This is a genomic window from Chromobacterium sp. CCUG 76385 (assembly GCF_059916625.1).
Window position 1 is genome coordinate 57,672 of the sequence record NZ_JAUCGU010000009.1, and the last position, 48,236, is coordinate 105,907.

The 48,236-nt window shown below is 62.6% G+C and carries 48 protein-coding genes, 2 tRNA genes and 1 pseudogene (1 of these 51 only partly in view); 38 read left to right on the top strand and 13 right to left on the bottom strand.

The genetic code is table 11. The features are described 5' to 3' along the window. From QUG01_RS08345 to QUG01_RS08370, 6 genes are all read left to right on the top strand, one after another. A protein-coding gene (locus QUG01_RS08345) for a methyl-accepting chemotaxis protein (RefSeq protein ID WP_500829723.1) crosses the window boundary here: on the top strand, positions 1-170 show its 3' portion. 1,426 nt of this gene lie to the left of the window's left edge; 170 of the gene's 1,596 nt are visible here — the last part of the coding sequence; the start codon falls outside the window, past its left edge; it ends in the stop codon at positions 168-170. A 17-nt stretch (positions 171-187) separates the two neighbouring features. After that, a complete protein-coding gene (locus QUG01_RS08350) occupies positions 188-733 on the top strand; it encodes a chemotaxis protein CheW (protein WP_500829724.1) in 546 nt (181 codons plus the stop codon). Between the two features lie 67 nt (positions 734-800). Continuing rightward, a complete protein-coding gene (locus tag QUG01_RS08355; protein ID WP_500829725.1) occupies positions 801-2,420 on the top strand; it encodes a methyl-accepting chemotaxis protein in 1,620 nt (539 codons plus the stop codon). A 76-nt stretch (positions 2,421-2,496) separates the two neighbouring features. Then, entirely contained in the window at positions 2,497-3,060 is a 564-nt protein-coding gene (locus QUG01_RS08360) for a chemotaxis protein CheD (protein WP_500829726.1), read from the top strand. Continuing rightward, positions 3,057-4,163 (top strand): protein-glutamate methylesterase/protein-glutamine glutaminase, encoded by a 1,107-nt coding sequence (locus tag QUG01_RS08365; protein ID WP_500829727.1) that lies wholly within the window; start codon positions 3,057-3,059, stop codon positions 4,161-4,163. Before QUG01_RS08360 ends, QUG01_RS08365 begins: the two co-directional genes overlap by 4 nt. 8 nt (positions 4,164-4,171) lie before the next feature. Further along, entirely contained in the window at positions 4,172-5,377 is a 1,206-nt protein-coding gene (locus QUG01_RS08370; protein WP_500829728.1) for an EAL domain-containing response regulator, read from the top strand. Positions 5,378-5,386: 9 nt separating this feature from the next. On the opposite strand, the gene QUG01_RS08375 is transcribed toward QUG01_RS08370, so the two are convergent. Then, positions 5,387-6,376, bottom strand: a complete 990-nt coding sequence (locus tag QUG01_RS08375) for a serine/threonine protein kinase (protein ID WP_500829729.1) — start codon at positions 6,374-6,376, stop codon at positions 5,387-5,389. A gap of 84 nt (positions 6,377-6,460) precedes the next feature. Between QUG01_RS08375 and QUG01_RS08380 the strand changes: the two genes are divergently transcribed. Beyond that, complete coding sequence (locus QUG01_RS08380; RefSeq protein ID WP_500829730.1) at positions 6,461-6,700, top strand: hypothetical protein; 240 nt, start codon at positions 6,461-6,463, stop codon at positions 6,698-6,700. Positions 6,701-6,944: 244 nt separating this feature from the next. Here the strand turns inward: QUG01_RS08380 and QUG01_RS08385 are convergent, their stop codons facing one another. Beyond that, positions 6,945-7,406: a DUF4124 domain-containing protein gene (locus QUG01_RS08385; RefSeq protein ID WP_500829731.1), complete on the bottom strand. Its 462-nt coding sequence runs from the start codon at positions 7,404-7,406 to the stop codon at positions 6,945-6,947. Between the two features lie 127 nt (positions 7,407-7,533). After that, positions 7,534-8,952 (bottom strand): glutamate--ammonia ligase, encoded by a 1,419-nt coding sequence (glnA, locus tag QUG01_RS08390; protein ID WP_103320117.1) that lies wholly within the window; start codon positions 8,950-8,952, stop codon positions 7,534-7,536. Positions 8,953-9,323: 371 nt separating this feature from the next. Between glnA and QUG01_RS08395 the strand changes: the two genes are divergently transcribed. From QUG01_RS08395 to QUG01_RS08420, 6 genes are all read left to right on the top strand, one after another. Further along, on the top strand, positions 9,324-9,776 hold the full coding sequence (locus QUG01_RS08395) for a rhodanese-like domain-containing protein (protein WP_043620530.1): 453 nt from the start codon (positions 9,324-9,326) through the stop codon (positions 9,774-9,776). A 102-nt stretch (positions 9,777-9,878) separates the two neighbouring features. Next, entirely contained in the window at positions 9,879-10,700 is an 822-nt protein-coding gene (gene aroE / locus QUG01_RS08400) for a shikimate dehydrogenase (protein WP_500829732.1), read from the top strand. Between the two features lie 2 nt (positions 10,701-10,702). Next, positions 10,703-11,389, top strand: coding sequence for a monofunctional biosynthetic peptidoglycan transglycosylase (gene mtgA, locus QUG01_RS08405; RefSeq protein ID WP_500829733.1), 687 nt, complete (start codon positions 10,703-10,705; stop codon positions 11,387-11,389). A gap of 295 nt (positions 11,390-11,684) precedes the next feature. Continuing rightward, entirely contained in the window at positions 11,685-13,121 is a 1,437-nt protein-coding gene (gene mgtE, locus QUG01_RS08410) for a magnesium transporter (protein WP_500829734.1), read from the top strand. Between the two features lie 6 nt (positions 13,122-13,127). Next, positions 13,128-13,946, top strand: a complete 819-nt coding sequence (gene prmC, locus QUG01_RS08415; protein WP_500829781.1) for a peptide chain release factor N(5)-glutamine methyltransferase — start codon at positions 13,128-13,130, stop codon at positions 13,944-13,946. 60 nt (positions 13,947-14,006) lie between these two features. Further along, positions 14,007-14,696, top strand: a complete 690-nt coding sequence (locus tag QUG01_RS08420; RefSeq protein WP_500829735.1) for a phosphatase PAP2 family protein — start codon at positions 14,007-14,009, stop codon at positions 14,694-14,696. 67 nt (positions 14,697-14,763) lie between these two features. On the opposite strand, the gene QUG01_RS08425 is transcribed toward QUG01_RS08420, so the two are convergent. Beyond that, a complete protein-coding gene (locus QUG01_RS08425; RefSeq protein ID WP_043620513.1) occupies positions 14,764-15,243 on the bottom strand; it encodes an FKBP-type peptidyl-prolyl cis-trans isomerase in 480 nt (159 codons plus the stop codon). A gap of 139 nt (positions 15,244-15,382) precedes the next feature. Between QUG01_RS08425 and QUG01_RS08430 the strand changes: the two genes are divergently transcribed. Further along, positions 15,383-16,516 carry a ribosomal protein uL16 3-hydroxylase gene (locus QUG01_RS08430; RefSeq protein WP_500829736.1) on the top strand — a complete coding sequence of 378 codons (1,134 nt, stop codon included), beginning with the start codon at positions 15,383-15,385 and terminating at the stop codon, positions 16,514-16,516. A gap of 725 nt (positions 16,517-17,241) precedes the next feature. Here QUG01_RS08430 and bamC read toward each other — a convergent pair. Beyond that, on the bottom strand, positions 17,242-18,357 hold the full coding sequence (bamC, locus tag QUG01_RS08435) for an NlpB/DapX family lipoprotein (protein ID WP_500829737.1): 1,116 nt from the start codon (positions 18,355-18,357) through the stop codon (positions 17,242-17,244). A gap of 26 nt (positions 18,358-18,383) precedes the next feature. Further along, complete coding sequence (gene dapA, locus QUG01_RS08440) at positions 18,384-19,259, bottom strand: 4-hydroxy-tetrahydrodipicolinate synthase (protein WP_500829738.1); 876 nt, start codon at positions 19,257-19,259, stop codon at positions 18,384-18,386. A gap of 173 nt (positions 19,260-19,432) precedes the next feature. Between dapA and QUG01_RS08445 the strand changes: the two genes are divergently transcribed. Beyond that, positions 19,433-21,064: an ABC-F family ATPase gene (locus QUG01_RS08445; RefSeq protein WP_500829739.1), complete on the top strand. Its 1,632-nt coding sequence runs from the start codon at positions 19,433-19,435 to the stop codon at positions 21,062-21,064. A gap of 215 nt (positions 21,065-21,279) precedes the next feature. Beyond that, the gene (gene fabG, locus QUG01_RS08450; protein ID WP_500829740.1) at positions 21,280-22,020 is read left to right on the top strand and encodes a 3-oxoacyl-ACP reductase FabG; all 741 of its coding nucleotides are present in this window, start codon (positions 21,280-21,282) and stop codon (positions 22,018-22,020) included. Positions 22,021-22,271: 251 nt separating this feature from the next. Here the strand turns inward: fabG and cysB are convergent, their stop codons facing one another. Continuing rightward, complete coding sequence (cysB, locus tag QUG01_RS08455; protein ID WP_500829741.1) at positions 22,272-23,216, bottom strand: HTH-type transcriptional regulator CysB; 945 nt, start codon at positions 23,214-23,216, stop codon at positions 22,272-22,274. Positions 23,217-23,328: 112 nt separating this feature from the next. Here cysB and QUG01_RS08460 point away from each other — a divergent pair, with 112 nt between their 5' ends. From QUG01_RS08460 to QUG01_RS08500, 9 genes are all read left to right on the top strand, one after another. Then, positions 23,329-24,033: a phosphoadenylyl-sulfate reductase gene (locus QUG01_RS08460; RefSeq protein ID WP_500829742.1), complete on the top strand. Its 705-nt coding sequence runs from the start codon at positions 23,329-23,331 to the stop codon at positions 24,031-24,033. Positions 24,034-24,075: 42 nt separating this feature from the next. Continuing rightward, on the top strand, positions 24,076-25,734 hold the full coding sequence (locus QUG01_RS08465; protein ID WP_500829743.1) for a nitrite/sulfite reductase: 1,659 nt from the start codon (positions 24,076-24,078) through the stop codon (positions 25,732-25,734). Beyond that, positions 25,718-26,227 carry a DUF934 domain-containing protein gene (locus QUG01_RS08470; protein WP_500829744.1) on the top strand — a complete coding sequence of 170 codons (510 nt, stop codon included), beginning with the start codon at positions 25,718-25,720 and terminating at the stop codon, positions 26,225-26,227. Before QUG01_RS08465 ends, QUG01_RS08470 begins: the two co-directional genes overlap by 17 nt. Positions 26,228-26,466: 239 nt before the next feature. Then, on the top strand, positions 26,467-27,153 hold the full coding sequence (locus QUG01_RS08475; protein WP_500829745.1) for an OmpA family protein: 687 nt from the start codon (positions 26,467-26,469) through the stop codon (positions 27,151-27,153). 133 nt (positions 27,154-27,286) lie between these two features. Further along, the gene (locus tag QUG01_RS08480; protein ID WP_500829746.1) at positions 27,287-28,222 is read left to right on the top strand and encodes a bifunctional riboflavin kinase/FAD synthetase; all 936 of its coding nucleotides are present in this window, start codon (positions 27,287-27,289) and stop codon (positions 28,220-28,222) included. Then, positions 28,219-30,996 (top strand): isoleucine--tRNA ligase, encoded by a 2,778-nt coding sequence (ileS, locus tag QUG01_RS08485; protein WP_500829747.1) that lies wholly within the window; start codon positions 28,219-28,221, stop codon positions 30,994-30,996. The genes QUG01_RS08480 and ileS overlap by 4 nt, the downstream gene beginning before the upstream one ends. 72 nt (positions 30,997-31,068) lie before the next feature. Continuing rightward, a complete protein-coding gene (lspA, locus tag QUG01_RS08490; protein WP_500829782.1) occupies positions 31,069-31,551 on the top strand; it encodes a signal peptidase II in 483 nt (160 codons plus the stop codon). Positions 31,552-31,643: 92 nt separating this feature from the next. Continuing rightward, a complete protein-coding gene (gene ispH, locus QUG01_RS08495; RefSeq protein ID WP_500829748.1) occupies positions 31,644-32,576 on the top strand; it encodes a 4-hydroxy-3-methylbut-2-enyl diphosphate reductase in 933 nt (310 codons plus the stop codon). Between the two features lie 252 nt (positions 32,577-32,828). Continuing rightward, a complete protein-coding gene (locus QUG01_RS08500; protein ID WP_500829749.1) occupies positions 32,829-33,065 on the top strand; it encodes a hypothetical protein in 237 nt (78 codons plus the stop codon). A gap of 25 nt (positions 33,066-33,090) precedes the next feature. Here the strand turns inward: QUG01_RS08500 and xseA are convergent, their stop codons facing one another. Next, positions 33,091-34,392, bottom strand: coding sequence for an exodeoxyribonuclease VII large subunit (xseA, locus tag QUG01_RS08505; RefSeq protein ID WP_500829783.1), 1,302 nt, complete (start codon positions 34,390-34,392; stop codon positions 33,091-33,093). 478 nt (positions 34,393-34,870) lie between these two features. Here xseA and QUG01_RS08510 point away from each other — a divergent pair. Then, positions 34,871-35,378, top strand: a pseudogene (locus QUG01_RS08510) (O-acetyl-ADP-ribose deacetylase). Here QUG01_RS08510 and QUG01_RS08515 read toward each other — a convergent pair. Beyond that, positions 35,371-36,243, bottom strand: coding sequence for an ion transporter (locus QUG01_RS08515; protein ID WP_500829750.1), 873 nt, complete (start codon positions 36,241-36,243; stop codon positions 35,371-35,373). The pseudogene QUG01_RS08510 and the gene QUG01_RS08515 sit on opposite strands and share 8 nt — an antisense overlap. Before the next feature lie 166 nt (positions 36,244-36,409). Between QUG01_RS08515 and cysK the strand changes: the two genes are divergently transcribed. From cysK to QUG01_RS08545, 6 genes are all read left to right on the top strand, one after another. Further along, positions 36,410-37,342, top strand: a complete 933-nt coding sequence (cysK, locus tag QUG01_RS08520) for a cysteine synthase A (RefSeq protein WP_500829751.1) — start codon at positions 36,410-36,412, stop codon at positions 37,340-37,342. A 120-nt stretch (positions 37,343-37,462) separates the two neighbouring features. Beyond that, the gene (locus QUG01_RS08525; protein ID WP_500829752.1) at positions 37,463-37,927 is read left to right on the top strand and encodes a hypothetical protein; all 465 of its coding nucleotides are present in this window, start codon (positions 37,463-37,465) and stop codon (positions 37,925-37,927) included. After that, on the top strand, positions 37,928-38,335 hold the full coding sequence (locus QUG01_RS08530) for a YchJ family protein (protein WP_500829753.1): 408 nt from the start codon (positions 37,928-37,930) through the stop codon (positions 38,333-38,335). A gap of 95 nt (positions 38,336-38,430) precedes the next feature. After that, positions 38,431-39,462, top strand: coding sequence for a histone deacetylase family protein (locus QUG01_RS08535; protein ID WP_500829754.1), 1,032 nt, complete (start codon positions 38,431-38,433; stop codon positions 39,460-39,462). A gap of 359 nt (positions 39,463-39,821) precedes the next feature. Next, positions 39,822-40,121, top strand: coding sequence for a hypothetical protein (locus QUG01_RS08540; RefSeq protein ID WP_500829755.1), 300 nt, complete (start codon positions 39,822-39,824; stop codon positions 40,119-40,121). Between the two features lie 119 nt (positions 40,122-40,240). Further along, entirely contained in the window at positions 40,241-40,519 is a 279-nt protein-coding gene (locus QUG01_RS08545) for a hypothetical protein (RefSeq protein WP_500829756.1), read from the top strand. A 65-nt stretch (positions 40,520-40,584) separates the two neighbouring features. Here the strand turns inward: QUG01_RS08545 and QUG01_RS08550 are convergent, their stop codons facing one another. Both QUG01_RS08550 and dcd read right to left on the bottom strand, forming a co-directional pair. Then, entirely contained in the window at positions 40,585-41,061 is a 477-nt protein-coding gene (locus QUG01_RS08550; protein ID WP_500829757.1) for a glutathione peroxidase, read from the bottom strand. 278 nt (positions 41,062-41,339) lie between these two features. After that, positions 41,340-41,912 (bottom strand): dCTP deaminase, encoded by a 573-nt coding sequence (gene dcd / locus QUG01_RS08555; RefSeq protein ID WP_043625225.1) that lies wholly within the window; start codon positions 41,910-41,912, stop codon positions 41,340-41,342. A gap of 212 nt (positions 41,913-42,124) precedes the next feature. On the opposite strand from dcd, the gene QUG01_RS08560 reads away from it, so the two are divergent. From QUG01_RS08560 to QUG01_RS08575, 4 genes are all read left to right on the top strand, one after another. Next, positions 42,125-42,355, top strand: coding sequence for a FeoA family protein (locus tag QUG01_RS08560; protein ID WP_043625227.1), 231 nt, complete (start codon positions 42,125-42,127; stop codon positions 42,353-42,355). Continuing rightward, positions 42,352-44,121, top strand: a complete 1,770-nt coding sequence (gene feoB, locus QUG01_RS08565; RefSeq protein WP_500829758.1) for a ferrous iron transport protein B — start codon at positions 42,352-42,354, stop codon at positions 44,119-44,121. Before QUG01_RS08560 ends, feoB begins: the two co-directional genes overlap by 4 nt. A 47-nt stretch (positions 44,122-44,168) precedes the next feature. Further along, complete coding sequence (gene bfr, locus QUG01_RS08570) at positions 44,169-44,636, top strand: bacterioferritin (RefSeq protein WP_500829759.1); 468 nt, start codon at positions 44,169-44,171, stop codon at positions 44,634-44,636. Between the two features lie 194 nt (positions 44,637-44,830). Beyond that, the gene (locus QUG01_RS08575; RefSeq protein ID WP_500829760.1) at positions 44,831-45,781 is read left to right on the top strand and encodes a dihydroorotate oxidase; all 951 of its coding nucleotides are present in this window, start codon (positions 44,831-44,833) and stop codon (positions 45,779-45,781) included. Here the strand turns inward: QUG01_RS08575 and QUG01_RS08580 are convergent. Continuing rightward, complete coding sequence (locus QUG01_RS08580; RefSeq protein WP_500829761.1) at positions 45,778-46,557, bottom strand: DODA-type extradiol aromatic ring-opening family dioxygenase; 780 nt, start codon at positions 46,555-46,557, stop codon at positions 45,778-45,780. The genes QUG01_RS08575 and QUG01_RS08580 overlap by 4 nt on opposite strands. A 365-nt stretch (positions 46,558-46,922) precedes the next feature. Next, the gene (locus tag QUG01_RS08585) at positions 46,923-47,906 is read right to left on the bottom strand and encodes a recombination-associated protein RdgC (protein WP_500829762.1); all 984 of its coding nucleotides are present in this window, start codon (positions 47,904-47,906) and stop codon (positions 46,923-46,925) included. Positions 47,907-48,001: 95 nt separating this feature from the next. On the opposite strand from QUG01_RS08585, the gene QUG01_RS08590 reads away from it, so the two are divergent. Together QUG01_RS08590 and QUG01_RS08595 are read left to right on the top strand one after the other, a co-directional pair. Further along, positions 48,002-48,078, top strand: a tRNA-Pro gene (locus tag QUG01_RS08590). An 80-nt stretch (positions 48,079-48,158) separates the two neighbouring features. After that, a tRNA-Pro gene (locus QUG01_RS08595) sits at positions 48,159-48,235 on the top strand. Position 48,236 lies beyond the last annotated feature (1 nt).

A 48,236-nucleotide genomic window follows, 5' to 3' on the forward strand; every position in this document is an offset into this window, starting at 1 on the left:
GCGCCAGCGAAGAGCTGGCCGCCACCGCGGAACAGATGAACCGCCAGGCGGAAAACCTGCACGATCTGATCGGCTTCTTCCATCTGGGCACGCTGCAGGGCGGCTCGCACGGCGCGCCCGCGGCGCCGCGGGCCAGCCACAACGCCGATGCTTTCCGACGCATCGAATGACCACCGGAGACGCAGCCATGGCAGCACTGAACATTCTGCGCCGCAGCGACGGCCACCCGGTTCAAGAGGAACCAGGCGACATTCGCCAGTTCCTGACCTTTCAACTGGCCGGCGAAACCTTCGCCGTCGGCATCCTGCGGATACGCGAAATCCTGGAGTACATCAAGCTGACCACCGTCCCGCTGATGCCGCCGTTCATCCGCGGCGTGATGAACCTGCGCGGCGCGGTGGTGCCGGTGATCGACCTGTCGCTGCGCTTCGCGCGCGATCAAACGGCGATCAACCGACGAACCTGCATCGTCATCATCGAAATGGAACATGCGGAACAGTGCCAGCTGATAGGCGTGCTGGTGGACACCGTGCACGAAGTGCTGGCCATCCCGGACAGCGAAATCGAGCCGCCGCCGCAGTTCGGCAGCAAGATCCGGGTGGACTTCATCGAAGGCATGGCCAAGGTGGACAGCCACTTCGTGGTGCTGTTGAACGTGGACAAAGTGCTGTCGCTGGAAGAAATGTCGCTGCTGTCCGAACTGAGCCGCCAGGAAATGGCAGAGGAGGAGTGATGCGCGCTCGCCATCATGCAGTTGCGGGCCGTCGTGGACAGCCACCGGCCCGACGCGGAGACCCACGATGAAAAACCTCACCATCCGCCAACAATTCAGCCTGTTGATTGTCTGCGTGCTGCTGGGACTGGGCCTGCTGACCGTCACCGCCTGGCAAGGCTTGCGCGCCGTGATGATCAATGGCGGGCTGTATCATCAGATAGTCATCGGCAAGGATTTCATCAATGATCTGGACCCGCCCAATCAGGACCTGGTCACTGCCTTTCTGGCGGTGAACATGCTGCGCAACACCACCGACCCGTCGCTGCGCCAGCAATGGTTCAACCTGCTGCGGGCCAAGCGCGCCGAATTCTATGACGGCCAGAAAAAGTGGCAGGCCAGCGATCTGCCGCCCGATATGCGCGCCATGCTGGAACAGAAAGTCAAACCGACGGCGGATGCCTTCTTCCAGGAATTGGAGACGCATTTGCTGCCGGCGCTGGAAGCCCATGATCAACTGGAGATCAACCGCTCATTCGACCGGCTGTCGGCCGACTACGACCTCAACCATCAGGCCATCCTGCCCTTGATCGACAAAACCAACCAGATGCAGCATGCAACGGAAACGGAAGCCGAACGCAATACCCGGCTGACCTTCTCCTTGCTCGGTTCGGTCAGCCTCGCCGTGCTGCTGCTGCTGACCGGCTCCTTGACCTGGATATACCGCCAGCTGGTGCGCCAATTGGGCGGCGAACCGCAGGCGGTGGCCGATATCGCGCGCGAAGTGGCCGCAGGCCGGCTGAACATCACCACCACGCCAGCGCCGCAGGACAGCCTGCGCGACGCCATGCAGCAGATGTGCCAGCAGTTGCGCGCCATCATCGGCGATGTGAAGATAGGCGCGGATGGCATCGCCAGCGCGGCCCAGCAAATCAGCGCCACCTCCATGGCCTTGTCGCAAAGCGCCAGCGCCTCGGCCGCAGGCGTGGAACAAAGTTCGGCTTCGATCGAACAGGTCTCGGCCTCGGTCAGCCAGACCAGCGACAACTCACGCACCACCGAAGCCATCGCCGAAAAGGCATCGGAAGAAGCCACCGAAGGCGGCAAAGCGGTGCAGCAGACGGTGCTGGCGATGCGCCAGATCGCCGAACGGGTCGGCATCATCGACGACATCGCCTACCAGACCAATCTATTGGCGCTGAATGCCGCCATCGAGGCGGCGCGGGCTGGCAAACACGGTGCCGGCTTCGCCGTGGTGGCGGCCGAAGTGCGCAAGCTGGCGGAGCGCAGTCAGGTGGCGGCGCAAGAAATCGGCGAACTGGCCGAACACAGCGTCACCGTGGCCGAGCAGGCCGGCCGCCTGCTGCTGGAAATCGTCCGCTCCAGCGGCCGCACCGCCGACCTGGTGCAGGAAATCGCCGCCGCCACCCAGGAGCAGGCCGGCGGCATAGGCCAGATCAGCCAAGCCATTCAGCATCTGAACCACTCCACCCAGCAGAATGCCGCCGCCAGCGAGCAGTTGGCCTCCACCGCGGCGGAGATGAATATGCAGGCGGAGCGGCTGCAACAGGCCATGGCCTTTTTCCATCTGGGCCATCCGGCAGGGATGGCAGCCGGCGCTGCGCCCGCCTTGGCCTTGGCGGCAACACCAGCCTCCGCGCCGGATGCGCCCAAAACGGACGAGCACGACGATATGTACCGTTTCTGAAACTCGGACTGTACTAGATTGAAATGACACACAAGCCGCCGGCTCGCGCCGGCGCAAAACAAGGAAGCCTTGCATCATGGCGCCATCCCCGCCCAGCGCAACAGGAACCCCGCCCGCAGCCGATTCGCCCAGCGACGCGGTGTTCCTGCATCCTGGCGAATGGCACTTCGGCGGCAGCGGCACCCGCATCCGCACGCTGCTCGGCTCCTGCGTGTCGATTGTGCTATGGCACCCGCAGGCCCGCGTCGGCGGCATGTGCCATTACCTGCTGGCCCAGCGCAACCACCGCCGCACCGAGACCCTGTCCGGCCGCTACGGCGACGAGGCGATGCTGTTGCTGCTGCGGGAAATCCTGGCCTGCGGCCTGCCGCTGCAGGAGTTTCAGGCGCGGCTGGTCGGCGGCGCCTCGATGATGCTCAGCCGCGAACGCAAGCTCAGCCACGATGTCCCGTCGCGCAACATCAATCTGGCGCGGGCGATGGTCAAACAGCTTGGCCTGCGGCTGCAGGGGGAAGACTTGGGCGGCAGCTGCCCGAGGCTGGTGCTGTTCGATGTCGCCAGCGGCAATGTTTGGATCAAACAATCACAAGAGGCCGAGCTGGAAGCGATGCCGCCTCCCAACGCAAGGACGCGCACATGAGCATCAAGGTTCTGATCGTCGACGACTCCGCCGTGGTGCGGCAGGTGTTGAGCCAGGTTTTCGACAAGGCCAGCGGCATCGAGGTGATGGACGTCGCCAATGATCCGTATATGGCGATGGACAAGATGAAGCTGCACTGGCCGGACGTGATCGTGCTGGATGTGGAAATGCCGCGGATGGACGGCATCACCTTCCTCAAGCAGTTGATGGCGACCCGCCCGACGCCGGTGGTGATCTGCTCCTCGCTGACGCAAAAAGGCACCGACATCAGCATGCAGGCATTGGCGGCCGGCGCGGTGGAGGTGATCGCCAAGCCGGCGGCAGGGGTCAAGGGCTTCCTCGAGGAAAGCGCCAATCAACTGGTGATGGCAGTGCGCAGCGCCGCCGCCGCGCGCATGAACCGGATGCGGGTGATGCCGTCGGCCAGCGGCGCGGCGCCCAGCGCCGGCAGCAGCAGCGCGGCGGCGCTGGAAACGCGCCCCAAGCTGTCTGCCGACGCCATCTTGTCCGCCCCGACCGGCAGCAATGTCTTCGCCACCACCGAGCGCATCGTCGCCATCGGCACCTCCACCGGCGGCACCCAGGCGCTGGAGGCCATCCTGACCGAGCTGCCGCGAACCTGCCCGGGCCTGGCCATCGTGCAGCACATGCCGGAGAAATTCACCCGCTCCTTCGCCGACCGCCTGAACAGCCTGTCGCAGATCGAGGTCAAGGAGGCCAGCAACGGCGACCGCATCCTGCCCGGCCGCGCGCTGATCGCGCCTGGCGGCAAGCATATGATGGTCAAGCGCAGCGGCGCCTACTACCAGGTGGAAGTGGTGGACGGCCCGCTGGTCAGCCGCCACAAGCCATCCGTGGATGTGCTGTTCCGCTCCGCCGCCAAGTTCGCCGGCCGCAACGCGCTGGGCGTCATCATGACCGGCATGGGCGACGACGGGGCCAAGGGGCTGAAGGAAATGCATGACTGCGGCGCCAAGACCATCGCTCAGGACGAAGAAAGCTGTGTGGTGTTCGGCATGCCCAAGGAAGCGATCAAGCTGGGCGCCGCCGACGAAGTGATGTCCTTGGACATGATCGCCAAGGCGATCTGCCGGCAGGGATAGGCGCCGCCATGGTACTGCAGATGGACGATGTACTGGTGGTGGAAGACAGCGCGGTGCAACGCCAGCATGCCTGCGATCTGTGCCGACAGCTCGGCATCGTCAATCTGCGACAGGCGGCGGATGGCAACGAGGCGCTGGCGCGGATGCGCGAACAACTGCCCAGCCTGGTGCTGATCGATCTGGAAATGCCGCAGCTGGATGGCGTGCAGCTGATCCAGCAGATGGCCAAGGAAGGCTTGTCCGCGCCCATCATCGTCACCTCCGGCAAAGACTACCTGTTGATTTCCACTGTCGAACTGATGGGGCGGGAGCTGGGCCTGCCGGTGCTGGGCGGCATCAAGAAGCCGCTGCAGCAACAGGCGCTGGAGGATCTGCTCCGACGGGTATGGACGCCGCCATCGGAAAGCGGCGCCGAGGTGGAGCTGTGCCAGGATAAGGACGTGCGGCTGGCACTGGACCAAGGCCAGCTGGTGCCGTATTACCAACCCAAGGTGACCCTGGATGGCGGCCTGCTGAAAGGCGCGGAAATGCTGGTGCGCTGGCATCACCCGGAACTGGGGGTGATCCCGCCGTCGCGCTTCATTCCGGTGATAGAGGCCTGCGACTGGGCTACCGAGCTGACGCTGACCATGCTGGAACAAGGCTTGCAGCAATGGCAGGAGTGGGCGCGGCGCGGCCTGCGGCTGCCGCTGTCGGTGAACCTGTCCGCCCTGTCGCTGAAAGGCACGACCCTGGCCGACGAGATAGACCAGCGCATCCGCGCCAGCCGGGTGCCGCCTCGCTTCATCGTGTTCGAGATCACCGAAACCGCCGTCGCCGACAATCTGGCCGAAGCCATAGGCATCGCCGCGCGGCTGCGCCTCAGCGGCGTAGGGCTGTCCATCGACGACTTCGGCACCGGCTTCGCCACCTTCCAGCAACTGATGCGCTTCCCGTTCACCGAGCTGAAAATCGACCAGTCGCTGGTCACATCGATCTCCAACAAGCCGCATCTGGAGGCGGTGTTCAACAGCATACTGGAACTGGCGCGCCGGCTGCAGCTGACCACGGTGGCCGAAGGCATCGAAACGCCCAAGGACCTGAGCTTCGTCGGCGAGCGCGGCTGCGTGATGGGACAAGGCTATTATTTCGCCAAGCCGCTCGCGGCCGATCAGTTTGAAAGCTGGGTCAAGAACCGCATGCAGCGCAAGCCTGAACCCAGCCAGGAAAACTAATTCAGCGCGTCAGTTGGACCACAGCGGCGGCTCGTCCATCAGCGCGATCTGCTCGCGCAGCCCCAGAATCTGTTCCTCCCAATAGCGCGGACTGCCAAACCACGGGAAGGCCGCCGGAAACGCCGGATCATGCCAGCGCCGCGCCAGCCAGGCGCTGTAGTGGATCAGCCGCAGCGTGCGCAGCGCTTCCACCAGGTTCAGCTCGCGCAGATCGAAGTCGCAGAAATCCTCGTAGCCGGCCAAGACTTCGGCCAATTGGCGCGACTGCTCCTCGCGCTCGCCCGACAAAAGCATCCACAAGTCCTGCACCGCCGGGCCGCTGCGGCTGTCGTCGAAATCGACGAAGTGCGGACCGGCGTCGGTCCACAACAGATTGCCGACATGGCAATCGCCATGCAGCCGCAGAGCGGCGACGTTGCCGGCGCGCTCGAAACAACGCGCCACCCCGTCCAGCGCCTGCTCCACCACGCCGCGATATACCGGCGCCAGCTCCGGCGGCAGCCAGTCGCCTGCCAAAATGAAGGCGGCCGGCTCGCGGCCGAAGCTTTGCAAATCCAGGACCGGACGATGCTGATAAACCTCGGTCCGACCCAGGGCGTGGATGCGGCCGAGGAAACGGCCAATCCATTGCAGCGTGTCGGCCCGGTCCAGCTCCGGCACCCGGCCGCCGCGGCGCTCGAACAAGGCGAAGCGGAAACCGCCGTGATGATGCAAGGTCCGGCCCTGCAACAGCATCGGCGGCACCGCCGGGATCTCGCGCTCGGCCAGCGCCAGGCTGAATGCGTGCTCCTCCAGGATGGCCGCGTCGCTCCAGCGCTCTGGCCGGTAGAACTTGGCGATCAGCGGCGGCGCGTCATCAATGCCGATCTGATAGACGCGGTTTTCATAGCTGTTCAGCGCCAGCAGGCTGCCGCTGGCCCTCAGGCCCAGGCTCTCGACCGCATCGAGAATGGCGTCCGGCGTCAAGGCGGCGAACGGGGGAAGCAGTGTGTTTTCCATCGCTCGATTATAGCGGCGCGCGCCGCAAAGCGGCCGCTGATCTGCTAAGCCTAAAGTGTGGTATCCGGCGCGTGGAGGCAAACGATGAAACTGCATCTTCCTCACCCCCATCTGCATTTCGACGGCGAGCAATGGCAACAAGGCACCGAGCGCTGGGCCGATATCACGCTGCAAGGCTGGCTGCTGTTATTGGACAGCCAAGCCCGTCGCCAGGCCTGGTTGAGCTGGCGCGAGCACCGCCTGCCCGCGCGCGCGGTCTTGCTCGGCCTCGCCTGCTGGCTCAGCGGCAGCATGGTGTTGCTAGGGGCTGTTGACGTTTGGTGAGTGGATCGCGTTTGAGCCGATTTGTGCCGGAAGCAAGGCGCACAGTCCGCCGCATAGTCATTCTATGCAAGGGCTGGGCAACGTGGCTTCCGGCACAAAGCGGCCAAACCCGCAGGGCCGGGCGCCTTTCGCGCCGACTCTTCGTTGTTTCGCGCTGGCAGAGAATGACTATGCGGCGCGCGAAACGCCTCGATTCGTCGCAAAACGCATCCCGGCGCGACCGCTCTCCAAACGTCAACAGCCCCTAGGGCAGCCCCAGTTCCTTCTTCAGCGCGGCGACATTCTTCTCGCGGTCGGTGACTTCGTTTTGCAGCTTCTGCACCCGGTCCAGGTATTTCTGGTAGTTGCGGGTTTCGTCGCCGTTGCGCACGGCCTTGCCGTCGGCCAGCGCTTTCTTCGCCGCATCCAGCGCCTTGACCTCGTTGGCCAGCTCCTGTTCCAGAATCTTCTTGCGCCCGCTGTCGCGCTGCTTCTGGGTGTCGGCATCGACATTCGGATAGCCGCCGGACGCCGGCGCTTTGTTGGCATTGCTGCCGCTGGGCTTGCGGCCGTGGTAGGTGGATAGCGGGTTCAGCGTGATCGGTTGGGCGCCGCGCAGCGGCACATTGGTATAGGTGACGTTGCCGTTGGTGTCGACGTATTTGTAGATGGTGGCGGCCTGGGCGCAGCCGCAGGCCAGCAGCAGGCTTAAAGCGAATATTTTCATCGTCTGAGACTGGTATGGGTGCCCCTGCATGATAAGCAAATCGCGCCCGGTCGTCATCGGTTTGCGTGCGGCGCCATGAAAAACGGCAGCCTGTCGGCTGCCGTTGTTGAGCGAGTCGTCGCGTATTTTAAAGCGAGTAGTACATCGCGAATTCCACCGGGTGGGTGGTCATGCGGGTCAGGTTCACTTCCTGCATCTTCAGCTCGATGTAGGCATCGATCCACTCGTTGGAGAACACGCCGCCGCGGGTCAGGAACTCGCGGTCCTTGTCCAATGCGGCCAGGGCTTCATCCAGCGAGGCGCACACGGTCGGGATCAGCTTGTCTTCTTCCGGCGGCAGGTCGTACAGGTTCTTGTCCGCGGCATCGCCCGGGTGGATCTTGTTCTGGATGCCGTCCAGGCCGGCCATCAGCAGGGCGGAGAAGCACAGGTACGGGTTGGCCAGCGGATCCGGGAAACGGGTCTCGATGCGGCGCGCCTTCGGGCTGGCCACGTGCGGGATGCGCACGGAAGCGGAGCGGTTCTTGGCGGAGTAGGCCAGCTTCACCGGTGCTTCGTAGTGCGGCACCAGGCGCTTGTAAGAGTTGGTGCCCGGGTTGGTGATGGCGTTCAGCGCCTTGGCGTGCTTGATGATGCCGCCGATATAGTACAGGGCGGTATCGGACAGGCCGGCATAGCCTTCGCCCGCGAACAGGTTCTGGCCGTCTTTCCAGATGGACTGGTGCACGTGCATGCCGGAACCGTTGTCGCCGACGATGGGCTTGGGCATGAAGGTGGCGGTCTTGCCGTAGCTGTGGGCCACGTTGTGCACCACGTACTTCAGAATCTGGGTCCAGTCGGCGCGCTGGGTCAGCGTGCTGAACTTGGTGCCGATTTCGTTCTGGCCGGCAGTGGCCACTTCGTGGTGGTGCACTTCCACCGGGATACCCAGTTCTTCCAGCAGCAGCACCATGGCGGAGCGGATGTCCTGCGAGGAGTCGACCGGCGGCACCGGGAAGTAGCCGCCCTTGATGCCCGGACGGTGGCCCATATTGCCGCCTTCGAATTCTTCCGCCGAGGCCCAGGCCGCTTCTTCGGCCTTGATCTTGACGAAGCAGCCGGACATGTCGGTGCCCCAGGTGATGCTGTCGAAAATGAAGAATTCCGGCTCCGGGCCGAAGTAGGCGGTGTCGCCGATGCCGGAGGCTTTCAGGTAGGCCTCGGCGCGCTTGGCGATGGAGCGCGGGTCGCGGTCGTAGCCCTTGCCGTCGGCCGGGTCGATCACGTCGCAGTGCATGAATACGGTCGGCTCGTCGAAGAACGGGTCGATGCGGGCGGTAGCCGGGTCGGCCATCAGCAGCATGTCGGAAGCCTGGATGCCTTTCCAGCCGGCGATGGAGGAGCCGTCGAAGGCGTGGCCGCGCTCGAACCAGGCGTCGGCGTCTTCCAGCAGCACATGGGCCGGGATGGAGACGTGCTGCTCCTTGCCGCGGGTGTCGGTGAAGCGCAGATCGACAAATTTGACGTCGTTTTCTTGGATCAGTTTGACTACGTCGGCTACTGCCATGGTTTATCTCCTGAAAGGCAACGTGCACCCAAGGGCAAGTGCGTGAAAATTGGTACGCCCGGCATTAAGCAGGAAGCGTGCCAGCTTAAAAATCGCTGCTGCTGCATTGTGTCATAGGCGCATGGCCTTAGCCAGCAACCTGGAATGGGCAAGTTTGACCCATACTGGTGCCGTAAATTTTTGCAATGCACCAGCTTGGTGCTATTTGCCAGCCATGTTGTTCGGGCAGATAATCGCCAACATGAGGGCCGCTGACAAAACCCTGCAGAGAGCTTGAGTCGAGGCGCGTCGACGCGGAAGACGGCGCAAACAGGCTCTGGGGTTCTGTCAGCGACGCTACGCCATGCATGTTGCAAACGGAGGGATACATCATGAGTCGCATGAACCAGATACTGCAGGCCGCGCACGAGCGGGCGGAGCAGATGGGCCTGCCCTATAGCGGCGCCGTTTTGCCGGACGAAGCCTATGAGCTGATGCAGTCGCTGCCCAAAGCGGTGCTGCTGGACGTGCGCAGCCATGCCGAATGGCAGTTTGTCGGCACGGTGCCGCAGTCCGTCAAGATCGAGTGGCGCAGCTTTCCCGGCATGGCGCCGAACCCCAATTTCCTGGCCCAGCTGACGCATCAGGTGGATCCGGAATCGGTGCTGCTGGTGCTGTGCCGCTCCGGCGCCCGCTCTGATGAGGTGGCGCGGCTGGCGGCGGCCAACGGCTACAGCGAGGTGTACAACGTGCTGGAAGGTTTTGAAGGGGACAAGGATGAAATGGGCCACCGCAACTCGGTGGGCGGCTGGCGGCAGCGCGGCCTGCCGTGGGAGCAGAATTGAGCGAATGGTTTGGGCGGGTTGAAGTTTATGTCATTAAACGGCAAAGTGTGGCCTGAATCCGCTGCCGCGCGCAGCGCCAACTTACATATTGGAAAGCCGACCATGACCGATCGTTACGCCGTTATCGGCAACCCGATTTCCCATAGCCAGTCGCCGTTCATCCACCAGGAATTCGCCCAGGCTACCGGCCAGGATATCTCCTATGAGAAGCTGTTTGCCGATCTGGGCCGATTCAAGGACGTTGTCGACGAGTTTGTCGCCCATGGCGGCAAGGGTCTCAACATCACCCTGCCGTTCAAGAGCGACGCCTATCGTTACGCCCAGGAGCTGACCGAACGCGCGCGCGCGGCCGAGGCGGTGAACACGCTGACTTTCCGCGACGGCAAGGTCTACGGCGACAACACCGACGGCGTCGGTTTGGTGCGCGACATCGTGGAAAACCTGGACTACCCGATCTCCGGCCAGCGCGTGCTGATCCTGGGCGCCGGCGGCGCGGTGCGCGGCGTGCTGGAACCGATTCTGGAGCAGAAGCCGGCCAGCCTGACCATCGCCAACCGCACCGTGATCAAGGCCGAAGCGCTGGCGCATCACTTCGCCCGTTATGGAAAAGTGGAGGCCGTCGGCTACGACGCGCTGCAAGGCCGCAGTTTCGACATCATCATCAACGCCACGTCCACCAGCCTGAACAACGAAATGCCGCCGCTGCCGCGCGGCGTGTTCACTGCCCGCACGCTGGCCTACGACATGGTGTACAGCTCCGGCCTGACGCCGTTCCTGCAGCGGGCCCAGGGCGAAAACGCCGGCATGCTGGCCGATGGCCTGGGCATGCTGGTGGAGCAGGCGGCCGAGTCGTTCGCCATCTGGCGCGGGGTGCAGCCGGAAACGCGCAAGGTGACCAATATGCTCAGGGAAGTGTTGGCCTGAGCATGACGCGCTGGATTCTGAAAATTCTGGCGGCCCTGGTGGCCGCCTTTGTGCTGTATAACCTGTGGATCTTCGGCCATATCCTGTACTGGCGCAGCCATAATCCCGACGCCAGTTCCTTCATGAACGAGCAGCTGGCGAAGCTGCAGCAGGACGATCCCGAGGCCGAACTGAGCCATAAATGGGTGCCATACGAGCGGATCTCGCCCAATCTGAAGCGGGCGCTGATCGCGGCGGAGGATGCCAAGTTCGTCGATCACGAAGGTTTCGACTGGGACGGCATCGAGGCGGCGTTCGAGAAGAACCTGCAAAAAGGCCGCATCGTCGCCGGCGGCTCCACCATCAGTCAGCAGCTGGCCAAGAATCTGTTCCTGTCCAGCGGCAAGACGCCGTGGCGCAAGCTGGAAGAGGCGCTGATCACGGTGATGCTGGAGAAGGCCATGGACAAGCGCCGCATCTTCGAGATCTATCTGAATGTGATCGAGTGGGGCAACGGCGTGTTCGGCGCGGAGGCGGCCTCGCGTCATTATTTCCGCGCCAGCGCATCCAAGCTATCCGCCGGCCAGGCGGCCAAACTGGCGGCCATGGTGCCGAATCCGCGCTATTACGACGACCATCGCAACGCGCCGGGGCTGGCCAAAAAGACCCGCATCATCCAGCGTAGAATGGCCTATGCCGATCTGCCGTGAGGCAGGGACGGAGCGTTCATGCAGCGGACGGCTGCCGCCGTCCGTTTTCTTTCGCCACGCGGGGCCGGTTTTGGCCATATTGCGGCGCAATGGATAGCGTAGCCGCCGGCTTGGAGCGATTTGTTGTGGCGTGTTACAATCCGCACCGTTATTTTTATTGCCGCGCGCCCTTGCGCGGCGAAACCGCATGGACTTGCCCAGTTACCCCGCGATTCCACCCCGCTCTACCCCTAACGAATAAATCCCGTCTCAGATAGTCAGCCCGTCTGCGCCCTCTGGGCGGAAGGAGACGTGAATGACGGTTGCCTTCAAGCAACAATCCGCCGATCGTCTGCAAGAAAGCCTCGGTCTGGTGCAGCGCCTGATCGAGCGTCAACGCGAGCTTGAATCGACCGCCGCGCGCCAGGATGGCGACGTCGCGGCCGACGCCCTGGCGCCGCGGCACAACCTCGCTGAACTGAAGCAGAAGCTGGCGCAACTGCATCCGGCCGACATCGCCCATGTGCTGGAGGCATTGCCGCTGGAAGATCGCCTGCTGGCCTGGGATCAGACCGATCCCGCCCGCGACGGCGCCATTTTGCTGGAAGTGTCCGACGCGGTGCGCGAGTCGCTGATCGAGGTGATGGACCCGGATCAACTGATGGCCGCGCTGGCGGAGCTGGACACCGACGATCTGGCCGAACTGGCGCCGGACCTGCCGCGCCAGGTGGTGTACGAGGCGATGGCGCGGCTGGACGAAGAGGCCCGCGGCCAGCTGCAGGAGGTGTTGTCCTATGGCGAAGACCGCGTCGGCGCGCTGATGGATTTCGAACTGGTGAAGATCCGCGCCGATGTCAGCTGCGAAGTGGTGTTGCGCTACCTGCGGCGCTTCGACGAGCTGCCGGCCCAGACCGACAAGATTTTCGTCACCGACGAGGCCGGGCGGCTCAAGGGCGTGTTGGCCATCCGCAAGCTGCTGGTGTCAGACCCCGAGGCCGAAGTGGCCGACGTGATGGCCACCGAGGTGGTGAGTTTTCATCCGGACGAGCCGGCGCTGGACGCCGCCCAGGCTTTCGAGCGTTATGATCTGGTGACGGCGCCGGTGGTGGACGAGCGCGGCATGCTGCTGGGCCGGCTGACGGTGGACGCGATGGTGGACGTGATCCGCGAGGAAAGCGACAGCGAAGTGTTGAACCTGGCCGGCCTGAAGGAAGAGGAAGACCTGTTCGCGCCGGTGATAGACTCGGTGAAGAACCGCTGGTCCTGGCTGGCGATCAATCTGTGCACGGCCTTTTTCGCCTCGCGGGTGATCGGCGCCTTCGAGCACTCCATCGCCCAGCTGGTGGCCTTGGCTGCCTTGATGCCCATCGTCGCCGGCATAGGCGGCAACTCCGGCAACCAGACCATCACCATGATCGTGCGCGCGCTGGCCATGGGCCAAATGCGGACCGGGCAGGCCAGCCGCTTGTGGCGCAAGGAGATCGGCGTCAGCATCATCAATGGGATGATCTGGGGCTCCGTCATCGGCGTGATCGCCTGGCTATTGTACGGCAGCGCGTCGCTGGGCCTGGTGATGCTGGCGGCGATGACGCTGAACCTGATGCTGGCCGCCACCATGGGCGTGTTGATTCCGACCTTGATGCAGAAACTGGGCAAGGACCCGGCGCTGGGGTCCAGCGTGCTGATCACCGCCTGCACCGACTCTGGCGGTTTCCTGATTTTTCTCGGCCTTGCCACCGTATTCCTATTGTAAATGATGCTGACTATCGAACAGGCGCTGCGCCGCCATTCCCTGCCCAGGCTGGAGAGCCGCATGCTGCTGATGCATGCCTGGCCGGAGCTGACCCACGCCGCCATCATCGGCTATCCGGAGCGAGCGCTGCCGCCAGACGTCGAGGCGGCATTCGATGCGCTGGCCGCGCGGCGTGTGGCCGGCGAGCCGATGGCGTATCTGCTGGGCGAGCGCGAATTCTACGGCCGCGATTTCAAGGTGAGCCCGGCGGTGCTGATTCCGCGTCCGGAAACCGAGCATCTGATCGAACTGGCGCTGGCAAAAGTGGACAAGAATGCCCCGGCGCGGGTGGTCGATCTGGGCACCGGCAGCGGCGTCATCGCCGTGACGCTGGCGCTGGAGGCGCCCGCCTGGACGGTAGGCGCGGTGGATGTCTCGGCCGAGGCGCTGGCGGTGGCGCGCGGCAATGCCGAGGCGCTGGCCGCCAACGTCGATTTCCGGCTGGGCAGCTGGTATGCGCCGCTGGAACCGACGGCGCGCTTCGATCTGATCGCCTCCAATCCGCCGTATATCGAGCGTGATGACCATCATCTGGCCGAGGGCGATCTGCGCTTCGAGCCGCGCGGGGCTCTGACCGATGAGGCAGACGGACTGGCCTGCCTGCGCGAGATATCCGCCGGCGCGCCGGCCCGGCTGGCGGCGGGCGGTTGGTTGATGGTGGAGCATGGCTACGACCAGGGCGCGGCGGTTCGCGGGCTGTTTGCCGCCGCCGGCCTGCTGGCGGTGGAAACCATCCGCGATCTGGCCGGTCAGGACCGTATCACCATCGGACGGAAAGTGGGCTGAGCCATGTCTTGCTTGAAGCGATTCTGGCCCGCCTGCGTCCTGGCTCTGCTTGGCGCGGGCATGCTGATCTGGCCGCCGGCGAATCAGCAAGGCTTTCTTGCGCTGAATGGGATGTTGAATGCGCTGCCGGCCCCCTTGTGGCGCTTTCTCAGCATCTTTGGCGACTGGCCTACCGCGCTGGCCTTGATGCTGGCCTGGAGCTGGCGCGATCCCAAACGCTTGCCGGCGCTGATCGTCGCCGGCGTCGTCGGGATCGCCCTGTCCATCGGTTTGAAGGCGGGGTTCAATGTGCCGCGGCCGCCATTGGTGTTGCCGCCGGGCACGGTGGAACTGCTGGATCGGCTGCCCGGCAACGGCTCATTCCCGTCCGGCCACGCCCTGGCCTCGGCGGCGCTGGCGGCCTTTGTCTGCCAAGGCATGGGCAGGGCGGGGCGATGGGCGTGTTATGGCTTGGCCGCGCTGGTGGCGCTGTCGCGCATCGCCATCGGCGTGCATTGGCCGCTGGACCTGCTGGCCGGAGCTTTGCTGGGCTGGGGAACGATGCGGCTGGCGCTGGCGCGATGCTGGCCCGGCGGCTGGCCAAGGGATGTCGAGCGCACCGCCGAAATGATTCTGCTGGTGTTGTTGAGCGGCGCTCTGGCATGGCTGTTGGGCCAGCGCGCGATGTATGCGGACTACTGGCTGCGCGCAGGCATCGCGGGCGCGGTGGCGCTGCTTGGCTTCATTCGGCTGGCGCGGCGCGGGCACTGAGCGCAGCTTGCGGGCAAAACAAAGGCGGACCCGCGGGTCCGCCTGCGTCATCGCTGGCCTGAGGCTATCAGTGATGGTGGCCGTGTTCGCCGTGGGCGTGGCCGTGGCTGATTTCGTCGGCGCTGGCGGCGCGCACTTCCACAACCTTGGCGGCGAAGCGGATGTTCATGCCGGCCAGCGGGTGGTTGGCGTCGACCACGGCTTTGCCGTCGGCGATGTCGGTGACGCGGAACAGCAGCAGTTCGCCGGTTTCCGGATCATCGGCTTCGAATACCATGCCGACTTCCACGTCAGCCGGGAATACTTCCAGGTCTTCCACGCGGATCAGCTCTTCTTCCGGATCGCCGAAAGCGTCGTCGGCGGTCAGCTTGACGTCAACGGCGTCGCCGACGTTCTTGCCTTCCAGCGCCTCTTCCACCAGCGGGAAAATGCCATCGTAGCCGCCGTGAAGGTAGCTGATCGGCTCTTCGGTCTTGTCGAGCAGGTTGTTTTCGGCGTCGAACATCTCGTAGTGGAGCGTGACGATGGTGTTTTTGGCGATTTGCATGAGTCGATTATCCGTGAGGATGGTAAAAAAACTTGACAGGGGCAGGCACCAGGGTGTTCCTTCCTCCGCAAGATAGGGCGTCTGTGCGCCTGGCCGTATTGTAAACCATAGACGGGTGAATGAGCCCGTGAAAAAACCGATGAATACTGTAAACCTGCTGGGCGGCATGTCGCCCGAACACTTTCTGGCCGAGTACTGGCACAAGAAGCCGCTGCTGATCCGCGGCGCCTTGACCGATGTCGGCCCGCATGTCGATTTTTCCGTACTGTCGCAATTGGCGCAGCGCGACGATGCCGAGTCGCGGCTGATCGAATACAAGAACGAAAAGTGGCACCTGGAGCGCGGCCCGTTCCGCGCCTCGCGTTTCCGCCGGCTGGGCGAAACCGACTGGACGCTGCTGGTGCAGGGCGTCAACCATCATCTGCCGCATATCGACGACATCCTGTGGCGTTTCAACTTCATCCCTTATGCCAGGCTGGACGATCTGATGATCAGCTACGCGCCGCCTGGCGGCACCGTGGGGCCGCATTTCGACGCCTATGACGTGTTTCTGCTGCAGGTGGGCGGCAAGAAGCGCTGGCAGATCTCTTCGCAGCATGACGATGACTTCATAGAGGACGCGCCTATCCGCGTGCTGAAGGATTTCCGGGTCGAACAGGAGTTCGTGCTGGAACATGGCGACATGCTGTATCTGCCGCCGCATTGCGCGCACTACGGCGTGGCGCTGGAGCCGGGCATGACGTATTCGATCGGTTTCCGCGCGCCGCCGGCGCAGGAGCTGGCGACGCAGTTCCTGGTGTATCTGCAGGACCGCATGTGCCTGGACGGCGTGTATGCCGATCCGAATCTGAAGCTGCAGGCCGAGCCGGCCCGCATCGGCGACGAGATGATAGAGCAGGTGGCCGGTTTGCTGTCGCAAATACGTTGGGATAAGGACACGGTGTGCGATTTCCTCGGCCATTACCTGACGGAGCCTAAGGCGCACGTGTTCTATGACGCGCCGGAAGATGAGCTCGATGAAGACGAGTTTGCCCTGGCGGTGGCGGCGCGGGGCTTGGCGCTGGATCGCAAGAGCCAGATATTGTTCTGCGACGCCTGCGTCTATTGCAATGGCGAAAAGGTGGAAGCTGCGGATGCAGATCTGGATGCCTGGCGGCGTTTTGGCAATCTGCGTCGCCTGCCGGCGGGAAGCTATTCCGATGAAATGCTGGCCACGCTGTTCGATGGTTATCTGTCGGGGTACTGGCATTTATCAGACGTTGTTGTAGAATGACCACAAATTCTTGGCTTGTATCGAATTGGCAACGCTCGGAACGTGAATATTTCGCGTGCAAACGCCCGTTTTTGCGTCTGTGCGGCCTATTGGCCGGCTCGGGTCGGCTATGTGGTTTTTTTAGATTTTTGCCCTCTATACAGCCATTTTTTTCGTGATACAATTTGCTCACTGATGGATTTTCAGTCGCGCGGCTTTTCGTCGAGACCGTGCGATAACTGACGTCTTGTTCAACTTATCCTCAAAGGTAAAGAAAAAATGAAACAGTCGCTCCTCGTTGCTGCCCTGCTGGCCGTAGCCCTGTCCGCTTGCGGTAAGAAAGAAGCTCCGGCTGAAGCTTCCGCTCCGGCTGCCGAAGCTTCCGCTCCGGCCGCTTCCGCTCCGGCTGCTGAGGCTTCCGCTCCGGCCGCTTCCGCTCCGGCTGCTGAGGCTTCCGCTCCGGCTGCTTCCGCTGCTAAGTAATTCGCGGAAAGCAACAACAAAAAAACCGGCTTCGGCCGGTTTTTTTGCGTTCTTTTTCCAGAGAGCATGTTTGTCTATTGGCTGATTTGATGCAAAAACCACAGAATCGCTTGCGAAATACAAAGCGTTACATACTGGCGATTTGCGCTTGAGAGGGCTTGCCCAATGGGCTGATCATTCATCAAACCGGTCAATCAGATGAGTTATGCATAAAAACAGCCCGCATCGTGCGGGCTGTTGCGTTTGTGCTGACGGCTGTTGTTTTATTGCAGTTCGGTTTGCAGTTTGCCCAGCGCGGCTTTGACGAATTCGTCCGACAGCGGCTTGCCTTGCTTGTCCTGGATCTGCAGCGAAGTGGCGCCGTTGTTCAGTTCCTGCAACTTGATCCGGTATTCCTGTTCGCTCGGTTTGACGGTCTTGCCATCGCTGCTCTTCCAGAAGGCCAGGCTGGACCAGAAGCCGCCGCTTTCTTCCTTGTCGGTTTCGCTCTTGGCCGGCTTCACGTAGTACAGGCCTTGCGAGCGGTCGCGGTCGGTGACGACCAGGCCGACGCGGTCCAGCGCCAGGCCGACGCGGCGCCAGGCGCGGTCGAAGCCGTCGGACAGCTGCAGTTGGCCGTCGATGATCGGGTCCTGCGGTTTGACCGGCTTGGCCAGGGTCTGCTGAACCTGGGCTTTCGCCTTGTCCTCGGTCAGGCCTAAACGGATCATGAAGCGGCCGAGCAGCTCGGCTTCCAGGTTCGGGTCGGCCGGGCGGGCCTGCCAGATGGTGTTGGTCTTGCTGTTGTCGGCGTAGACCTCTTCCATGCCGCGGTGCGAGAAGTACACCTCGGTGCCCTGCGGCGTGTTTTCCAAGCGGATGCGGAACTTGTCGCGCTCGCCGGTGGAGTAGACGCTGCCTAGGCCCACGGTTTCCAGCAGCTTGCGCAGGCCGTCGTTGGGCAGCTTGGCGCGGTTTTCCGCCCAGTCCGTCTCCATGATGCCGAGCGCCGGATCTTCGGTCTTGATGACGAAGCCGTTTTCCTGCCAGAACGCTTTCAGCACCGGCCACAGCTCGGCGGCCTTCTTGTTGCCGACCAGCAGCCAGCGTTGGGTGCCGGCGCGCTCCATCCTGATGTTGTCCAGCTGGTTCACGGCGACCGGGGAAGATACGGCCGGCGCGGTGGCGTCGTCAGCGGCGGAGACCACGCCGTTCGGCAGGTTGTATTTGTTCTGGACTTGCGGCGCGGTCAGATCCGGCGGCACTTCCAGGCTGTTGCCGGTGGTTTTCGGCGCATCGGACTTGTAGTCCAGATTCTTGCTCAGGGGTTGTTGAGTGCTGCTGCACGCGGCCAACAGGCCGGTTGCCAGCAGGATCGCGACGGACGCGCTGCGTTTCATGCGGACTCCCATCAAGCAGGGGATGATCAAATGACTTCGGCTTGTTTCATGGCCGCTTCGACCACCGCTTCGGCGGAGGCGCTCAGCGGCGTCAGCGGCAGGCGTATGCCGGCGGGGATGCGTTGCATCCGCGTCAGCGCCCACTTGGCCGGAATCGGGTTCGGTTCGACAAACAGCTGCTTGTGCAGGCCTTGCAGCTTGTCGTTGATGGCGCGCGCCTGGGCGGTGTTGCCGGAGGTGGCGGCCACGCACAGCTCGCTCATCAGTTTGGGCGCGATATTGGCGGTGACCGAAATCACGCCATGGCCGCCGCACAGCATGAAGGCCATGCCGGTGGCGTCGTCGCCGGAGTACAGCGCGAAGCCTTCCGGCGCGCGCAGCGCCAGGTCGCAGGCGCGCCCGATGTCGCCGGTGGCGTCCTTCAGACCGACGATGTTCGGGTGCGCAGCCAGGCGCAGCGCGGTGTCGTTGCTCATGTCGGCCACGGTGCGGCCCGGCACATTATAAAGAATGACCGGCAGCGGGCTGTGGTCGGCGATGGCCTTGAAATGTTGATAGATGCCTTCCTGAGTCGGCTTGTTGTAGTAGGGGACCACGGACAGCACCATGTCGGCGCCGGCTTCGGCAGACAGGCGGCCCAACTCGATGGCCTCGCTGGTGGCGTTGCCGCCGGCGCCGGCGATCACCTTGATGCGGCCAGCGGCGTATTTGACCACCGCTTTGACCACTTCGATGTGCTCTTCCACCGACAGGGTGGCCGATTCGCCAGTCGTGCCGACGGCGACGATGCCGGATGTGCCGTTTTCGATGTGGAACTCAACCAATCGTTGCAGCGCCGCAAAATCCACCTCGCCGTCGTTAGACATCGGGGTCACGAGCGCTACCAAGCTGCCGGTAAGCATAGTTCTGCCTATCTGGAATAAGGATTTACAAGGTTTACGATTGTAGCGGAATTCGTCTGGCTGGCAAAAGTTCATGGCGAACAACGGCGGCAGGCTTCGGGAATTCATGGCGCTTGTGCTAGAATCCTACGTTTTTCCGATACTTACGGCTTACGGCTGAAGGATCCTCAAGCGTGATTACCACAAGCAATATTACGATGCAGTTTGGCGTGAAACCTTTGTTCGAGAAGGTTTCCGTCAAATTCGGCGAAGGCAACCGTTACGGCCTGATCGGCGCCAACGGTTCCGGCAAATCCACTTTCATGAAGATTCTGGGTGGCGACCTGGAGCAAACCGCGGGCGAAGTCGCCATCGAGAACGGCTTGCGCCTGGGTAAACTGCGTCAGGACCAGTTTGGCTACGAAGATCAGCGCGTGATCGACGTGGTGATGATGGGCCACACCGAGATGTGGGCGGCGATGAGCGAACGCGACGCCATCTATGCCAACCTGGAAGCCACCGAAGAAGATTACATGCACGCGGCCGAACTGGAAGCCAAGTTCGCCGAATACGACGGCTATACCGCCGAGGCGCGCGCCGGCGAGCTGTTGATGGGCGTGGGCATTCCGGTGGAGCAGCATTTCGGCCCGATGAGCGAAGTGGCGCCGGGCTGGAAACTGCGCGTGCTGCTGGCGCAGGCGCTGTTCTCCAATCCGGACATCCTGTTACTGGACGAACCGACCAACAACCTGGACATCAACACCATCCGCTGGCTGGAGAACGTGCTCAACGAGCGCAACTCCACCATGATCATCATCTCGCACGACCGCCACTTCCTGAATTCGGTGTGCACGCACATGGCGGATCTGGACTACAACACCATCCGCATCTACCCGGGCAACTACGACGACTACATGATCGCCTCGGCCCAGGCCCGCGAACGCCAGCTGAGCTCCAACAGCAAGGCCAAGGAGCGCATCCAGGAACTGCAGGAGTTCGTGGCCCGCTTCTCCGCCAACAAGTCCAAGGCGCGCCAGGCAACCAGCCGTCTGAAGCAGGTGGACAAGCTGAAGTCCGAGATGGTGGAAGTGAAGCCGTCCAGCCGCCAGAACCCGTTCATCCGCTTCGAGATGGATGACAAGTTCAAGCTGCACCGCCAGGCGGTGGAAGTGGAAAACCTCAGCAAGGCCTACGACAACAAGGTGTTGTTCAAGGACTTGAACCTGATTCTGGAAGCTGGCGCCCGCCTGGCCATCATCGGCCCCAACGGCGCGGGCAAGACCTCGCTGGTCAAGCTGCTGGCCGGCGCATTCGATCCCAAGTTCGCCGAAGGCCTGACCGCCGACTACGGCTCCATCAAGTGGGCGGAAAAGGCGCAGATCGGCTACTTCGCCCAGGACCACGAAGCGGAGTTCGACAGCGATGCCACACTGACCGAGTGGATGCGCGAGTGGGGCCAGGAAGGCGACGACGAGCAAGTGATCCGCGGCACGCTGGGACGCCTGCTGTTCGGCGGCGACGAGGTGGGCAAGCCGGTGCGCGTGCTGTCCGGCGGCGAAAAGGGCCGCATGCTGTACGGCAAGCTGATCCTGCAGAAGCCGAACGTCATGATCATGGACGAGCCGACCAACCACATGGACATGGAGTCGATCGAGTCCCTGAACATGGCGCTGGAAAAGTACAAGGGCACGCTGATCTTCGTTTCGCACGACCGTCAATTCGTAAGCTCTTTGGCCACCCACGTGCTGGAGCTCGACGGCAAGGGCGGCTACGACTACTACACCGGCAACTATGAAGATTACCTGGCCAGCAAGGGCCTGGAGTAATTTGGTTACGAGCTGTCGCGGCTCGTAACTTTACCGGCGGGAGGGGGTGCGCTATATTGCAGTGCACAAACTCCCGCCTTTTTCATGCGTCCCACTCAGGCGCGATAACAATAATCAGGGACCCGGCCAGGGAGGTCGATGCCGGAGACATCTGGTCCTCATCCGCCCTCGGGCGACCTGATGAGATCTGCAAAGCAGTGAGAGAAGGAAACCATATGCGCTTAAAAGGGAAAGTCACCATCATCACCGGCTCCGCCAGCGGCATCGGCAAGGCCACCGCCGAGAAGTTCGTCAAGGAGGGCGCCATCGTCGCGGTGTGCGACCTGAACCAGGAGGCAGTCAACGCCGTGGTCGGCGAACTGAAAGCGCTGGGCGGCGAAGCCTATGGCTACAAGGTGGATGTGACCAACAAGGGGCAGATCGCCGAGATGGTGGCGGATCTGAAAAACCGCTGCGGCCGCATCGATGTGCTGGTCAACAATGCTGGCATCGTGCAGGACGCGCAACTGACCAAAATGACCGAAGACCAGTTCGACAAGGTCATCGACATCAACCTGAAGGGTGTCTACAACTGTGCCCGCGCCGTGGTGGACACCATGGTGGAGCAGGGCGGCGGCGTGATCCTTAACGCTTCGTCCGTGGTGGGCGTCTACGGCAACTTCGGCCAGACCAACTACGCGGCGGCCAAGTTCGGCGTGATCGGCTTCGTCAAGACCTGGGCCAAGGAACTGGGCAAGAAGGGCATCCGCTCCAACGCCGTCTGCCCCGGTTTTGTCGCCACGCCCATCCTGAAGGCGATGCCGGAAAAGGTCTTGCAAGCGATGGAAGACAAGGTGCCGATGCGCCGCATGGCCGATCCGGTGGAGATCGCCAACGTCTACGCCTTCCTGGCGTCGGACGAGGCCAGCTACATCAACGGCGCCGCCATCGAAGTCACCGGCGGCCTGACGCTGTAAGCGCCGCGCCGGCATCATGGAAAACGCCCCGCTTGCCGGGGCGTTGTCGTTTTGGCCTGATGCGATGGCGCATGCCAGGCATTTCAGTTGAGCCACGAAATCCAAGAAAAACACGAACCATCAAGGGGTGAACCTGCCGGGTATTCGGTTTGACGATGAGGGCCGGTGGCTTACCGCTTTCGTATCATTTCGTGGGGTTCGTGGCAATAAACTGCTTGCGCTTGTCGCTGCGGCCGGGCTGGCTGGAGAAGCTATTCATCCAGATCCACATCATGCGCCAGCAGCGCCGAATCCACTTCGCGGCGGTGCAGATGCGGCGCGAACAGCTCGATGAAGGTGTAGGCGAAGCCGCGCAAATAGGCGTCCTTGCGGATGCCGATCTTGGTGGTGGACGGTTCGAACAGATGGCTGGCGTCTATCGCCACCAGGTGCCGATCGCGCTCCGGCTCGAAGGCCATGCTGGCGATGATGCCCACGCCCAGCCCCAGCGAGACATAGGTCTTGATCACATCGGTGTCGATGGCGGTCAGCACCACGTTGGCGTTCAAGCCAAGGTCGGCGAAGGCCTTGTTGATCTTGGAGCGGCCGGCGAAGGCGAAATCGTAGGTGACGATGGGATACTGGGCGATGTCGGCCAGCGAGATCGGTTGCTTCAGCTCGGCCAGCGGATGGCCTGCTGGCACCACCACCGAGCGATTCCACTCGTAGCAGGGCAGCATGGCCAGCTCCTTGTACAAGGAGATGCCCTCGGTCGCGATGGCCAGATCGGCTTCGCCGGAGACCACCATTTCGCAGATCTGCGTCGGACTGCCCTGTTTCAGCGACAGCCGCACCTTGGGGTAGCGGCGCACGAATTCGGCGATGGCCTGCGGCAGCGCGTAGCGAGCCTGGGTGTGAGTGGTGGCGATGGTCAGCGCGCCTTCCGATTCGCGCGAGAATTCCTCGCCGACGCGCTTGAGATTCTGCGCCTCGCGCAGGATGCGTTCGGAGATGCGCAGCACTTCCTTGCCTGGTTCGGAGACCGATACCACGCGCTTGCCGTTGCGGATGAATACCTGGATGCCCAGCTCATCCTCCAGCAGGCGGATCTGTTTGGAGATGCCCGGTTGCGAAGTGTGCAGTTTCTCGGCCGCTTCCGAGACGTTCAATCCCTGCTTGGCCACTTCCACCAGATAGCGCAGTTGTTGTAGCTTCATGTTGACGGCCTGTCCTCTATAAAACCTGTAGTCATTAAATACTAACACAATATTCTTTTAGGTTTATAAGCCCTTTGGTTAGGATGAGCTGGAACCATTCCCGGAGCGCTTGATGAGCTTGGAATCCAAACTAGCCGCCACCGCGGCGCTGCTGCAAACCATTGCCGCCGAGCATCCCGATGCCTTGCTGGCCAACAGCTACGGCGCCGAAGACATGGTGCTGACCGATCTGATCGCGCGCCTGAATCTGCCATTGCGCAGCTTCAGCCTCGATACCGGCCGCCTGCCTGCGGAAACCTATGATCTGATGCAAAAAGTAGCCGAGCGCTACCCCAGCCATCCGGTCACGGTGTACTTCCCGGATACCGCCGCCACCGAGCAATACGTCAACCTGCACGGCATCAACGGCTTTTACCAGAGCGTGGCGCTGCGCCAGTCCTGTTGCGCCGTGCGCAAGCTGGAGCCGTTGAAGCGCGCGCTGGCAGGCCGCTCCGCCTGGATTACCGGCTTGCGCCGCCAGCAATCGCCGACGCGGCAGGATCTGGCGGATAAGCAATACGATGCCGACAACAGCCTGTGGAAGTTCAGCCCCTTGCTGGAGTGGAGCGAGGCTGAGGTGTGGCAGTACCTGAAGGAAAACCAGGTGCCGTACAACGCGCTGCACGACCGCCACTATCCATCTATAGGCTGCGCGCCCTGTACCCGCGCCATCAGCGTGGGCGAGGATGTCCGCGCCGGCCGCTGGTGGTGGGAAAACCCGGAAACCAAGGAGTGCGGGCTGCATGCGAAGGCTAGCCCGCTGCAAAGCCCCGTCTGACCCGCCGGCCATCGCCGTCGGCATTCCCGCTGGAATCCAACCATGTATCGATACGATGAAGTAGATCATCGCCTGGTGCGCGAGCGCGTCGACCAGTTTCGCGACCAGACGCGCCGCTTCCTGGCCGGGGAGTTGTCGGAAGATGAGTTCCGTCCGCTGCGGCTGATGAACGGCCTGTACATCCAGCGCCACGCGCCCATGCTGCGGGTGGCCATCCCGTACGGCCATTTGCGCAGCGAGCAGCTGCGCAAGCTGGCCGACATCGCCCGCCGCTACGACAAGGGCTACGGCCACTTCACCACCCGCCAGAACATCCAGTTCAACTGGCCGGCGCTGGAAACCGTGCCGGACATTCTGGAGGAGCTGGCCACCGTCGAAATGCACGCGATCCAGACCTCCGGCAATTGCGTCCGCAACACCACGACCGATGCCTTTGCCGGCGTCTCAGCCGACCAGCTGTTCGATCCGCGGCCGTATTGCGAGATCATCCGCCAGTGGAGCACGCTGCATCCGGAATTCGCCTTCCTGCCGCGCAAGTTCAAGATCGCCGTTTCCGGCAGCGTGGAGGACCGCGCCGCCACCATGGTCCACGACATCGGCCTGCACGTCAGCCGCAACGAAGCCGGCGAGGCGGGATTCCGCGTCATCGTCGGCGGCGGCCTGGGACGCACGCCGATGGTGGGCGAGGTGATCCGCGAGTTCCTGCCCAGGCAGCACCTGCTGACCTATCTGGACGCGGTGCTGCGCGTGTACAACCGCTTTGGCCGCCGCGACAACAAGTACAAGGCGCGGGTCAAGATCCTGGTCAAGGCGATGACGCCGCAAGGCTTCGCCGCCAAGGTGGAGGACGAATGGCTGCATCTGAAGGATGGCCCGGCCACGCTGCGCGACGAGGATGTCGCCCATTACGCCAGCTTCTTCGCCGATCCCGACTATCCGCCGCTGCCGGACAACCCGGCAGAACTGACAGGCCCCTTGGCCGAAGACAAGGCGTTCGCCCGCTGGTATGAGCGCAACACCCGCCCTCATCGCCAGCCTGGTTATCGCTCCGTGGTGCTGTCGCTGAAGGAAACCGGCGCGCCGCCTGGCGACATCACCGCCGAACAGATGGAGGCGGCGGCTGACTGGGCAGACCGTTTCGGCTTTGGCGAGCTTCGCGTCGCGCATGAGCAGAACCTGGTGCTGCCGGATGTGGCGCAGAAAGACCTGCATGCCTTATGGCAGGAGGCCCGCCGGCACCGAATGGCCACGCCGAACATCGGCCTGTTGACCGATATCATCAGCTGCCCGGGCGGGGATTTCTGCTCGCTGGCCAATGCGCGGTCGATTCCCGTCGCCAACGCGATCCAGCGCACTTTTGATGATCTCGATTATCTGTACGATCTGGGCGACATCGCCTGCAACTTCTCCGGCTGCATGAACGCCTGCGGCCACCACCATATCGGCAACATCGGCATCCTCGGCGTCGATAAGAACGGCGAGGAGTGGTATCAGATCACGCTGGGCGGCAGCCAGGGCAGCGATACCGCCATCGGCAAGGTGATTGGGCCCTCATTTGCGCAGGCCGATGTGCCGGTGGCCTTCGGCAAGATCATTCAGGTTTATCTGGAGCGGCGGCTGGATGGCGAGCGCTTCATCGACACCCTGCGCCGCGTCGGCGTGGAACCATTCAAGGAGAGGGTTTATGCCCCGGTACATTAAGGATGGCAAGGCGCAGATCGATGCCTGGACGCTGCTGCGCGCGGAAGAATCAGGCGCGCTGCCCGCCGCGCCGGCCGACGCGGATGTGATCGTGCCGCTCGCGGCCTGGCTGGCCGATCCGGCGGGCTGGCTGGCGCGGCCGGGGCGCACAGGGGTGTGGCTGGCGCCGGACGACGATCCGGCGCGGCTGGCGCCGCATCTGGCCAGCCTGGCCGTGATAGCCGTTGACTTTCCGGTTTTTACCGATGGGCGCGGTTATAGTCTCGCCAGACTGCTGCGGGAGCGTTATGATTTCGCCGGCGAGCTGCGGGCCGTCGGCGACGTCTGGCAGGATTTGATTCATCCCCTGTGGCAGGTAGGTTTTGACGCCTTCCTGATCAAGGATGGCAAGGCGCTGAATGAGAAAGATTATTACAATACCTTCAGCGATGGCTATCAAGTGACATATCGGCAGCCGCAACCACTGTTTCGCCGGCGCGTCACACTATCGTAATGTGTCGCGTGTGAGAGACAGGTCTTAACGATAATTAGCGAAATGTGATGCATTTGTGCAACGTTTGGCAGGCTTGCCGGCCGGCCTCGTGTTGACATGGTGTTGCTGGATTCCTATAGTGCGGGTTAACTGCATCAACACAGCATGTAGCCATCTCTGATGTTTGCAGTCAACTTGTTCGCGTGGTCTTTGCGTCAGCCCGCATTGCTACCCATTTTATAGATTAAAGAGGGAATAACATGACTAAACAGCTGAAACTGAGCGCACTGGTTGCCGCCCTGTTGGTTTCTGCTAGCGCTTTTGCTGCTAAACCGGGTTATGCCGTTGACCAGTCCACCGACTCCGTGGTCCGCAACAACTATGGCGAATGCTGGCACACCGGCACTTTCGACAAGGCCGCCAATGGTCTGGTTGAGTGCGGCGACCGCGAAGCGGCCAAGCCGGCTCCGATTCCGGTAGCTCAGAAGCCGGCCCTGGTTCCGATGAAGGAAAAAGTGACCCTGTCCGCCAAGGTGCTGTTTGACTTCAACAAGTCCGTCCTGCGCGCTGACGCCAAGAACGAACTGGACCCGCTGGTTGCCAAGCTGAAGGCTCACGCTGGCAAGGGCTATCTGAACGGCGTGGAAGTTGATGGTTACACCGACTTCATGGGTTCCGACAAGCTGAACAACGCTCTGTCCCAGAAGCGTGCTGACGCCGTTAAGGCCTACTTCGTGAACGAAGGCGTGCCGGCTGACAAGGTTACCTCCGTAGGCAAGGGCAAGGCCGAAGCCAAGATGACCGAAGAGTGCAAGGCCAAGTTCCCGAAATACGCGAAGAACAAGAAGCAAAATGCCGAAATCAAGGCTTGCATCGAGTCTGATCGTCGCGTTGAAGTTGTGATCGACGCCGTGAAGGAAACCATGGTTGAGCAACCGGCCAAGTAAGCCAAACGCTCCGATTGGAAAAGCCCCGCGCCATGCGGGGCTTTTTGTTTGCGCGTCAGATGGATGATGGCTGGACGCTATTGACCGCAGGCGGCTACAATCGACGGTTTCAGGACGTGTACAAAGACCGCAAATGCAGGTATTTCTGGGGGATCCGCGTCGTTTCGCCCTGCCGGGCTGCGCGTTGACCATAGGCAATTTCGATGGCGTGCACCAGGGGCACCGCCGCATGCTGGAGAAGCTGCGCCAGGAGGCGCAAGCGCGGGCATTGCCGACGGCGCTGCTGACGTTCGAGCCGCATCCGCGCGAATTCTTCAGCCGCGCCAAGCCGCCGGCCCGTTTGTCCACGCTGCGGGACAAATTCGTCTTGCTGCGGGAACTGGGTCTGGTGGACTATGTGTTTGTCTACCGTTTCAATCACAGCTTCGCCAGCATGACGGCGGCGGATTTTGTCGACCAGGTGCTGGTTGAGCAATTGCAGACGCGTTATCTGCTGATCGGCGATGATTTCCAGTTTGGCGCCGGCCGCCAGGGAAATTTCCAGTTATTGGCCGATTGCCGGCATTTTGCCACGGAGGCGATGCCGTCGGTGCTGGTGCAGGGCGAGCGGGCCTCCAGCACGCTGGTGCGGGAGAAACTCGCCGCCGGCGATCTGCCTGCGGCAAACGCGCTGCTGGGCGACATCTACCGGATCTCCGGCAAAGTCATGCATGGCAAGAAGCTGGGCCGCACCATAGGTTTCCCCACGGCCAACATCCACTTGCCGCATTTGAAGCCTGCGCTGCAGGGGGTGTTCGTGGTTGAGGCGGATACGCCGCACGGGCGGCTGGGCGGCGTAGCCAGCCTGGGGCTGAACCCGACGGTCAGCGACACGCCGGACTACAAGCTGGAAGTGCATCTGTTCGATTTCGCCGGCGACCTGTACGGCCAGCGGCTGACGGTGCGTTTCCTGAAAAAACTGCGCGACGAAGCGCGCTATGATGATCTGGCCACTCTGGTGGCGCAGATCGAGCGCGACGCGGCCAGCGCCAAGACCTATTTGACAAGTTTGCAGCGAGAGCAGGCATGACCATTGATTATCGTAAAACCGTAAACCTGCTGGATACACCCTTCGCCATGCGCGGGGATCTGGCCAAACGCGAACCGGCCTGGGTCAAGCGCTGGCAGGAAGAGAAGCGCTACGACAAGCTGCGCAAGCTGTCCGCCGGCCGCCCCAAGTTCATCCTGCATGACGGTCCGCCGTACGCCAATGGCGACATTCACATCGGTCACGCCGTCAACAAGGTGCTGAAGGACATCATCGTCCGCTCCAAGACGCTGGCCGGCTTCGACGCGCCGTATGTGCCGGGCTGGGACTGCCACGGCCTGCCGATCGAGCTGATGGTGGAAAAGCTGCACGGCAAGGACATCCCGGCCGCCAAGTTCCGCGAGCTGTGCCGCGAATACGCCAAGGAGCAGATCGCGCGCCAGAAGAAGGACTTCATCCGCCTGGGCGTGCTGGGCGACTGGGACAATCCGTATCTGACCATGGATTTCAAGACCGAGGCCGATATTGTCCGCACCCTCGGCAAGATTTATGAAAACGGCTACCTGAGCAAGGGCGAGAAGCCGGTGCACTGGTGCATCGAGTGCGGTTCCTCGCTGGCCGAGGCCGAAGTCGAGTACGAAGACAAGGTGTCGCCGGCGATAGACGTCGGCTTCAAGGTAGTCGACGCCGACAAGGCTTCCGCCGCTTTCGGCGCGGATGCCGCCGGCGCGATGGCCGTGATCTGGACCACCACGCCGTGGACCTTGCCGGCCAACCAGGCCGTCGCCGCCGGCGCCAATCTGGACTACCAGCTGATCGACACCCCCAAGGGCAAGCTGATCCTGGGCAAGGACCTGGTCGAATCGGCGATGAAGCGCTACGGCGTCGAAGACTTCCGCGTGCTGGGCGAGGCCAAGGGCCAGGCGCTGGAACTGATCGCGTTGCAACATCCGTTCTATGCCCGTCAAGTGCCGGTGATCCTGGGCGATCACGTCACCACCGATGCCGGCACGGGCCTGGTGCATACCGCGCCGGCGCATGGTCTGGAAGACTTCCAGGCTGGCCTGCAGTACAAGCTGCCGGTAGATAATCCGGTGGCCGACAACGGCCGCTACAAGAGCACGACGGAAATTTTCGCCGGAATGCTGGTATGGGACGCCAATGCCCGCGTGATCGAAACGCTGGAAGCCAACGGCGCGCTGGTGCATCAGGCCAAGCTGGAGCATAGCTATCCGCATTGCTGGCGCCACAAGACGCCGATCATCTTCCGCGCCACGCCGCAATGGTTTGTCAGCATGGACCGCCAGGCCCATGGCGGCGAGACCTTGCGCGAGATCAGCCAGCGCGCGGTGGACGCTACTGAGTTCTTCCCGTCCTGGGGCCGCGCGCGCCTGGACGCGATGATCAAGAACAGCCCGGACTGGTGCGTATCGCGCCAGCGCAACTGGGGCGTGCCGATGACCTTCTTCATCCACAAGGAAACGGGCGAGCTGCATCCGCGCTCCGCGCAATTGCTGGAAGAGGTGGCGCTGCGCATCGAGCAGCAAGGCATCGAAGCCTGGTTCAGCCTGGACGCCAAGGAGTTGTTGGGCGACGAGGCCGAACACTACCGCAAGCTCAGCGACACCTTGGACGTGTGGTTCGATTCCGGCTCCACCCACTTCGCAGTGCTGAAGCAGCGCCCGGAACTGGCCTGGCCGGCGGATTTATACTTGGAAGGCTCCGACCAGCACCGCGGCTGGTTCCAGTCGTCCTTGAAGACGGGGTGCGCCACCATCGGCCGCGCCCCTTACAAGCAGCTGCTGACCCATGGTTTTGTGGTGGACGGCAAGGGCATGAAGATGTCCAAGTCCAAGGGCAATGTCGTATCGCCGCAAAAGGTCAATGATAGCCTCGGCGCCGATATTCTGCGTTTGTGGGTGGCATCGACCGATTACTCCGGCGAACTGGCGATTTCCGACGAAATTCTGAAGCGCGTGACTGAAAGCTATCGCCGTCTGCGCAACACCATCCGCTTCCTGCTGGCCAATCTGTCCGATTTCGATCCGATCGAGCACGCCGTGCCGCTGGCCAATATGGTGGAGCTGGACCAGTACGCGCTGCTGCGCGCGCGCCAGGTGCAAGAAAAAGTCGTCGGCGAGCTGTACTCCCGCTACGCTTTCCACCACGTGGTGCAGGAAGTGGTCGGCTATTGCTCGGAAGACTTGGGCGCCTTCTATCTGGACGTGATCAAGGACCGCCTGTACACCACCCAGGCCGACAGCCATGCCCGCCGCAGCGCCCAGACCGCGCTGTACCACATCACCCGCAGCCTGCTGCTGATGGTGGCACCGATTCTGTGCTTCACCGCCGACGAGGCGTGGAATGTGCTGGTGGACAGCGAGGAAGAGTCCACGCTGTACCACATCTGGCATGAGTTCCCGGCGCAGGCCGTGGAGCGCGAGGAGGCGCTGGCTGGCAAGTGGCAAGCCATCCGCGAGCTGCGCGCCGCCGCCAACAAGGAAATCGAGGAATTGCGCAGCGCCGACAAGCTGGGCTCCTCGCTGCAGGCCGAGGTGGAGATCGACGCGCCCGCCGACTTGGCCCGCCAACTGCTGAGCCTGGGCGAGGAGCTGAGGTTTGTGCTGATCGTGTCCAAGGTGGTGGTGCGCGAGGCGGCCGAATTGGCCATCCGCGTGTCCCCGGCCGCGCATGAAAAGTGCGAGCGCTGCTGGCATTACCGCGCCGATGTGGGCAGCCATGCCGGCCATGGCGCCGTTTGCGGCCGCTGCGTGGACAACCTGGATGGCCAGGGCGAGCAGCGTCTGCACGCCTGATCCGTCGGTAACGGGGCCGCGCGGGCGGCCCCGTCAGCAATGGGAAACCCATAAATGGATTCTGCAATGACTATGCCTGGCGCAAGCCGCTGGTCCAAGTGGTTCGTTCTGGCGGCGCTGGTTGTTGTGCTGGACCAGATCAGCAAGCTGTATTTCAACGGCAGCTTCCAGTACGGCGAAGTGCGCCAGGTGATAGCCGGCTTTTTCAGCTTCACTCTGATTTACAATCCCGGCGCGGCGTTCAGCTTTCTGCATGATGCGGGCGGCTGGCAGAAATATCTGTTCACCATCCTGGCTTTCGCGGTGTCGGGCTGGCTGGGCTGGAACATCGTCAAAGGCCGCTTCAGCGGCGTGATGAATCTGGCGGCCGCCTTCATCATCGGCGGCGCGCTGGGCAATGTGATAGACCGGCTGGCTTATGGCCACGTGATCGACTTCATCCTGGTTCATTACTACAACCAGTGGTACTACCCGGCGTTCAACCTGGCCGACTCCTTCATCTGCGTCGGCGCGGCGCTGATGGTGCTGGACAGTTTCAAAAAACCGTCGCGTTGAGCGGGCTGGTATTGGATTCAAAGCAATGGCCCGCGATGCGGGCCATTGGCGCATGTGCCGGGTAAGACCCTGGCTAGAATAAGGAAATACGGATGTCGAAGACCATCATGCTTGCCAACCCGCGCGGCTTTTGCGCCGGCGTGGACCGGGCCATCGCCATCGTCGAGCGCGCCATCGAACTGTATGGCGCGCCCATCTATGTGCGCCACGAAGTGGTGCACAACCGTTTTGTGGTGGATGATCTGCGCGCCAAGGGCGCCGTGTTCATCGAGGAGTTGAAGGACGTGCCGCCTGGCAGCACCTTGATTTACTCCGCCCACGGCGTGCCGCTGTCGGTGCGCGCCGAGGCTGAGGCCTTGGGCCTCACGGTGTACGACGCCACCTGTCCGCTGGTGACCAAGGTGCATATCGAGGTCAAGCGCATGCGGCAGGCGGGCATGGAGATCGTCATGATTGGCCACGCCGGTCATCCGGAAGTGGAGGGCACCATGGGCCAGACCGACTCCGGCATGTATCTGGTGGAGAACGAGGCCGATGTGGCCAAGCTGCAGGTGAGCAATCCTGAACAGCTGTCCTATGTCAGCCAGACGACGTTGTCGGTGGACGAGACGCGCGACATCATCGCCGCCTTGAAGGCACGCTTCCCGGCCATCCATAGCCCGAAGAAGGACGACATCTGCTATGCCACGCAGAATCGCCAGGACGCGGTGAAATTGCTGGCCGAGCAGTGCGACATGGTCGTCGTGGTAGGCTCGCCCAACAGCTCGAATTCCAACCGCCTGCGCGAAGTGGCCGCGCTCAAGGGCGTGGACGCTTACATGGTGGACAACGCCGATCTGCTGGAGCCGGAGTGGTTTGTCGGCAAGAGCCGCGTCGGCGTGACGGCAGGCGCCAGCGCGCCGGAGGTATTGGTGCAGGCGGTGATAGATCGCATCAAGACTTTCGACGTCAGCCAAGTGACGGAACTGCCTGGCGTGGAGGAGAACACGGTGTTTGCGTTGCCGCCTGCGCTGCGGCCGGCTTGATTTATCCGGTTGCGCTGCGAAAAGGCCGCCCGATTGGGGCGGCCTTTTTATTTGTTCCAACAGCGAATGGGTATGTTTTGTCAATGAGCGGGGAAGTGAATGCGTGCAAGCTCAAGGTTTTTTTCAGTCGAGAGGCGAAAAGAATGTATACGTTAATTTACAGATTGGCATTATCTGAATAGGATATTGGAATAAAACCTATATCGATGCGCCGACGCCAATAAATAACTTTTTTGCCGGATGAACATCTCTATGAAATCTTTTAAGGCTCTCTCGCTGTTGTTAGTCCTACTATTGTCTGCTTGTGCTGCAACGCCCTCCAGCATTAAGGAAAGCGAGGAGGATCAAAGCTGGAGCGCTCCAGATTATTCAGTAGGTAGTAATATTCCGCATCATGCCAATAGCCGGACGGAAACTTTGTCTGACCAAGCGCAGCAAGAGCTTGCCAATCAGATCTTGCATGGCAATCCTGCTAGGATTAACAAATAAGTTGGCTGTATTTTCATTCTGAGAGCTAGAACGGCAGCTCTGGCTGCACGCCTTGCGGATGTTCGATCCGCGCCTCGGTGCTGCCTTCGGCCAGCCGCAGCGTCACTGTTTCATGATCTTGCAGTTCGGCCGGGTTCTTGACCGCCTGGCCGTTGCGCTTTTGCACGATGGCGTAGCCGCGCGCCAGCACCGCTTCTGGATTGAACGCGGTCAGCGTGGCGGACAGTTGCGCCAGTTGCCGGCTGCGCCGTTCCAGCAGCCGGTCCCGCGCGCGTTGCAGCCTGGCTTGCTGTTGTTGCAGGCGTTGGCTTTGCGCGGCCAGGTCCGGCTGATGACGGGTCAGATGGCTGGCCGCCAGCTGCAAGCGCCAGCGGCCCTGATCGAATACGGCATGCACCCGTTGCCGCAGGCTTTGCGACAGCGCGCCCAGCTTGTCGCGTTGCGCCTGCAGCTTGGAGCCGGGGTGGGTCAGCCGGCGTCCCAGGAAGTCCAGCTGCTGCGTCTTGTCGGTCAACAAGCGGCCCAGCGCCCGTTCCAGCGCGCGCTTGGTCTGTTCCAGCTGAATGGCCAGATGCTCGCGGTTTGGCGATACCAGTTCCGCCGCCGCGGTCGGCGTCGGGGCGCGCCGGTCGGCCACGAAGTCGCAGATGGTGAAGTCGGTTTCATGGCCGACGCCGCTGACGGTCGGGATAGGGCAGGCGGCGACGGCGCGGGCGACGATTTCCTCATTGAACGACCACAGGTCTTCAATGCTGCCGCCGCCGCGGCAGATGATCAGCACATCGACTTCGCGCCGTTCGCCCGCCGTCTGGATGGCCTTGGCGATTTGCTGCGCCGATCCTTCCCCCTGCACCTGGGCCGGATACAGGATCAGCGGAATGCCGGGCATGCGGCGTCGCAGCGTGCTGACCACGTCGCGCAGCGCGGCGGCGGCGGGAGAGGTAACGATGCCGATGGCCGCCGGATGGGCCGGCAGCTCGCGCTTGCGGCTGCTGTCGAACAGGCCCTCGGCCTGCAGCCGCGCTTTCAGCCGTTCAAACGCTTCGTACAGGCGGCCCAGGCCGGCGGCGCGCATCTCGCCGACATTGATCTGGAATTCGCCGCGCGCCTCATACAGCGTCACCTGGCCGCGCAGTTCCACCTGCATGCCTTCCTGCGGGCGGAACGGCAGCAAGGCCAATTTGTGGCGGAACATCACGCAGCGCACCTGGGCGCCGCCATCTTTCAGCGAGAAATAGCCGTGGCCGGATGCGGCCAGCGTCAGGTTGGAGATTTCCCCGCCTATCCAGACTGGCGGGACGCCTGCTTCCAGCAGGTCGCGCGCCATCCGGTTAAGGGAGGAGACGCTGATCACATCCTGGTTGCGATCAAGAAAATTAGGTCTTGTCAAGTGATCCACAATCGCTCGCTGGAGTAAATATTCAATCCTAGCCACGGAATAAGCGTTGGCGTAGCGTTTGATATCTGACTGAATAATCAATCAAATCAATGGTTTGAGAAAATCTGTCCCCGGGTGGGTAAAAGCAATGCAAGCCAATGGCCACGGGCGTTTACCGCAGCTATGCACCGGCTTATCAACAAAGTTATCCACAACCAGCGGCAGAATTCCGCAAGGCCACGGCTAAGCTTGGCAGAGCGGACTTTATCGACGTGCGTCAGCTTGGCGCGATGGATAAAGGCTGAGTAAACACTTGCTATTTGAACCCGGATGGCGACTGTCGCAGCCGCAACAACAGGCCACGCAGCCGCAAGGCCATATGATAGCAATCGCGCTACCATCAGGTATATCAAACTGGAGGATGAAGATGGACGCACTGCTGCGCTGCACCCAGGCCGACATCACGCAGATGGAGGTGGACGCCATCGTCAACGCCGCCAACAACCGCTTGTTGGGCGGCGGCGGCGTCGATGGCGCGATACATCGCGCGGCCGGGCCGGCCTTGCTGGAGGCGTGCCGCGCGCTGGGCGGTTGCCCGACCGGGGAGGCGAGGCTCACGCCGGGCTTTAATCTGAGGGCGGCTTATGTGATCCATACCGTCGGGCCGGTATGGCAGGGCGGCGGCCATGGCGAGGCGGCCTTGCTGGCCGCCTGCTACCGCAACAGCCTGGAACTGGCGCGCTTGCATGAGGCGCGCAGCATCGCTTTCCCGGCTATCATCCGGCGTGTATGGCTATCCCTTGGACGCGGCGTGCGAATTGGCGGTCAGGGAGCTGCGGTCATGGTTGGCGGAACGGCCGAACGCCCTGCGCGAAGTCTGGCTGGTGGCCTTCGATCCGCGCGCGCTGGACGCCTACCAGCGCGCGCTCAGCTGACTTCGCCTTTGGCGGGGCGCGGCAATTGCCCCCCGCAATGCTTGCAGTACTGGGCGTCCCAGTCGTGGCCTTCGCTGAAGCAATGCGGGCACAGCCGGGTGGCCGAGCGATTGTCGCTGCTGACGGGGTCGGGCGCGCTGCGGGCGATTTCGGCGCTGACGATGCCGGTGGGCACCGCGATGATGCCATAGCCGGTGATCATCACCAGGCTGGCCAGCGCCTGGCCCAGCGGCGTTTTCGGCGTGATGTCGCCGAAACCGACGGTGGTCAGCGTGACGATGGCCCAGTAGATGCTGATCGGGATGCTGGTGAAGCCGTGCTCCGGGCCTTCTATCACGTACATCAGGGTGCCCAGCACGATCACCAGCAGGATGACCGTGACCAGAAACACGGTGATCTTGCGCCGGCTGGCCAGCAGGGCACGCCGCAATTGCGCGGCTTCGCCCAGGTGGCGGCTGAGCTTCAGGATGCGGAACATCCGCAGCAGCCGCAGGATGCGGATGTCGGCCAGGAAGCGGCTCTCCGGAATGAACAGCCCCAGATACAGCGGCAGGATGGACAGCAGATCGATTATCCCGAAGAAGCTTTTCACGTAGCGCAGCGGCTTGTGCACGCAGATCAGCCGCAAGGCGTACTCAATCGTGAACAGGATGGTGAAGGTCCAGTCCAGCACGGTCAGCAGCGTGCCGTATTGTTGCCGGATAGAGGAGACGCTTTCCAGCATCACGCAGGCGACGGACAGCAGGATGGCGATGATCAGCGCCATGTCGAAAATGCGTCCGGCGCGGGTATCGGCCTCGTAGATGATGATGTAGAGCTTGCGGCGCCAGCCGGATAGCGGAATCAGATTTTCCTGGGTGGGCATGGGAATCTTGCCTGTGTTGCATTGACTATAACAAAGCCGGTTAGAGAGTATGGCCGGCATTTGGTTTGCTGGATATAAGCAAAGAATATTAGGCTGCCTGTCTGGCATTGATTATGATGCTGGGGAATATCAGAATCGATATTTCTGGTTGATGAGGAATAAGACGATGCGCATTGCCAATACCATCACCGACCTGATCGGCAACACGCCGCTGGTCAAGCTCAACCGCGTTGCCGAGGGCGTCGGCGCCACCGTGGTAGCCAAGCTGGAATTCTTCAATCCGGCGCACAGTGTCAAGGACCGTATCGCCGTGGCGATGCTGGACGCGGCGGAGAAGGCCGGCAAGATCAAGCCGGATACCGTCATCGTTGAGCCGACCTCCGGCAATACCGGCATCGGCCTGGCCATGGTGTGCGCTGCGCGCGGCTACAAGCTGGTCATCACCATGCCGGAAACCATGAGCAAGGAACGCCGCCAGCTGCTGAAGGCCTACGGCGCGGAGCTGATCCTCACGCCGGGACCGGAAGGCATGGGAGGCGCCATCGCCAAGGCCAAGTCCCTGGTCGACGAATACCCCGACACCTATTTCATGCCGCAGCAGTTCGAGAACCCCGCCAATCCGGAGATTCACCGCAACACCACGGCGGAAGAGGTGTGGAACGATACGGATGGCAAGGTGGACATCTTTGTGGCCGGCGTAGGCACCGGCGGCACCATCACCGGGGTGGGCGAAGTGTTGAAGGCGCGCAAGCCTGGCGTGCAGATCGTGGCGGTGGAGCCGGACGCTTCGCCGGTGCTGTCCGGCGGTTCCAAGGGGCCGCACCCGATTCAGGGCATAGGCGCCGGCTTTGTGCCGGCCATCCTGAATACGCACATCTACGATGAGATCATCCGCGTCAAGAACGAAGACGCGCTGCAGACCGCGCGCGACGTGGCCACCAAGGAAGGCATCCTGGTGGGCATCTCTTCCGGCGCGGCGGTGTGGTCGGCGCTGCAACTGGCCAAACGCCCAGAAAACGCCGGCAAGCTGATCGTGGTGGTGATTCCGTCGTTCGGCGAGCGTTATCTGTCGACGGTGCTGTTCGAGCATCTGGGGTAAGCCGTTTCGCGGTATGCGCTGAAGCCCGGCTGCTGCCGGGCTTTTTTGTCGCAATCCGTCATCGATTGTGAAATCCGCGCCATTGACGGCGCAAGGGCCTGACGGGCTACAATGGCCGCCATGAAAAGACTGATCATCGGTTTGACGGTGCTGGGCGGCTTGACCGCCTGCGGCAGCCTGCAACAGATCGCGGCGCCGGTGCATCCTGGCGCCGCCGCGGCCTCGACGCCAACGGTCCGCCCCGCCTCCGGCAAGGTGGATCAACTGCTGGATGAGGCGAATCGGCTGGCCGATCGCGTCAAGTCTGGCGAGCTGACCCGCACCGCGGCGGCCGACCAGCTTGGCGCGGCGCGCTTGCGCATTGCCGGCGCCAATGCCGTCGACAACGACAATTTCGCCGTCTACCGCCAGCTGACGGTGGAGCGCGAAGCGGGACGCATCGATTCCGATGCCTTCCGCGCCAGGCTGGAGGCCCATCTGCGCGAATGGATGCGCCGCTGGCCCAAGTACACGCCGAAACCGGCCGATCCCGCTTTCAGCAATTTCCTGCTCAAGTTGTACGGCCTGCCGCCGCTGGGTTACTGAATGAAGTCGAAGAAACGCGCCCATGTCGCCTGCCCCTGCGGAGGCGGCGATCTGGCGGCCTGCTGCGGCCGCTACCATCAGCCCGACGCGCCGCCGGCGCCCACTGCGCAGGCGCTGATGCGTTCCCGCTACAGCGCCTACGCGCTGGGGCTGGAAGACTATCTGTTGGCCACCTGGCATGCGTCCACCCGGCCTGAGCGATTGAATCTGGCCGAAGACGCCGGCGTGGTGAAATGGATAGGGCTGGAAATCCAGCGTTGCGAGGCTGGATTGGACGGCGATGAGGCAGGGCTGGTCGAGTTTGTCGCCCGTTACAAAGTGGGCGGCAAGGCCGAGCGCCTGCACGAGGTCAGCCGCTTCGTCCGCGAGGACGGACGCTGGTATTACGTGGCCGGCCAAGTGTCCTGAACCGCGCTTGCTCTGGCGCAAATGTGCCGCGAACAAGGTTTGACCCCTGGCATGTCATGGCGGGAGCATAGAGTTTTCCATTGCCGGAAAAGTCCATGCTTACCATCTATTCCGATTCCCACCGTCTGCAGCACGGCCGCTCCGAGTTGATAGACGGCACGCTGAAGCCTTGTTTCGAAACCCCTTCCCGCGCCGACATGGTGCTGGCCGCGGTGCGGCAGCGCGATCTGGGCGACGTCGTGCATCCGCGCCGGCATGGCCTGGAGCCGATTCTGCGCGTGCACGACGAGGGCTATGTCCGTTTCCTGGAAACCGCCTGGCAGCGTTGGAGCGAGATGGGGCGCGATTACGACGCCTTGCCCAAGATGTGGCAGATCCGCCGTCTGCGCGAGGCCGTGCCGGAGCACGTGGAAGGGCAGCTCTGCTATTACTCGATGGACTGCGGCACGCCGATCACCGCCGGCACCTGGCAGGCGGCCACGGCTGCCGCGGATGTCGCGCTGACAGGGGCCGATAGGCTGATCGGCGGCGAGCGCGCGGCATTCGCGTTGACGCGGCCGCCTGGGCATCACGCCGCCCGCGATTATTGCGGCGGCTATTGCTTCTTCAATAACGCCGCCATCGCCGCTCAGGCGCTGCGCGATCACGGCATGCATAGGGTGGCCGTGCTGGATGTGGACTATCACCACGGCAACGGCACCCAGGATATTTTCTACCACCGCTCCGACGTGCTGTTTTTGTCCATCCATGGCGATCCGCGCACTGAATATCCATTCTTCCTGGGTTTTGCCGACGAAAAGGGCGACGGCGAAGGGCTGGGCTACAACTTCAATTTTCCGCTGGCTGCGGATTCCTGCGTCAGCACTTGGTTCTTCGCGCTGGACTGCGCGCTGGAGCAGATCGCCCGCTTCGGCGCCGAGGCGCTGGTGGTGTCGCTGGGCGTCGACACCTTCGAGGGCGACCCGATTTCGCGTTTCCAGCTGGGCACGCCGGACTTCGTCACGCTGGGCGCGCGTCTGGCGGGACTGAAGCTGCCGACGCTGTTCTGTCTGGAGGGCGGCTACGCGGTGGGGCCGATAGGCGACAATGTGGTGAATGTGCTGGCCGGTTTCGAGGCGCGCAGCTAGGGGCTGTTGACGTTTGGGGAGCGGTCGCGCCGGGATGCGTTTTGCGACGAATCGAGGCGTTTCGCGCGCCGCATAGTCATTCTCTGCCAGCGCGGAACAACGAAGAGTCGGCGCGAAAGGCGCCCGGCCCTGCGGGTTTGGCCGCTTTGGGCCGGAAGCCGCGTTGCCCAGCCCTTGCATAGAATGACTATGCGGCGGACTGTGCGCCTTGCTTCCGGCCCAAATCGGCTCAAACGCGATCCACTCACCAAACGTCAACAGCCCCTAGCCCGGTTTTTTACCGCCGCTTGGCCTATGTTCAAAGAGTCTTCGCCGCGGATGGGGATGCCGCGCGCGGGGTGGAACGCATTGGAGAGGCTATGGGGAAGAGCATTGACGGCTTGATCGATCGCTTAGGCACGCCGCGTCCGCCTTTGGGCGGCACAGCCGCGGTGTCCCAACGTCGCGTCAGCGCGGCGCTGTCTGGCGATCTTGCTTTGGAGTTGATGGCCTTGGCGGCGGTGTTTGAAAACAGCAGCGAAGCCTTGGCTGGGGAATTGTTGGGCGCCGCCATCGCGGATGCCTGGGAGGCGCTGGATGATAGCCAGATGCTGCGCGCCACCCAGGCTTGCCGCGACATCTTGAGCGGCGCGGGGGACGGAGGCCTGCGCAGGCATTAAGTCGAAGTTTGGTGGAACGGGGCGAGGGGACGACGCAGCCGTTTTGCACGGCGGAATGCCGCAGGGTCAATACGCTTTTGCATCTGGCAACGCAAAGGGAGGCAATGATGGGATTGGCCTTGAAAACCCTGCTGACCGCGCTGGAGAGCCAGCGCGTCGGCAATCTCGATTCAGGAGCGGAGCTGGATATGCCGACGGTGCGCGTGCTGGAGGTGCCTTTGGATCTGACGGCCTGCCGCGAGCTGCGCGTGTTGGCGCATGTGTTCAATGGCGAGCAGTCGGCTTTGGCGGCGGCGGTGCTGCGCGCCGCCTTGCTGGATATGCAGGCGCATCTGGACGATGAGCTGGATCAGCTGGCGCATTTGGCGCGCAACTCGCTGGATGATTGCCAGTCCTGATGGCGGCAGCGCAATAACAGGCCGGACAGCGATGTCCGGCCTTTTGTTTGGGCGCGGCGGAAGGCCTACAGCAGCATTTCTATGGCCTTGGCCAGTTCGGCCGGCTCGGTCTGCGGCGCATGGCGGGCGACCACGCGTCCTTCGCGGTTCACCAGAAACTTGGTGAAGTTCCACTTGATCATTTCCATGCCCAGCAGGCCCGGCTGCTGATGCTTCAGATAGCGCCACAGCGGATGGGCGTCGTTGCCGTTGACCTGGATCTTGTCGGCCATCACGAAGTCCACGCCGTAATTCTTCTGGCAAAAGTCGCCGATCTCGTCAGCCGTCCCCGGCTCCTGCGCGCCGAACTGATTGCAGGGGAAGCCTATCACCGTCAGCCCCCGGTCGGCGTAGTCGGCGTGCAGCTGCTGCAGCCCGGCATATTGCGAGGTGAAGCCGCAGCGGCTAGCGGTGTTGACCAGCAGCAGCACGCGGCCGCGGTAGTCGGTCAGCGATTGTTCGGCGCCGTTCAGGCGACGGAAGGAGAAGTCGTAGATGTCCATCAGGTCCCTTTGTTTGCGTGAGCAGGCAAGCATGCGTGCGGACTTAGGGCCTGGCAAGGGGCGGAGCATAAAAAGGGGGCGTAGCGGCAAGGGGGAACCGCGACGCCCCAAGAAGAAACAGCTTGCTGTGCAAAGGGTCGGCACAACCGGGATGTCAGCTAACCCTTTGTTTAGCCTAGAACAGTTGGCGGAAATTGCGAGAGGGTTTTTTTGCGGCCGCCGCAAATGCGACAGGATGGCCGGGGCCATCCTGTTTGGACAATCGTACGAAAGTATGGTCAGGGGCGGGGCAGGGTAACGCCCACCTGGCCCTGGTATTTGCCGGCGCGGTCCTTGTACGACACGTCGCAGATTTCATCGGATTCGAAGAACAGCACCTGTGCCACGCCCTCGTTGGCGTAGATCTTGGCCGGCAGCGGGGTGGTGTTGGAGAACTCCAGCGTGACGTAGCCTTCCCATTCCGGTTCGAACGGGGTGACGTTGACGATGATGCCGCAGCGGGCATAAGTCGATTTGCCCAGGCAGACGGTCAGCACATTGCGCGGGATGCGGAAGTATTCCACGGTGCGCGCCAGCGCGAAGCTGTTCGGCGGGATGATGCAGTAGCCCTTGCCGGAGACTTCCACGAAGGAGTTGGGGTCGAAGTTTTTCGGATCGACGATGGTGCTGTTGATGTTGGTGAACACCTTGAACTCGTCGGCGCAGCGGATATCGTAGCCGTAGCTGGACGTGCCGAAGGAGATCAGCTTCTGGCCGTCTTCGTCCATCTTCACCTGATTGGGCTGGAACGGCTCGATCATGCCTTGTTCCGCCGCCATCCGGCGAATCCACTTGTCCGATTTGATGCTCATAGTCGTTGGCCCATATGTCGTTTAACGCAATGGCTGCGATTTTAACCGTTTAGCGCGCCGCGCGGTATGGAATTGACCGCGGAGAGCGTGGGCTGGCGCGCTTGACCTTGATCAAGCCGGCCCGCGATTGCGGCAAATTGTCGCAAGAGACGAGGAGGTGATTCGATATACTAATGCAAATTATTCCCGTTATTATCAGGACAAGAACCATCATGTCGTCCCTGGACATCTTTCCCGCCGGCGCCCACGGCATCGTCGAGCGGCTGAATCTGGCTGAAGAAGCCTTCCGCCGCGTGGCGGCTTTCGGCCTGGTGCCGGGCTGCCGTTTCCACTTGCGCAAGGCCGCGCCCTGGGGCGGCCCCTTGCTGCTGGAAGTGGGCGCCACCCGCTTCCTGTTGCGCCGCAGCCTGGCGCGCCATATCGAAGTGAGGGCGGCGGCATGAAGCGGTTTGCCCTGATCGGCCTGCCCAATACCGGCAAGTCCACCTTATTCAACCGCTTGACAGGCATGTCGCAGCGCGTGGGCAACTGGCCCGGCCTGACCGTGGAGCTGATCAGTTCGCGTCTGCTCTTGGGCGGCAAGATGGTGGAGCTGATCGACCTGCCCGGCGTCAACGATCTGACCGGCTATACCGACGACGAGGCGGTGGTGCGCGACGTGCTGCTGTCCACGCCGTTTGACGGCGCGGTGCTGGTGCTGAACGCCAGCCAGCTGGACCGCCAGCTGCCGCTGGCCTTGCAAGTATTGGCCAGCGGACTGCCCTGCTTGGTGGTGTTGAATATGGCGGACGAGGCCAAGCTGCTGGGCGTGACGGTGGATGCCGACGCGTTGGCCGAGCGCCTGCAGGCGCCGGTGGCGCTGGTGTCGGCCAAGCGTATGGAAGGCTGGCCCAAACTCAACGCCGCCTTGAACCAGCTGGCCGCGCAGGATGGCCCCGCGGTGCGCGCGCAGCTGGATAAGGTGCCGGAGGCGCAGCGCGCCATCGACATGGCCCGCCGCAAGCTGGAAGGCTGCTGGCGCTTGCCGCCGGTGCTGCCGGTGCTGCTGACCGAGAAAGTGGACCGCTGGCTGCTGCACCCGTGGCTGGGCCTGCCCTTGTTCTTCGCCTTCATGGCCTTGCTGTTCAATCTGACCTACCAGATCGGCACCCCATTGCAGGATGCCGTGGGCGGCGCGCTGGACTGGGTCAAGGACCAGGCGCTGGCGCCGGCTGTCGCCTCGCTGCCGGCCATCCTGCAGAGCCTGGTGCTGGACGGAGTGTGGCAGGGCGTGGCGACGGTGCTGACTTTCGCGCCGATTCTGTTCGTCTTCTTCGTGCTGATGGCGATGGTGGAGGACAGCGGCTACCTGGCCCGCGCGGCCTTCCTCACCGACGCGATGATGGCTAGGCTGGGACTGGACGGCCGCGGCTTCGTGATGCAATTGATGGGCTTCGGCTGCAATGTGCCGGCCATCCTCGGCACGCGGGTGATGCGCGAGCGCAAGCAGCGGTTGCTGACCATGCTGGTGATCCCGTTTTCGCTGTGTTCGGCGCGCTTGCAGGTGGTGGTGTTCTTCGCCGGCATTTTGTTCAGCAAGACGCAGGCGCCATGGGTGGTGTCCGGCCTGTATCTGATGACTTTCGTCGCCGCCATCATCACCGCCTGGGTGTTCAAGCGCCGCTACCGCGGCGACGAGGCCTTCCTGCTGGAAGTGCCGCCGTACCGGCTGCCGGGCGCGCGCCACATGCTGACGCGCGCGGTGAGCGAGGTGAACGCCTTTCTGCGCCTGGCGTCCACCTTCATCCTGGCCGGCGTGGTCATGGTCTGGCTGCTGACCCACATCCCGGCCGGCCACGACAAGACTCTGGCCTACGCGCTGGGCGAGACGATGTCGCCGGTGCTGGACCCGATAGGCATCCGCGCGGAGCTGGCGGTGGCGCTGCTGTTCGGCTTCATCGCCAAGGAGATTCTGCTGGGCAGCCTGGCGGTGATTTACGGTGTGTCCGAGGCCGGCTTGGGCGGGGTGCTGGTGCAGCATCTGGACTGGGTGTCGGCGATGAGCTTCCTGATCTTCACGCTGGTGTATGTGCCTTGCCTGTCCACGGTGGCGGCGATGCACCGCGAGTCCAAGGATTGGCGTTTCACCGCGATGTCGGTCGCCTGGTCGGTGCTGTTGGCCTGGACGCTGTCCTTCGCTTTCTATCAGGGCGTGCATCTGATGCGCTGAGCGCCTAGAATGACGGCTTGAATCACCAAGAACAACAGGAAACGATCATGCAAGGCGATCCCCAAACCCTGGCGCTGCTCAACGACCTCTTGGCCGAGGAGCTGTCCGCCGCCGACCAGTATTTCATCCATGCCGAGATGTACAAGGACATGGGGCTGGACAAGCTGTTCGAGCGGATTGATCATGAGCGCGAGGATGAGTTGGAGCACGCCCGTACGCTGATTGCCCGCACCCTGTTCCTGCAGGGCAAGCCCAATGTGGCGCGCCGGGTACCGATCAAGGTGGGCGAGGACGTGCCGGCCATGCTGCAGGCGGACTTGGAGGTGGAGTACCGCGTCGGCGCGCTGCTGAAGCAAGTGATCGCCCACTGTGAGAGCGTGCGCGACTACGTGACGCGCGACGCGCTGATGGTGCTGCTGGAAGAAACCGAAAACGATCACGCGCACTGGTTGGAGCAGCAGTTGAAGCTGATCGAGCTGATGGGCGTGGAAAACTACCAGCAGGCGCAGATGTAAGCCGTTTTCTTGTGCGGAAGCGCGCCCAATGCCCGGCCATGAGCCGGGCATTGTCTTTGGCGGCGTCGTTTCTGCCAGGACGTGAACCGAGGCATCGGCAAGGATGCCATCCGCCGCAACCTTGACACCGCTCAGCGCGGCGCGAAGCTATTTCCTTGATACTGCGACGGTTTCAATCCAAACCGGAGCCCGCCATGCCTGACCATTCCTCCATCGACTTGTCCGTCACCTGGCTCGGCCAGACCATGCCTGGCTGCCTGTACAACGCCTCCGGCGTGTGGTGCCGCGAGGAAGACGAGTTGGAAGCGGTGCGCGCCTCCGCCGCCGCGGCGGTGATCAGCAAGAGCGCCACCTTGCGCGCGCGCGAGGGCAATCCCGAGCCGCGCTACCATCGCACGGCCTTGGGCAGCATCAACTCCATGGGGCTGCCGAATCGCGGATTCGCCTATTATCTGGACTACGCGCGCCGCTACGATTACGGCTGCGGCAAACCCTTGTTTCTTTCCCTGTCCGGCATGACGCTGGATGACAATCTGAGCATGCTGCGCACGCTGGCCGCAGCCGGCCTGCCGGCGACTCCGGAGATCAATCTGTCCTGCCCCAATGTGCCGGGCAAGCCGCAACTCGGTTACGACTTCGTCGCGACGACGGAGGCGCTGAACGCCTTCGACCAGGCCTGGCCCGGCCGCTATGGCGTCAAGCTGCCGCCTTACTTCGATCCGGCGCACTTCGCCGCGATGGCGGAGATTCTCAATCGCCATCCGCGCCTGGCCTTCGTCACCTGCATCAATTCAATCGGCAACGGCCTGGTGGTGGATGTGGACAGCGAAGCTGTGACGATCAAGCCCAAAGACGGCCTGGGCGGCCTGGGCGGCGATTATGTGCTGCCGACGGCGCTGGCCAATGTGCGCGAGTTCTACCGCCTGTTGCCGGGCAAAGACATTGTCGGTTGCGGCGGGGTGAAGAGCGGCCGCGAGGCCTTCATGCATATCCTGGCCGGCGCGCGCGCGGTGCAGGTTGGCACCTGCCTCTATCACGAGGGACCGGCGGCCTTCGCCCGCATCGCCGCCGAGCTGGCCGAGCTGATGCGGAGCAAGGGCTATCGCCGCTTGGACGATTTCCGCGGCAAGCTGCGGACGCTCTAGTCAAAACGCCAGCACGCCATAGACAGCGAGCCGGCCCGCCAGTCGTCATGCAGCTTGCTGGGCGCGGCATCGTCGCTGGCGGCGCCAAGCGCCACCAAGAGCGGCTGGAAGTGCTCGTCGCTGGGGTGGTTCTCGCGCGCATGGGGCGCGATCTGGCGCCAGTTCACGAGATCGTCGCGACGGTTTTCCGTCAACGCTTGATCCATCCAGTTGGAGAATTCAGCGGCCCACGGCGCCGGCGCGCTGCCTTCCGGCTGCAGTTCCCACAGATTATGGGTGTAGCTGCCGCTGCCCAGCACCAGCACGTTCTCGTCGCGCAGCGGACGCAAGGCCCGGCCCAGGGCGTAGTGTTCGGCCGCGCCGGCCTGGTGATGCAGCGAGATCATCACCAGGGGAATGTCCGCCTGCGGGAACATCAGTATCAGCGGCGTCCAGACGCCATGGTCCAGCGGGCGTTGTTGGGTGGCGGCAACCGGCAGGCCGGATGCGGAGAGCAGGCCGACAATGCGTTCGGCCAGTTCAAGGTCGGTAGCCGCGGGGTAGCGCAGCGTGCGCAAAACCGCAGGAAAGCCGCCGAAGTCGTACAGCATGTCGGGACGCGCTTGCAGATTGACGGTCAGCGCATGCGTTTCCCAATGGGCGGAAACGATGACGATGGCGCGCGGGCGAGGCCAGCCGCGCCCCAGCGTTTCCAGAAAGTGGCGCGTGGGGCTGTCTTCTATGGGTAGCGTCGGCGCGCCGTGGGAGATGAACAGCGCGGGTTGTCGGGTATGCATGATGTGCTGCCTGCAATAAGGTATGGCGACAGCTTACGCCGCAGCGGCGGGGAAAAAAATCCCGGTTTGCTCACTGAATTGTTTCTTGCTGTTCAATAGTCTTGGCAGGATGAGCGCCACTTAGGTCATGCGCCATCATTGCAGCCAGGCAAAGCCGGCCCACATCTCTTGCAGAATCTTGCGCCAGTCTTGTTTCATCGTTCTCTCCCGGATACTGGATGCTTGCAGTATCCGCAATCCTCATAGTCTTGTTAAATTAATTGTTTATAGCGAATAGTTAGGGTTTGGCTATGGCCCAGCGGCCAGCGTGCCGTGCGGGCGTAAAAAACCCGGCTAGGCCGGGTGGGGTTTGCTTGAGTAGGATCTCAATCCCAGGGCACGTCGACGGCATCGCCCTTGCTTGGCGCCGGCGAGCTGGCCTGGGGCGCAGAGGCGAGCGGCTGCGCCTGGCTGTCTTCCAGTCCGCCCAGCGCTTCCACCAGCGCTTCCACCAGTTCGCCCAGTTCCTCGCTCATCAGAATGAAGGTGGCCTGGAACAGGCTTTCGCGGTCATCCCCGGCCTGGCTGGCTTCGTCTTGCAGCACGTCCAGGAACTGGATGCGCTTCAGTTGCAGCGTATCGGTCAGTTGGAAGCGTATTTTCTCGTTCCAGATCAGGCCCAGCTTGGTGGCCTGTTTGCCGGTGGCGATATGCTGGCGGATCTCATCGCTGGTCAGATCAATGCGGCTGCAGCGCACCACCGCGCCGTTTTCGCTGCTGTCTTTCAGCTCGCAGTCGGCGTCCAGCTCGAAGCCGCCGGGCGCTTCGCCTGCGGCCAACCAGTCGGTCATGGCGGTATGCGGCGCGATCTTGGTGCGCGGCAACGCGGCCGGGAAGGGCGGCAGCGCCTCGCGGAGTTTGGAGATCAGCGCCTCGGCCTTGCTGGACGACCCGGAGTCCACCATCAGCCAGCCGCGGGCGATATCCAGATAGGCGCTGGTGCGGCTGCTGCGCACGAAGGCGCGCGGGAGCAGGTCGTCCGTCACTTGTTCCTTCAAGGCCAGCTTTTCCTTGCGGCCGACCTTGCGCAACTCCTTGTCTTCGATCTCCTGCACCTTCATTTCGACGAAGTCGCGGATCACCGAAGCCGGCAACACCTTGTCCTCGCGCCGCATCGAAACCATCAGGCTGCCGCGTGCCGCATATACTGGTGCTTCTAGATGGGAAGCCGGCTCAACCCATCCTTCGCTGAACCAATCCAGGCCCATGCAGGGTTGAAACGGACGTTTTTCCAATGCCTGCAACAGCTTATCGGCGTCCACCAGGCTTTCGCCGCTCAAACGATAAAAAGATAGTTGCCTAAACCACATATTTGTTCCATAATGCGCGTCCTCTGAAGCCGCTGATTGTACCGCAGCAAGCGATGCAGCAGCAGATTTTCAGACAAGCAGTTTTGACCGGTCGTCGGAGTGTAGCTTAGCCTGGTAGAGCGCTACGTTCGGGACGTAGAGGCCGGAGGTTCGAATCCTCTCACTCCGACCAGTTAAACAAAAAACGCTTGTCAGGAAACAGTAAACGAGGTAAAGTAGCTTCCCTCGGCGTTGGCTGAGAAAGCAGTAAATCGGAGTGTAGCTTAGCCTGGTAGAGCGCTACGTTCGGGACGTAGAGGCCGGAGGTTCGAATCCTCTCACTCCGACCAG

What these genes read in the sequence shown, in the direction of transcription:
- QUG01_RS08350 (WP_500829724.1), top strand. Translation starts at nt 188, where the DNA reads ATGGCAGCACTGAACATTCTGCGCCGCAGCGACGGCCACCCGGTTCAA.
- QUG01_RS08355 (WP_500829725.1), top strand. Translation starts at nt 801, where the DNA reads ATGAAAAACCTCACCATCCGCCAACAATTCAGCCTGTTGATTGTCTGC.
- QUG01_RS08360 (WP_500829726.1), top strand. Translation starts at nt 2,497, where the DNA reads ATGGCGCCATCCCCGCCCAGCGCAACAGGAACCCCGCCCGCAGCCGAT.
- QUG01_RS08365 (WP_500829727.1), top strand. Translation starts at nt 3,057, where the DNA reads ATGAGCATCAAGGTTCTGATCGTCGACGACTCCGCCGTGGTGCGGCAG.
- QUG01_RS08370 (WP_500829728.1), top strand. Translation starts at nt 4,172, where the DNA reads ATGGTACTGCAGATGGACGATGTACTGGTGGTGGAAGACAGCGCGGTG.
- QUG01_RS08375 (WP_500829729.1), bottom strand. Translation starts at nt 6,376, where the DNA reads ATGGAAAACACACTGCTTCCCCCGTTCGCCGCCTTGACGCCGGACGCC.
- QUG01_RS08380 (WP_500829730.1), top strand. Translation starts at nt 6,461, where the DNA reads ATGAAACTGCATCTTCCTCACCCCCATCTGCATTTCGACGGCGAGCAA.
- QUG01_RS08385 (WP_500829731.1), bottom strand. Translation starts at nt 7,406, where the DNA reads ATGAAAATATTCGCTTTAAGCCTGCTGCTGGCCTGCGGCTGCGCCCAG.
- glnA (WP_103320117.1), bottom strand. Translation starts at nt 8,952, where the DNA reads ATGGCAGTAGCCGACGTAGTCAAACTGATCCAAGAAAACGACGTCAAA.
- QUG01_RS08395 (WP_043620530.1), top strand. Translation starts at nt 9,324, where the DNA reads ATGAGTCGCATGAACCAGATACTGCAGGCCGCGCACGAGCGGGCGGAG.
- aroE (WP_500829732.1), top strand. Translation starts at nt 9,879, where the DNA reads ATGACCGATCGTTACGCCGTTATCGGCAACCCGATTTCCCATAGCCAG.
- mtgA (WP_500829733.1), top strand. Translation starts at nt 10,703, where the DNA reads ATGACGCGCTGGATTCTGAAAATTCTGGCGGCCCTGGTGGCCGCCTTT.
- mgtE (WP_500829734.1), top strand. Translation starts at nt 11,685, where the DNA reads ATGACGGTTGCCTTCAAGCAACAATCCGCCGATCGTCTGCAAGAAAGC.
- QUG01_RS08420 (WP_500829735.1), top strand. Translation starts at nt 14,007, where the DNA reads ATGCTGATCTGGCCGCCGGCGAATCAGCAAGGCTTTCTTGCGCTGAAT.
- QUG01_RS08425 (WP_043620513.1), bottom strand. Translation starts at nt 15,243, where the DNA reads ATGCAAATCGCCAAAAACACCATCGTCACGCTCCACTACGAGATGTTC.
- QUG01_RS08430 (WP_500829736.1), top strand. Translation starts at nt 15,383, where the DNA reads ATGAATACTGTAAACCTGCTGGGCGGCATGTCGCCCGAACACTTTCTG.
- bamC (WP_500829737.1), bottom strand. Translation starts at nt 18,357, where the DNA reads ATGAAACGCAGCGCGTCCGTCGCGATCCTGCTGGCAACCGGCCTGTTG.
- dapA (WP_500829738.1), bottom strand. Translation starts at nt 19,259, where the DNA reads ATGCTTACCGGCAGCTTGGTAGCGCTCGTGACCCCGATGTCTAACGAC.
- fabG (WP_500829740.1), top strand. Translation starts at nt 21,280, where the DNA reads ATGCGCTTAAAAGGGAAAGTCACCATCATCACCGGCTCCGCCAGCGGC.
- cysB (WP_500829741.1), bottom strand. Translation starts at nt 23,216, where the DNA reads ATGAAGCTACAACAACTGCGCTATCTGGTGGAAGTGGCCAAGCAGGGA.
- QUG01_RS08460 (WP_500829742.1), top strand. Translation starts at nt 23,329, where the DNA reads ATGAGCTTGGAATCCAAACTAGCCGCCACCGCGGCGCTGCTGCAAACC.
- QUG01_RS08465 (WP_500829743.1), top strand. Translation starts at nt 24,076, where the DNA reads ATGTATCGATACGATGAAGTAGATCATCGCCTGGTGCGCGAGCGCGTC.
- QUG01_RS08470 (WP_500829744.1), top strand. Translation starts at nt 25,718, where the DNA reads ATGCCCCGGTACATTAAGGATGGCAAGGCGCAGATCGATGCCTGGACG.
- QUG01_RS08475 (WP_500829745.1), top strand. Translation starts at nt 26,467, where the DNA reads ATGACTAAACAGCTGAAACTGAGCGCACTGGTTGCCGCCCTGTTGGTT.
- QUG01_RS08480 (WP_500829746.1), top strand. Translation starts at nt 27,287, where the DNA reads ATGCAGGTATTTCTGGGGGATCCGCGTCGTTTCGCCCTGCCGGGCTGC.
- ileS (WP_500829747.1), top strand. Translation starts at nt 28,219, where the DNA reads ATGACCATTGATTATCGTAAAACCGTAAACCTGCTGGATACACCCTTC.
- lspA (WP_500829782.1), top strand. Translation starts at nt 31,069, where the DNA reads ATGCCTGGCGCAAGCCGCTGGTCCAAGTGGTTCGTTCTGGCGGCGCTG.
- ispH (WP_500829748.1), top strand. Translation starts at nt 31,644, where the DNA reads ATGTCGAAGACCATCATGCTTGCCAACCCGCGCGGCTTTTGCGCCGGC.
- QUG01_RS08500 (WP_500829749.1), top strand. Translation starts at nt 32,829, where the DNA reads ATGAAATCTTTTAAGGCTCTCTCGCTGTTGTTAGTCCTACTATTGTCT.
- xseA (WP_500829783.1), bottom strand. Translation starts at nt 34,392, where the DNA reads ATGGCGCGCGACCTGCTGGAAGCAGGCGTCCCGCCAGTCTGGATAGGC.
- QUG01_RS08515 (WP_500829750.1), bottom strand. Translation starts at nt 36,243, where the DNA reads ATGCCCACCCAGGAAAATCTGATTCCGCTATCCGGCTGGCGCCGCAAG.
- cysK (WP_500829751.1), top strand. Translation starts at nt 36,410, where the DNA reads ATGCGCATTGCCAATACCATCACCGACCTGATCGGCAACACGCCGCTG.
- QUG01_RS08525 (WP_500829752.1), top strand. Translation starts at nt 37,463, where the DNA reads ATGAAAAGACTGATCATCGGTTTGACGGTGCTGGGCGGCTTGACCGCC.
- QUG01_RS08530 (WP_500829753.1), top strand. Translation starts at nt 37,928, where the DNA reads ATGAAGTCGAAGAAACGCGCCCATGTCGCCTGCCCCTGCGGAGGCGGC.
- QUG01_RS08535 (WP_500829754.1), top strand. Translation starts at nt 38,431, where the DNA reads ATGCTTACCATCTATTCCGATTCCCACCGTCTGCAGCACGGCCGCTCC.
- QUG01_RS08540 (WP_500829755.1), top strand. Translation starts at nt 39,822, where the DNA reads ATGGGGAAGAGCATTGACGGCTTGATCGATCGCTTAGGCACGCCGCGT.
- QUG01_RS08550 (WP_500829757.1), bottom strand. Translation starts at nt 41,061, where the DNA reads ATGGACATCTACGACTTCTCCTTCCGTCGCCTGAACGGCGCCGAACAA.
- dcd (WP_043625225.1), bottom strand. Translation starts at nt 41,912, where the DNA reads ATGAGCATCAAATCGGACAAGTGGATTCGCCGGATGGCGGCGGAACAA.
- QUG01_RS08560 (WP_043625227.1), top strand. Translation starts at nt 42,125, where the DNA reads ATGTCGTCCCTGGACATCTTTCCCGCCGGCGCCCACGGCATCGTCGAG.
- feoB (WP_500829758.1), top strand. Translation starts at nt 42,352, where the DNA reads ATGAAGCGGTTTGCCCTGATCGGCCTGCCCAATACCGGCAAGTCCACC.
- bfr (WP_500829759.1), top strand. Translation starts at nt 44,169, where the DNA reads ATGCAAGGCGATCCCCAAACCCTGGCGCTGCTCAACGACCTCTTGGCC.
- QUG01_RS08575 (WP_500829760.1), top strand. Translation starts at nt 44,831, where the DNA reads ATGCCTGACCATTCCTCCATCGACTTGTCCGTCACCTGGCTCGGCCAG.
- QUG01_RS08580 (WP_500829761.1), bottom strand. Translation starts at nt 46,557, where the DNA reads ATGCATACCCGACAACCCGCGCTGTTCATCTCCCACGGCGCGCCGACG.
- QUG01_RS08585 (WP_500829762.1), bottom strand. Translation starts at nt 47,906, where the DNA reads ATGTGGTTTAGGCAACTATCTTTTTATCGTTTGAGCGGCGAAAGCCTG.